The sequence below is a fragment of the Parahoeflea halophila genome, from assembly GCF_900220985.1.
GTDB classification, from domain to species: Bacteria; Pseudomonadota; Alphaproteobacteria; order Rhizobiales; family Rhizobiaceae; genus Hoeflea; species Hoeflea halophila.
In genome coordinates this window covers 746,913-803,624 of the sequence record NZ_OCPC01000001.1, presented here as the reverse complement: position 1 = coordinate 803,624, position 56,712 = coordinate 746,913, and the positions used below count along the sequence as shown (strand labels likewise).

Annotated in this window: 55 protein-coding genes, 1 tRNA gene and 1 pseudogene (1 of these 57 cut by a window edge); 36 read left to right on the top strand and 21 right to left on the bottom strand. The window is 60.8% G+C overall.

Annotated features, from left to right (window positions below; genetic code table 11):
* The 10 genes and pseudogenes from CRO46_RS03870 to CRO46_RS20055 form a co-directional block, all read left to right on the top strand.
* Positions 1 to 288, top strand: partial view of an SIR2 family NAD-dependent protein deacylase gene (locus CRO46_RS03870; RefSeq protein WP_097105218.1) — the final stretch only. It extends 528 nt beyond the left edge of the window; the window shows 288 of its 816 coding nt (coding positions 529-816); its start codon lies off the left edge, out of view; the stop codon is at positions 286 to 288.
* Positions 289 to 1,162: 874 nt separating this feature from the next.
* Positions 1,163 to 1,780, top strand: a complete 618-nt coding sequence (locus CRO46_RS03865) for a DUF922 domain-containing Zn-dependent protease (protein WP_097105217.1) — start codon at positions 1,163 to 1,165, stop codon at positions 1,778 to 1,780.
* Between the two features lie 159 nt (positions 1,781 to 1,939).
* Positions 1,940 to 3,046 carry an endonuclease/exonuclease/phosphatase family protein gene (locus CRO46_RS03860; protein ID WP_097105216.1) on the top strand — a complete coding sequence of 369 codons (1,107 nt, stop codon included), beginning with the start codon at positions 1,940 to 1,942 and terminating at the stop codon, positions 3,044 to 3,046.
* Positions 3,047 to 3,059: 13 nt separating this feature from the next.
* The gene (locus CRO46_RS03855; RefSeq protein WP_143438941.1) at positions 3,060 to 3,833 is read left to right on the top strand and encodes an NUDIX hydrolase; all 774 of its coding nucleotides are present in this window, start codon (positions 3,060 to 3,062) and stop codon (positions 3,831 to 3,833) included.
* 129 nt (positions 3,834 to 3,962) lie between these two features.
* Positions 3,963 to 4,883, top strand: coding sequence for a PhzF family phenazine biosynthesis protein (locus tag CRO46_RS03850; protein ID WP_097105213.1), 921 nt, complete (start codon positions 3,963 to 3,965; stop codon positions 4,881 to 4,883).
* Positions 4,884 to 4,991: 108 nt separating this feature from the next.
* Positions 4,992 to 5,067: transfer RNA gene (locus CRO46_RS03845), tRNA-Lys, on the top strand.
* Between the two features lie 85 nt (positions 5,068 to 5,152).
* Positions 5,153 to 5,375: pseudogene (locus CRO46_RS20320) on the top strand (transposase); the annotation flags it as partial.
* A 3-nt stretch (positions 5,376 to 5,378) separates the two neighbouring features.
* Positions 5,379 to 5,525, top strand: coding sequence for a hypothetical protein (locus CRO46_RS19915; RefSeq protein ID WP_179758939.1), 147 nt, complete (start codon positions 5,379 to 5,381; stop codon positions 5,523 to 5,525).
* 97 nt (positions 5,526 to 5,622) lie between these two features.
* Positions 5,623 to 5,922 carry a hypothetical protein gene (locus tag CRO46_RS20060; protein ID WP_210421475.1) on the top strand — a complete coding sequence of 100 codons (300 nt, stop codon included), beginning with the start codon at positions 5,623 to 5,625 and terminating at the stop codon, positions 5,920 to 5,922.
* Between the two features lie 328 nt (positions 5,923 to 6,250).
* Entirely contained in the window at positions 6,251 to 6,526 is a 276-nt protein-coding gene (locus tag CRO46_RS20055) for a DEAD/DEAH box helicase family protein (RefSeq protein WP_210421493.1), read from the top strand.
* Here CRO46_RS20055 and CRO46_RS03835 read toward each other — a convergent pair.
* The 7 genes from CRO46_RS03835 to CRO46_RS03805 all read right to left on the bottom strand — a co-directional run bounded on the left by CRO46_RS03835 (position 6,523) and on the right by CRO46_RS03805 (position 13,800).
* On the bottom strand, positions 6,523 to 8,142 hold the full coding sequence (locus CRO46_RS03835) for a dihydroxyacetone kinase subunit DhaK (RefSeq protein WP_097105211.1): 1,620 nt from the start codon (positions 8,140 to 8,142) through the stop codon (positions 6,523 to 6,525). The genes CRO46_RS20055 and CRO46_RS03835 overlap by 4 nt on opposite strands.
* A gap of 72 nt (positions 8,143 to 8,214) precedes the next feature.
* Entirely contained in the window at positions 8,215 to 9,210 is a 996-nt protein-coding gene (locus tag CRO46_RS03830; RefSeq protein WP_097105210.1) for an ABC transporter ATP-binding protein, read from the bottom strand.
* Entirely contained in the window at positions 9,203 to 10,300 is a 1,098-nt protein-coding gene (locus CRO46_RS03825) for an ABC transporter ATP-binding protein (protein WP_097105208.1), read from the bottom strand. Before CRO46_RS03825 ends, CRO46_RS03830 begins: the two co-directional genes overlap by 8 nt.
* 3 nt (positions 10,301 to 10,303) lie before the next feature.
* A complete protein-coding gene (locus tag CRO46_RS03820; RefSeq protein ID WP_097105207.1) occupies positions 10,304 to 10,492 on the bottom strand; it encodes a hypothetical protein in 189 nt (62 codons plus the stop codon).
* Positions 10,489 to 11,427: a carbohydrate ABC transporter permease gene (locus CRO46_RS03815; RefSeq protein ID WP_097105206.1), complete on the bottom strand. Its 939-nt coding sequence runs from the start codon at positions 11,425 to 11,427 to the stop codon at positions 10,489 to 10,491. Before CRO46_RS03815 ends, CRO46_RS03820 begins: the two co-directional genes overlap by 4 nt.
* Positions 11,424 to 12,371, bottom strand: coding sequence for a carbohydrate ABC transporter permease (locus CRO46_RS03810; RefSeq protein WP_097105204.1), 948 nt, complete (start codon positions 12,369 to 12,371; stop codon positions 11,424 to 11,426). Before CRO46_RS03810 ends, CRO46_RS03815 begins: the two co-directional genes overlap by 4 nt.
* A gap of 85 nt (positions 12,372 to 12,456) precedes the next feature.
* Positions 12,457 to 13,800, bottom strand: a complete 1,344-nt coding sequence (locus CRO46_RS03805; RefSeq protein WP_097105202.1) for an ABC transporter substrate-binding protein — start codon at positions 13,798 to 13,800, stop codon at positions 12,457 to 12,459.
* 199 nt (positions 13,801 to 13,999) lie between these two features.
* Between CRO46_RS03805 and CRO46_RS03800 the strand changes: the two genes are divergently transcribed.
* On the top strand, positions 14,000 to 15,019 hold the full coding sequence (locus tag CRO46_RS03800; protein WP_179758938.1) for a LacI family DNA-binding transcriptional regulator: 1,020 nt from the start codon (positions 14,000 to 14,002) through the stop codon (positions 15,017 to 15,019).
* 365 nt (positions 15,020 to 15,384) lie between these two features.
* Here CRO46_RS03800 and CRO46_RS03790 read toward each other — a convergent pair whose 3' ends face one another.
* Positions 15,385 to 15,657, bottom strand: a complete 273-nt coding sequence (locus CRO46_RS03790) for a tyrosine-type recombinase/integrase (RefSeq protein WP_097105197.1) — start codon at positions 15,655 to 15,657, stop codon at positions 15,385 to 15,387.
* 391 nt (positions 15,658 to 16,048) lie between these two features.
* Between CRO46_RS03790 and CRO46_RS03785 the strand changes: the two genes are divergently transcribed.
* The 19 genes from CRO46_RS03785 to CRO46_RS03695 all read left to right on the top strand — a co-directional run bounded on the left by CRO46_RS03785 (position 16,049) and on the right by CRO46_RS03695 (position 39,735).
* Positions 16,049 to 17,758, top strand: coding sequence for a hypothetical protein (locus tag CRO46_RS03785; protein ID WP_143438939.1), 1,710 nt, complete (start codon positions 16,049 to 16,051; stop codon positions 17,756 to 17,758).
* A gap of 114 nt (positions 17,759 to 17,872) precedes the next feature.
* Positions 17,873 to 18,886 (top strand): N-acetyltransferase DgcN, encoded by a 1,014-nt coding sequence (gene dgcN / locus CRO46_RS03780; protein ID WP_097105194.1) that lies wholly within the window; start codon positions 17,873 to 17,875, stop codon positions 18,884 to 18,886.
* A gap of 233 nt (positions 18,887 to 19,119) precedes the next feature.
* On the top strand, positions 19,120 to 21,105 hold the full coding sequence (locus CRO46_RS03775; protein ID WP_097105192.1) for an AMP-binding protein: 1,986 nt from the start codon (positions 19,120 to 19,122) through the stop codon (positions 21,103 to 21,105).
* Complete coding sequence (locus tag CRO46_RS03770; RefSeq protein WP_097105191.1) at positions 21,102 to 21,926, top strand: ABC transporter ATP-binding protein; 825 nt, start codon at positions 21,102 to 21,104, stop codon at positions 21,924 to 21,926. Before CRO46_RS03775 ends, CRO46_RS03770 begins: the two co-directional genes overlap by 4 nt.
* A complete protein-coding gene (locus tag CRO46_RS03765) occupies positions 21,926 to 22,885 on the top strand; it encodes a branched-chain amino acid ABC transporter permease (protein WP_210421474.1) in 960 nt (319 codons plus the stop codon). The genes CRO46_RS03770 and CRO46_RS03765 overlap by 1 nt, the downstream gene beginning before the upstream one ends.
* Before the next feature lie 3 nt (positions 22,886 to 22,888).
* Positions 22,889 to 23,266 carry a VOC family protein gene (locus CRO46_RS03760; RefSeq protein WP_097105190.1) on the top strand — a complete coding sequence of 126 codons (378 nt, stop codon included), beginning with the start codon at positions 22,889 to 22,891 and terminating at the stop codon, positions 23,264 to 23,266.
* Positions 23,266 to 24,345 carry a branched-chain amino acid ABC transporter permease gene (locus CRO46_RS03755; RefSeq protein WP_097105188.1) on the top strand — a complete coding sequence of 360 codons (1,080 nt, stop codon included), beginning with the start codon at positions 23,266 to 23,268 and terminating at the stop codon, positions 24,343 to 24,345. The genes CRO46_RS03760 and CRO46_RS03755 overlap by 1 nt, the downstream gene beginning before the upstream one ends.
* Positions 24,346 to 24,497: 152 nt before the next feature.
* The gene (locus CRO46_RS03750; RefSeq protein ID WP_097105187.1) at positions 24,498 to 25,817 is read left to right on the top strand and encodes an ABC transporter substrate-binding protein; all 1,320 of its coding nucleotides are present in this window, start codon (positions 24,498 to 24,500) and stop codon (positions 25,815 to 25,817) included.
* Between the two features lie 90 nt (positions 25,818 to 25,907).
* On the top strand, positions 25,908 to 26,744 hold the full coding sequence (locus CRO46_RS03745; RefSeq protein ID WP_097105185.1) for an ABC transporter ATP-binding protein: 837 nt from the start codon (positions 25,908 to 25,910) through the stop codon (positions 26,742 to 26,744).
* A gap of 121 nt (positions 26,745 to 26,865) precedes the next feature.
* On the top strand, positions 26,866 to 27,468 hold the full coding sequence (locus CRO46_RS03740) for a TetR/AcrR family transcriptional regulator (RefSeq protein WP_097105184.1): 603 nt from the start codon (positions 26,866 to 26,868) through the stop codon (positions 27,466 to 27,468).
* 1 nt (position 27,469) lies between these two features.
* Positions 27,470 to 28,633 (top strand): isovaleryl-CoA dehydrogenase, encoded by a 1,164-nt coding sequence (locus tag CRO46_RS03735; protein WP_097105182.1) that lies wholly within the window; start codon positions 27,470 to 27,472, stop codon positions 28,631 to 28,633.
* Positions 28,630 to 29,040: a DUF1622 domain-containing protein gene (locus CRO46_RS03730; protein WP_097105180.1), complete on the top strand. Its 411-nt coding sequence runs from the start codon at positions 28,630 to 28,632 to the stop codon at positions 29,038 to 29,040. Before CRO46_RS03735 ends, CRO46_RS03730 begins: the two co-directional genes overlap by 4 nt.
* Positions 29,037 to 30,653 carry a carboxyl transferase domain-containing protein gene (locus tag CRO46_RS03725; RefSeq protein ID WP_097105179.1) on the top strand — a complete coding sequence of 539 codons (1,617 nt, stop codon included), beginning with the start codon at positions 29,037 to 29,039 and terminating at the stop codon, positions 30,651 to 30,653. The genes CRO46_RS03730 and CRO46_RS03725 overlap by 4 nt, the downstream gene beginning before the upstream one ends.
* A gap of 11 nt (positions 30,654 to 30,664) precedes the next feature.
* Positions 30,665 to 31,096 (top strand): ASCH domain-containing protein, encoded by a 432-nt coding sequence (locus CRO46_RS03720; protein WP_097105178.1) that lies wholly within the window; start codon positions 30,665 to 30,667, stop codon positions 31,094 to 31,096.
* Positions 31,093 to 33,099 (top strand): acetyl/propionyl/methylcrotonyl-CoA carboxylase subunit alpha, encoded by a 2,007-nt coding sequence (locus CRO46_RS03715; protein ID WP_097105176.1) that lies wholly within the window; start codon positions 31,093 to 31,095, stop codon positions 33,097 to 33,099. Before CRO46_RS03720 ends, CRO46_RS03715 begins: the two co-directional genes overlap by 4 nt.
* A 116-nt stretch (positions 33,100 to 33,215) precedes the next feature.
* Positions 33,216 to 33,761, top strand: a complete 546-nt coding sequence (locus tag CRO46_RS03710) for a DUF924 family protein (RefSeq protein ID WP_097105174.1) — start codon at positions 33,216 to 33,218, stop codon at positions 33,759 to 33,761.
* Positions 33,762 to 33,889: 128 nt separating this feature from the next.
* Positions 33,890 to 36,532 carry a mechanosensitive ion channel family protein gene (locus tag CRO46_RS03705; protein WP_097105173.1) on the top strand — a complete coding sequence of 881 codons (2,643 nt, stop codon included), beginning with the start codon at positions 33,890 to 33,892 and terminating at the stop codon, positions 36,530 to 36,532.
* A 113-nt stretch (positions 36,533 to 36,645) separates the two neighbouring features.
* Entirely contained in the window at positions 36,646 to 36,909 is a 264-nt protein-coding gene (locus CRO46_RS03700; RefSeq protein WP_097105172.1) for a hypothetical protein, read from the top strand.
* 264 nt (positions 36,910 to 37,173) lie between these two features.
* On the top strand, positions 37,174 to 39,735 hold the full coding sequence (locus tag CRO46_RS03695) for a GcvT family protein (protein ID WP_097105170.1): 2,562 nt from the start codon (positions 37,174 to 37,176) through the stop codon (positions 39,733 to 39,735).
* A 68-nt stretch (positions 39,736 to 39,803) separates the two neighbouring features.
* On the opposite strand, the gene CRO46_RS03690 is transcribed toward CRO46_RS03695, so the two are convergent.
* Positions 39,804 to 40,397 (bottom strand): TetR/AcrR family transcriptional regulator, encoded by a 594-nt coding sequence (locus CRO46_RS03690; protein WP_097105169.1) that lies wholly within the window; start codon positions 40,395 to 40,397, stop codon positions 39,804 to 39,806.
* 66 nt (positions 40,398 to 40,463) lie between these two features.
* On the opposite strand from CRO46_RS03690, the gene CRO46_RS03685 reads away from it, so the two are divergent.
* The 4 genes from CRO46_RS03685 (at position 40,464) to CRO46_RS03670 (ending at position 43,779) form a co-directional block, all read left to right on the top strand.
* Entirely contained in the window at positions 40,464 to 40,886 is a 423-nt protein-coding gene (locus tag CRO46_RS03685) for a VOC family protein (protein WP_097105167.1), read from the top strand.
* Positions 40,887 to 40,952: 66 nt separating this feature from the next.
* On the top strand, positions 40,953 to 41,786 hold the full coding sequence (locus tag CRO46_RS03680) for a DUF1194 domain-containing protein (RefSeq protein WP_097105165.1): 834 nt from the start codon (positions 40,953 to 40,955) through the stop codon (positions 41,784 to 41,786).
* A 253-nt stretch (positions 41,787 to 42,039) separates the two neighbouring features.
* Positions 42,040 to 42,864: a response regulator gene (locus CRO46_RS03675; protein ID WP_179758937.1), complete on the top strand. Its 825-nt coding sequence runs from the start codon at positions 42,040 to 42,042 to the stop codon at positions 42,862 to 42,864.
* Positions 42,865 to 42,921: 57 nt separating this feature from the next.
* The gene (locus tag CRO46_RS03670; RefSeq protein ID WP_097105161.1) at positions 42,922 to 43,779 is read left to right on the top strand and encodes a response regulator; all 858 of its coding nucleotides are present in this window, start codon (positions 42,922 to 42,924) and stop codon (positions 43,777 to 43,779) included.
* Between the two features lie 36 nt (positions 43,780 to 43,815).
* Here CRO46_RS03670 and CRO46_RS03665 read toward each other — a convergent pair whose 3' ends face one another.
* Together CRO46_RS03665 and CRO46_RS03660 are read right to left on the bottom strand one after the other, a co-directional pair.
* A complete protein-coding gene (locus CRO46_RS03665; protein ID WP_097105160.1) occupies positions 43,816 to 44,817 on the bottom strand; it encodes a GlxA family transcriptional regulator in 1,002 nt (333 codons plus the stop codon).
* A 117-nt stretch (positions 44,818 to 44,934) separates the two neighbouring features.
* Entirely contained in the window at positions 44,935 to 45,123 is a 189-nt protein-coding gene (locus CRO46_RS03660; RefSeq protein ID WP_097105158.1) for a hypothetical protein, read from the bottom strand.
* Positions 45,124 to 45,241: 118 nt separating this feature from the next.
* Between CRO46_RS03660 and CRO46_RS03655 the strand changes: the two genes are divergently transcribed.
* Both CRO46_RS03655 and CRO46_RS03650 read left to right on the top strand, forming a co-directional pair.
* Entirely contained in the window at positions 45,242 to 46,147 is a 906-nt protein-coding gene (locus CRO46_RS03655; RefSeq protein ID WP_097105157.1) for a LysR family transcriptional regulator, read from the top strand.
* A gap of 126 nt (positions 46,148 to 46,273) precedes the next feature.
* Positions 46,274 to 46,639 (top strand): hypothetical protein, encoded by a 366-nt coding sequence (locus tag CRO46_RS03650; protein WP_097105155.1) that lies wholly within the window; start codon positions 46,274 to 46,276, stop codon positions 46,637 to 46,639.
* Positions 46,640 to 46,661: 22 nt separating this feature from the next.
* Here CRO46_RS03650 and CRO46_RS03645 read toward each other — a convergent pair whose 3' ends face one another.
* From CRO46_RS03645 to CRO46_RS03600, 10 genes are all read right to left on the bottom strand, one after another.
* Entirely contained in the window at positions 46,662 to 47,837 is a 1,176-nt protein-coding gene (locus CRO46_RS03645) for an MFS transporter (protein WP_097105153.1), read from the bottom strand.
* Between the two features lie 107 nt (positions 47,838 to 47,944).
* Entirely contained in the window at positions 47,945 to 49,984 is a 2,040-nt protein-coding gene (locus CRO46_RS03640; RefSeq protein WP_097105152.1) for an ASKHA domain-containing protein, read from the bottom strand.
* A gap of 7 nt (positions 49,985 to 49,991) precedes the next feature.
* Positions 49,992 to 50,960, bottom strand: coding sequence for a methyltetrahydrofolate cobalamin methyltransferase (locus CRO46_RS03635; protein ID WP_097105151.1), 969 nt, complete (start codon positions 50,958 to 50,960; stop codon positions 49,992 to 49,994).
* Positions 50,961 to 51,037: 77 nt separating this feature from the next.
* Positions 51,038 to 52,138: a methylenetetrahydrofolate reductase gene (locus CRO46_RS03630; RefSeq protein WP_097105149.1), complete on the bottom strand. Its 1,101-nt coding sequence runs from the start codon at positions 52,136 to 52,138 to the stop codon at positions 51,038 to 51,040.
* Positions 52,135 to 52,725, bottom strand: a complete 591-nt coding sequence (locus CRO46_RS03625; RefSeq protein ID WP_097105147.1) for a methylenetetrahydrofolate reductase C-terminal domain-containing protein — start codon at positions 52,723 to 52,725, stop codon at positions 52,135 to 52,137. Before CRO46_RS03625 ends, CRO46_RS03630 begins: the two co-directional genes overlap by 4 nt.
* Entirely contained in the window at positions 52,718 to 53,023 is a 306-nt protein-coding gene (locus CRO46_RS03620) for a virulence factor (protein WP_097105146.1), read from the bottom strand. The genes CRO46_RS03625 and CRO46_RS03620 overlap by 8 nt, the downstream gene beginning before the upstream one ends.
* Before the next feature lie 142 nt (positions 53,024 to 53,165).
* Positions 53,166 to 53,936, bottom strand: a complete 771-nt coding sequence (locus CRO46_RS03615; RefSeq protein ID WP_097105144.1) for a formyl transferase — start codon at positions 53,934 to 53,936, stop codon at positions 53,166 to 53,168.
* Positions 53,937 to 54,161: 225 nt separating this feature from the next.
* Positions 54,162 to 54,806: an exopolysaccharide biosynthesis protein gene (locus CRO46_RS03610; protein ID WP_097105143.1), complete on the bottom strand. Its 645-nt coding sequence runs from the start codon at positions 54,804 to 54,806 to the stop codon at positions 54,162 to 54,164.
* A 168-nt stretch (positions 54,807 to 54,974) separates the two neighbouring features.
* Positions 54,975 to 55,592: a DUF1638 domain-containing protein gene (locus CRO46_RS03605; RefSeq protein ID WP_097106473.1), complete on the bottom strand. Its 618-nt coding sequence runs from the start codon at positions 55,590 to 55,592 to the stop codon at positions 54,975 to 54,977.
* Between the two features lie 223 nt (positions 55,593 to 55,815).
* Positions 55,816 to 56,514 (bottom strand): corrinoid protein, encoded by a 699-nt coding sequence (locus CRO46_RS03600; RefSeq protein WP_097105141.1) that lies wholly within the window; start codon positions 56,512 to 56,514, stop codon positions 55,816 to 55,818.
* Positions 56,515 to 56,712 lie beyond the last annotated feature (198 nt).

Genomic DNA, 56,712 nt, shown 5'->3' with positions numbered 1-56,712 from the left:
TCTCGAATAGATAATCCTAATATTGGTAAAATATTGGACGCCCTTTTAACGTCTCATTGTTTTTTGTTCCTTGGCAGCGGGTTGAGTGATCCAGACATGGCATTGTTGATGGAGGACCAAAATTTTTTGCATCGTTCAGGTGCGCCACACTACATGGTATTGCCAAAGCCTATCCATCAGGAGGAGATTAGATTAATACGCGACACAAGAAATATTAAAATTCTTACATACAATAAGAAAAATAATCATGAAGAGCTTTTGATTTCTGTTAATAACCTCGTTAATTGAGTAAATGTTAGTAGGGAGAAATTGTTGTTGAGTAAGAATTGGTGATCTTTTTCGTGAGATAGATCCATTTCTGACTATGTATATAGATTGTTGTTGTATAGAATCTTATTGATATTGCATTTTTGGTTTTTCGTATGTTGTTACCTGTGGCTAGTTTTCGTGGCTCCCCCCCCAAAAAAACATTTTCCCCACCCTCCATCCCCACGTCATACTCTCCTTTCTCCCGCTGCCGGATGGATCGCGAGCGTTTCGGGCCAGGCGGGAGGGGATGCTTCGGGGTGGGTGCGCAAACGTGGCGCACTGACCTCGGAGAGGCGGAGGCCATCGGGGTTCCGCTGGCGGGCGGTCCTCTCGTGTGAGGAGCGTGCAAAGCCAGCCACCGGGCCGGAATCTGCCCCCCATCAGCCGCAAGGCGGGTGAGGGGCGAGGTGACCGGAACGGGCCTGTGGCGGACATGGTCGCGTGACTGCATGCCGCGTTCAAACGACCTCGTTTGACCGATAACGGACTTGCATTCAAGGCGCGATCAGGGTCCGTGCCGGAACCCGCGACAAAAGCATCTCCTGCGGTCTGTCCGGATCGCGGCCGGGGCAACCCGGGCGAGGGGCCCTGAAGAGGGGCAGGTGGATAAGCCAACCCTCGCGTCATGCAGACCGCCGCCTGTCGGGTGCCGGACAGCATCCGGCGAGTTCCGGGCCGCGCGCGGACAGCGCCACCCATACTACATTCGTTCAGAGGCTCTGCCCGCGTGCGGCCCTCCGGACTATCTCTCCCCCCACACCCGGCGGCCTTGCCGCGCGGCAGCGTGATCGGCTGCCTTGAATTGGCCAACGGCTGGCATTACCACTCGGCGCCACCCGGTTGGAGAAACAACATGCCGTCAGCCCGTCCCGCCCTTGCCGCAGCCATCGGTGCCGCCCTTATGCTCGCCGCCACGCTTGTCGCCCAGCCGGCGCTGGCCTGGAGGGCTGCCGAGCAGGTCAAGACCTATCCGGTCAGCGGCCGGACCGCGCCCGAGCTCTACGTCTCGATCGGCGAGAACGGGCCGGTGATTTCCGGCGACCGGCGGGCGATTGCCCACACCACCTTCAAGCTGACCTGGGGGCGCGATTACCGCGAGCAGCCCGATGGCAGCTGCGTCATCGCCCGCAATGTGCCGAAGCTGATCATCACCTACACGCTGCCGAAACCGCGCGAAAACCTGCCGCCGGCCGTGGCCGCGCGCTGGCAGCGGTTCTACGACGGGCTCGCCGCCCATGAGCGGGTGCACGGGCAGCACATCATCGAAATGGTGGAGGCGATCGAGGCAGTCAGCGTCGGGCTGAGCGCGCCCGCCGATCCGGGCTGCCGCAAGGTCCGCGCCTTGCTGCAGAGCCATCTCAAGCGGCTCTCGGACGAGCAGCGCGCCCGCGGCCGCGACTTCGACCGCATCGAGATGGGCGAGGGCGGCAATGTGCAGACCCTCGTGCTCAACCTGCTGACCGGGCGCTGACCCGGCCCGTGAACGCGTTCGGGTACCGGCCCGCGCGGAAGCGACCGGCGCCGGGCGCAAGTGCGAAGGCGCGTGATTTGGCTTGCGGCGTCCGGTCCGCCTGCCTAGGCTCGGGTGCCCGGCGGCAGTGCCGCTTCCGGGCCAGAACCAGGACGCCGCATGACCGTTCGCATTGCCAGCTTCAACGCCGAAAACCTGCTCAGCCGGTTCGATTTCTCCGGCTTCCGCAACGAGCTGAGGCAGGACCGGGTGGCGCAGCTCTACGATTTCGACACCGAGGCGCAGTATCAGCAGGCCGAGATCGCCCGCGCCGTGTCGCTGACCGACGACACGCGGCAGCTGACCGCGCTGGCGATCGCCGAGGCCGATGCCGACATATTGTGCCTGCAGGAGGTGGAGAACCTCGATACGCTGCACCGGTTCGAATATGGCTATCTGTTCAAGATGATCGGCGACGGCTACCGCCACAAGGTGCTGGTCAACGGCAATGACGGGCGCGGCATCAACCTCGCGCTGATGACCCGCGAGCGGACCATCGACGGCGCAAAGATCGAAGTGCTCGATGTCACCAGCCACGCGCAGCAGACCTACGAGACGATGGGGCTTTACACCCCGGATCTCACGGAGCTGCAGAAGCCCGGCGACAAGCTCTTCAAGCGCGATTGCCTCGAGGTCGATCTCAAGGTCGGGGACAAGCGGCTCACCGTCTACGTGGTGCATTTCAAGTCGATGGGAGGCCCGCGCGACGGCATCGACGGCCGCACGCTGACGATGCCTGTGCGGGTGGCCGAGGCGCGCGGCGTGCGCAAGATCATCGCCGACCGCTTCGGGCCCGATGGCGGCGGCAAGCGTTATGTCATCGCCGGCGACATCAACGATTATTCCGAGAAGCTGGTGATCACCGGCGACCGCCGCAATGGCTACCGGTTCACGCCGGAACAGGCCGCGGGCGGGGCGGTGCGCGAGCTGACCGCCGGCGGCTTCGCCGAAAACGTCGTCGCCCGGCGCCCCGAAATGGATCGCTGGACGCTGTACCACACCCGCGGGCCGGAAGAGCGGCATCTGTGCCAGCTCGATTATCTGCTGGCCTCGCCGGCGATGGTGCGCTCGAACCGCGACCGGCTGCCCGACATCGTCCGTGCCGGCCAGCCCTACCGGACGCTGTTTCCCGACGGCCAGGAGGTCGAGCGCTATCCGCGCACCGGCTGGGACCGGCCCAAGGCGTCGGACCATTGCCCGGTGGCGATGACCTTTGACCTGGTGTGAGCGGGGCCCTGGTGTGCGTGAGACGAGCGGCGTGACCGGATTGAGCCACATTCCCGAAAGGCGCGTGTTCAGCCTCGATGCGGTGCGGCTGCGGCTTGACGAGGCCGAGCATCCCTGGCGGGTGCGGGAGCATGCCGCGATCGAGGCGGACTGGGCGCGTGAACAGGTGGCGCGCCCCTGGCTGTTCAACGGCACGGTGATGATCCATCGCGGCCTTGAGCTTGAAGGCGGCGTGATCTCGGGGATCAGCCACCGCGCCCCCTATGCGGCGCTGAGGCGGCTGGTGGCGACCTGGCCGCGGGCCGATGTCTGGCACCTGTTCGGCTCGGCGGTGATCCTGTCCTCGGATGACGCCATGCTGCTGATCCGGATGGCGGCGAAGACGGCCAATCCGGGCAAGGTCTATGCACCGGCCGGCTCGCTCGATCCCTCCGACATCCGCGATGGCATGGTCGATGTCGACGGCAGCATCCTGCGCGAGGCGCGCGAGGAAACAGGGCTCGACCTGACGGCTGCCGCGGCGGAGTCCCGGCTCTTGTGCTGGCGCAGCGGCGGTCTGGTGGCGGTGTTTCGCCGCTTCCGGCTCACGGAGACCGCGGACGTGCTGGCCGCGCGGATCCGCGCGCATATTCGCACCAGTGCGGAAGGCGAGATCGAGGACGTGGTGGTGGTGCGCGCGCCGCAGGATGCCGGTCCGACGGTGCCGGATTACATGCAGGCGATGGTCGACTTTCATTTTGCCACACCCCGGTTCGAGACCGGTTGGCAGATTGCGCGAAACAGATAGGATGCGTGTCTGCGCCCCGCGTGCAAGTGGTGCGCCGGACAGTGGCCTTGCCGCGCAGACAGGGATGCGGGTTGCGCTCCTAAAACACCAGAGCGGCGCGGGCCGCGACGACAGAGGAACCAGGCCGGCATGAGTGATTACGCAGTCTACGACGTCTTTACCGACACTGGCCTTGCCGGCAACCCGCTGGCGGTGGTGTTTGACGCCGATTCCTACAGCGACCAGCAGATGCAGGCGATCGCGCGCGAGTTCAACCTGTCGGAGACGGTCTTCGTGCTCAAGCCGGAAAACCCGGCCCACACGGCACGGCTGCGGATCTTCACGTCGATGCGCGAACTTCCCTTTGCCGGCCATCCCACCGTCGGCGCGGCGGTGGCGCTGGCCGAGCGGCGGCTTGGCGGGGCGGTGCCCGACAACGGCCTCGACCTGGTCAAGATGCTGGAGGAGGCGATCGGGCCTGTACGCTGCGCCGTCCGGGTCAGGCCGGGTGCGGCCGGCTTCGCGGAATTCGACCTGCCGAAACTGTCGCGGCAATTCGACGTGGAGATCGAACCGGCGGATGTCGGTGTCGCGCTCGGGCTCGACCCGCACGAGATCGGGTTCGAGAACCACCGGGTGTCGCTGTGGAGCGCGGGTGTGCCGTTCGTGCTCGTGCCGGTGCATGATCTCGCCGCTGCCGCCAAGGCCGAGTGCATTGCGGCGGAATGGGACCGGATTGCGCCGATGTGCGACGGCCAGCTGGCCTTTGCCTATGTCTATTGCCGCGGTGGAGTGAACCACGCCTCCTCGTTTCATGCCCGCATGTTCGCGCCGGGCGACGGCATGCCGGAAGATCCCGCCACCGGGTCGGCGGCGGCCGCGCTGTCGGGCGCCATCCATCATTTCGACGGCTTGCTCGACGGCAACCATGCGCTGGTGATCGAGCAGGGGGTGGAGATGGGCCGGCCGTCGCTGATCCACCTGCATATCGACAGCGCCGGAAATCAGGTCTCGCATGTCCGCATCGGCGGCGAAGCGGTGCGCGTGGCCGAAGGAAAGCTGCTGGTCTGAGCGCTTGCAGACACAAAAACCGGCTGATGTTGCAGCTGCGCGAAAAACAGTGTGGACACGGGCTTTGATCCGGTCTATACGCGCCTCGTTCCCGTCGCGGAACAGGTGGGGCGCGTAGCTCAGTTGGTAGAGCAGCTGACTCTTAATCAGCGGGTCCACGGTTCGAGCCCGTGCGCGCCCACCATCTTTTCACTGGAATTTTCCAATTATGATCTCTCGACCGGGAGATGGAGAGTTCCATGAAGGCATCGAAGTTTTCCTAGGCACAAATCGCCTTTTTCTTGAAGCAGGCTGAAGATGGCACGGCCGTCGGCGAGGTATGCAGCAAGGCCGGAATATCAGAGGCAACGTTCTACAACTAGCGCAAGCGCCACGCCGGGTTGATGCCGTCCGAGGTGACGCGACTTCGCCAGTTTGAGGAGGAGAACGCCAAGCTCAAGCGGCTTGTCGCAGACCTCAGCTTGGTCAAGGCCATGCTGCAGGATGTCCTCTCAAATGAGCTTTGAAGCCGCCCGCCGACGCCAGCTTGTGGATGAAGTCCGGGAGGTCTGGAAGGTGTCGATCCGCAAGGCGTGTCATGCGCTGCGGATCGACCGCTCCCTCTACACCTACAAGTCCAGGCGTGGCCGATCAAAGCAATGACCTGATTGAGCAAATCCAATCTTTGCTGTTACGAAGCAGACGGATAGGTTTTAAATGGGGACAGCGCGTTGGCGAGATGATCTGTTCGGGGGAGCGCTTGGACAAGAAAGACAAGCTGCTGTTTAGCGAAACGGATATCTGCAATCTGTTTATCGCGCAGGCGCTGAAAACCAGTGGCTGGGATCCGATGACGCAGATCCGCCGCGAAGTGACGCTAACGCCCGGGCCTGTCATCGTGCGCGGTAATGCCTCGTCACGAAACCAGAAGAAAAAAAATTTGCAGATTACGTCCTATCCTAGTAGCCCTCGCTTCCCGTCGCCCTCATCGAGGCCAAGAGTAATGCGTCTAGCGTCAGCTACGGACTTCAACAGGGGCTGGACTATGCCGGCATCCTGAAGCTGCCTTCAGCCTTCAGCTCCAACGGCGATGCATTCGCCAGCCATGACAAAACGGCACCGGTCGGAAGCGATATCGAAACTGAGCTGAGGCTTGAAGATTTTCCAACTCCACGTGAGTTGTGGCGGTGCTATCAGTGCTTCCACACTATCGAACCCGATGAGGTAGCGCTGGTTGAGCAGCCCTATTTTTGCGAAGGCGATGGCAAGAAGCCGGGCAATTAGCAGATTGATGCAATCAATCTGACTTCGAGGCGATTGCCAGGGGAAAGCAGCGAGTCCTGCTGGCAATGGCAACCGGCACCGGCAAGACCTAGACGACTTTCCAGATCATCCGGCGACTTTGGAAAGCAGGCAGGGCCAAACGCAACCTCTTTCTTGCCGATCGGAATATTCTGGTTGACCAGACTCTGGTCAACGACTTCAAGCCGTTCGGCGCGGTGATGACCAAAGTGAAAAATCGTAAGATCGATCCATCCTATGGGATCCACCTGGGCGTTTATCAGGCGCTGACTGGTCCCAACGACTCTGACAAGATCTTCAAGTCAGTGTCGCGTGACTTCTTCGATCTGGTCGTGATTAACGATGGCATCGTGGCAGCTTAGTCCCGAAGATGCTCGAACAGACGTGCAACCGCTTCAGCACCGGGATCCGTGTGACCTTCAAGTTGTTGCGCATTGATATATGCGGCACGGCCGGCATTTGCCTTGACCATCGTGGCCGTATGGTTTGCACCGGCGCGTGCGGCCTGGGCTGCCTTGGCGATGCTTTCGTCCAACGCTTCAAGGGCAGGATGAAGCGCATCCACCATGGTTCGGTCACCGAGGTTCGCGCCCCCGATCTCCTGCATCCTGGTCAGACCCGCCTTCAGCGCCCCGGTCATGGAGAGACCGCTTGAGGCCGCGTCACCGGCGGCAGCAAAGAAAATTGCCAGCAACACGCCCGAGGACCCGCCCATGGTCTGACTGAGTTCCTGCCCAATGGCACGGTAGAGCTGGGTGTGATCCGCCAGTGGCAGGGTGTCCATCGATGCGATCAAGGCGCGGGCTGCCCCGGCAAGCGTTGAACCTGTGTCTCCATCGCCTGATTTCGTATCCAGCACGTTCAGATCGCGTTCGCAGGCGATCAGTATCTCACAGCACTTGGTCAGAAATGCCCGCGTTTCCTCGTGCTCGGACGGAAGCGGTTTGATCGGCGCAAGGCCGTCCGGCAGATTGCGCACCGTCACCGGCGCAATTTCGCAGACGTCCGGCCAGGCCGGAAGAGGGCTCGGTTGCGACAGTGCCTCCAGATCATCATCCGTGGCCGGATAGACCGAAACGGAGAACCCTCGCATGTCCAGCGAGGTGACCATCGCAGCCGGGCCGATAATCCATTTCAGTTTTCCGGCAATCTCTGATCTAGCCAGTTCATTGGCCAGAACGGCCATCTCAAGCACGGACGTCCCGCCCAGATTGTTGAGAAGCGCGACATGATTGCCGTCCGCCATGTGTGCGGCCAGTTTCCCGCAAACTGCGCCCATCGCCTGCCGGGCATCGGTATACTGGATTTGCTCGACGCCAGCTTCACCATGAATGCCAAGGCCAAGTTCGGCCATTCCCTTGGGAATGCGGGCCTCTTTTGGCGAGCCCGGAACCGTGCAGGTATCAAGCGACATGCCGATCGTCTTTGTGCCGGCGATCACCTTCTCGACGCGGGCAGTGATCTCATCAAGATTTGCTCCGCGCTCAGCCAGTGCACCGGCGATCTTGTGCACAAAGAGGGTGCCCGCCACGCCGCGTGCCTGCGGTAGATCCGGTAGGGCCACATCGTCATCGACAACGACCATGCTGACATTGAGACCGAATGCCTTGGCCCGTTCGGCTGCCAAACCGAAGTTCAACCGGTCGCCGGTGTAGTTCTTGACGATCAGCAGACATCCGGCAGGCCCGGTGACAGCCAGGATGCCGGCGAGGACTGCATCCACGGAAGGGGATGCAAACACATCGCCGCACACTGCGGCGGTCAACATCCCCGCGCCGACAAAACCCGCATGCGCTGGCTCATGCCCCGAGCCGCCGCCCGAAACCAGGGCCACCTTCGACTTGTCCCAGTCGTTGCGGACCACGACCCGTATGTGCGGATACCCGTCCAGACGGGCAAGTTTACCGCCCGATGTCGCAACAATGCCATCAACGGCATCAGTAACGATGCTTTCCTTCTGGTTCATAAACTGGGTCATTGAAGGGTCCTCCAGATATAGTGTCAGGCAAGTTGTCAAAGCGTTTTCGGTGTGCAACCGCGCAAAGGCGCTCTAGGCCACCCGGTCGCCCTGGGCATCGAAATAGAACGGCTTCTCAGGTCGGATTTTGACCGTGTCACCTTCGTTGAGTTGAGTGTGCGCGTCCGTCACTGTGATCAGTTCATGGCTCTTGTAATTGAGATGCAATCGCGTCTGATCACCCAGATGTTCAACACGGGTTACCAGGCTGTCCTCGCCTTCGCCTTGCACGATCTGCTCGGGCCGGAGGCCGATCTTGTCGGCCTTGGCTGGCGCACCGCCAAACAACGAGGCCGGCACTATATTGATCCTGGGCTGACCGAGACGGCTCGCGGCATAGATGCTGACCGGGTTTTCATAGATTTCCCGGGGGCTGCCAAACTGAACCAGCTTGCCGCGGTCGAGAACGCCGACATGGGTTGCCATTGTCATCGCTTCGATCTGGTCGTGCGTGACATATAAGAGCGTCGCGCCGGATTTGGATTGAATGCGCTTCAACTCGATTCGCAGATCGGCGCGCAGTTTGGCGTCGAGTGAACTCAAGGGCTCATCCATCAGGTAGATTGTCGGCGTTCTCACCAGCGCGCGGCCGATGGAAACCCGCTGCATCTCGCCACCCGACAGTGCGGTCGCCTTGTTGTCGAGCTTGTGGGAAATCTGCAGAACCTCGGCGACTTCCCTGATCTTGCGGGCAATCTCTTCGGCAGGTGTCTTGAGAAGCGGCGACTTCAGCGGGAATTCCAGATTCTCGCGCACGGTGAGATGCGGATAGAGCGAATATTGCTGGAATACCATCGCGACATTGCGCTGTGCGGGCGTCAGCCCGGCCATTGACTGGCCACCGATCAACACGTCGCCTGCATCCGGCCTGTCGAGCCCGGATATCATCCTGAGCGTGGTCGTCTTGCCCGCACCCGTCGGGCCCAGCAGGACAACGAACGAACCGTCGGGAACGGTCATGCTGACATTTTCCAGCGCCACATCTGCGCCGAAGCGCTTGGTCACATTTTTCAGAACGACTTCAGCCATGCCGCAAGACCTCCTGATTGGCTTGTGACAACAAAGCCCGGCCGGTCTCCACATTGAAGATCGATATCGTACGGGAATCGAATTCCAGTCCCGGCATATCGCCAACCGAGACCGGCTGCGCAGCACTCATTCGCGACTTGATGGATCCGTTCGGGGTGGCAATGGTTACGATCTGGGTGGTGCCGAGATACTCGGTTGCAAGCACTTCTCCCTTGTAGCCGCTCGAATCGGAGAAACGCACATGTTCCGGCCGGACGCCGAGCGCAAGCCTGCCCCTGGCGCCTTCCAGCGAAGTAGGTATCTGGAAGTCGGTTCCGTTCATGTGAACGCTATTCCGGTTCATGGAGAGCTGGCCATCGAATTCGAGGAAGTTCATGGCCGGCGAGCCAAGAAAACCGGCGACGAACATTGTCGACGGCCAGTCGTAGATTTCCTGCGGCCGGCCAAACTGCTCGACCACGCCATGGTTCATCACCACGATCTTGTCGCCCATCTGCATGGCTTCGAGCTGGTCATGGGTGACATAGACCGTTGTCGCGTTCATGCGATCATGCAGCGCACGCAGTTCTTCGGACATGCGTTCGCGGAACTCGGCATCGAGCGCGCCGAGCGGCTCATCCATGAAGAAAGCCTTAGGGTCGCGCACGATTGCGCGGCCAAGAGCGACCCGCTGGCGGTCGCCGCCGGACAGGCCCCCGACAGGACGGTTGAGGATATCCGCGATCCCAAGGATCTCGGCCACTTCGGCGACCTTCTTCCTGACCTGGGCGCGCGGCATGCCCTGACTTACAAGCGGGTAGGAGATGTTCTTGCCGACATTCATGTGCGGGTAGAGCGCGAACATCTGAAACACGAATGCAATGTCGCGCTGGCTGGCAGGCTTCATGCCCACCTCCTCACCATCAATGTAGATTTCACCGCTGGTGGGCAGTTCAAGCCCGGCCATCATCCGCAGCGTCGTGGTCTTTCCGCAGCCCGAGGGGCCAAGCAGCATGAAGAACTCACCATCCTCGATGGTGAAGGTCGAGGATTTGACCGCCGTGAAGGATCCGAAGTCCTTGCGCACATTCCTGATCATAATCTGCGCCATGAGCTACTCCGGGAAATGGCTGACGATGATGAACATCACCGTGCCAACGAGTGTGACAATGAAGGAATAGGTGAACAGCGACAGCACGAAGGGCTGCATGAGCATGATTACGCCCAGGGCAATCAGGATCGACGCCAGCAATTCCCAGGAACCCCGCCTGAAGCGTAGCAGGCCGTTGATGAAATGAGTCATTTGCGCACCGCGCCGAAGGTAATGCCGCGAAGCAGATGCTTGCGCAGAAGGATTGTGAACACCATCACCGGCACCAGGAAGATCGTTGCGCCTGCGGCAACCGCAGGCCAGTCCTGTCCGCCGACACCGATGATCGTGGGGATGAACGGCGGCGCCGTCTGTGCCGTGCCCGATGTCAGAAGCACGGCAAGCGCATACTCGTTCCATGCGAAGATCAGGCAGAAAATCGCGGTCGAGGCGATGCCTGTGGCCGCCTGCGGAAGGACGACCTTGTAAAACGCCTGGAACCGGGTATAGCCGTCGATCAGCGCCGCCTCTTCATACTCGATCGGGATCTCATCTATGAACCCGTTGATCAGCCAGACCGCCAGCGACAGGTTGATTGCCGTGTAGAGCAGGATCATGCCCGCATGGGTGTCGTTGAGTCCCAGATTCCTGAACATCAGGAAGATCGGAATCGCAACCGCAATCGGCGGCATCATCCGGGTGGAGAGAATGAAGAACAGCAGATCGTCCTTCAGCGGAACCTTGAAGCGCGAAAATGCATAAGCCGCAGCCGTTCCGAGCACGATCGCAAAGAATGTTGAGCCAAATCCAATGATGACCGAGTTGAAGAACCGTTCTGTGTAACGCGACTGCCCGACAATCGTGTTGCCCTTCTCGCGCACCAGCTGTTCGTACCAGGGCAGGTTCTCGCGCGGCTCCTGGGCCATTTCATTGCTCAACCGGGTCTGGGTCGTAAACACGTTTACATATCCCTCGACCGTCGGCTCAAACAGGATTTTTGGCGGATAGGCGATTGAATCTGCGGACGACTTGAAGCCTGTTGCGACGATCCAGAGAAGCGGCAGCATGGTAATCAGCGCGTAGCCCACCACCAGAATGCCGGCGATCCATTTTTGCCGCGGCGACGGCTCGGTGACTGAAAAGCTCATCTCTGTTTCACCTTGTTGAGCGCCTTTACATAGATGGAAGCCAGTCCAAAGACCGTGACAAACAGAATGACAGCATATGCGGACGAATATCCGGTTCGCCATTTCTCGAAAGCTTCGCGCTTGAGATCGATGGAGGTCAGCGTCGTGGTGTTGCCCGGCCCGCCGCCGGTCAGTTGCACGACCAGATCGAACATCTTGAAATTTTCGATGCCCCGGAACAGCACAGCCAGCATGAGAAACGGCAGGATCATCGGGATCGTGATGGTCCAGAACTGCCGCCACTTGCTGGCACGGTCGCACTCCGCCGCTTCATAAATGCTGTCGGGAATGGACCTCAGCCCGGCGAGACAGATCAGCATGACGAAGGGAGTCCACATCCAGGTGTCGACGATCACAATCGCCCAGGGTGCGAGAGACACCTCTCCGATCATGGAGAAACTAGAAGGGTCCGCGCCGGTGACAAAGCCGACGATGTAATTGAACAGGCCGATTTGCGGCTGATACAGGAAGGTCCAGAAATTGCCGACCACGGCAGGCGAGAGCATCATCGGAAAGACGATGATCGTGGTCCAGAGGTCATTGCCCTTGAATTTCTTGTTGATGAGATAGGCGAGCGTAAAGCCGATCAGCACCTGGCAGACAATAGTCCAGATCAGGAAATGCGCAGTCGCCTGCATCGTGATCCAGACATCCGGGTCACCCAGAATGCGCTCGTAGTTCCGCAAACCCACCCATTCGATGTCACTGTTGGGACGGTTCACTCGGAAATTGGTGAAGCTGAGGTAAACCGTCCAGATCAGCGGAAAGATGTTGATCGCCAACAGGATGGCAATAGTCGGGGCAACGAAGATCCAGGCGATTGCCCTGTCGGAGAGGCCCTTCACCTTTTGCGCCACAAGCGGCGGGGTAGCCCGGGCTGCGCGGTCTATTACATTTTCTGCCATAGCTTTCCCCTAGATCCCACTTGCAAGGCCGGAACTCCATGGTTCCGGCCTTGCCACCCAGTGGGAGGAGTACACGGGTTAAGGCTTACTTCTTGCCTTCGTCTTCAAAGACTTCATCCCAGTCCTTGACCAGCCCGTCCAGGGCTTCCTTGGCGGTGCCGTTGCCAGCCACAACATAGTTGTGAATGCGCTCCTGCATGGGCAACAGCAGGGATGCATAGGCAGGTTCCGCCCAGAAGTCCTTTACGATTGCCATGGAATCCAGGAAGGTCCGGGCGAAGGGCTGGCTGCTTGCGAAACCAGGGTCTTCCACGACCGCACGCATCGCCGATGCACCGCCGACGTCCCACCATTTCTGCTGGACATCCTTTTGCGCAAACCACTTGATGTACTCTAGCGCAGCGTCCTTGTTGTCCGAATTGGCAACGACGGAGATGCCCTGGCCACCAAGCTGGGCGAACTGACCGGCGGGACCTGCCGGGTTTGCAAAATAGCCTGACTTGCCACCGCCAACATTCGGATCGGCTTCCACGCCGGGCCAGATGAAGGCGAAGTTCATCTGCATGGCAACCTGTCCGGATTTGTAGGCGTCGATGTTTTGCGACATGTAAGCATCTGAGGCGCCGGGAGGCGTGCAGCAATCGTAAAGCTCCTTGTAGAACTCAAGCGCCTCGATCGCGCCTTCAGAATTCACGAAGCCTTCAAGCTCGTAGGGGTTTTCCGGATCTTCATACAGGAAACCGTAATTGTAGAGCGCGTTGGTCACGCCCATCGTGATGCCTTCCGAGCCACGCTCGGTGTAAATGGCCGCGCCGTAGACCGTCTTGCCGTCGATTTCGCGGCCCTGGAAAAACTCGGCGATGTCCTTGAGCTCGGCAAGGGTGTTCGGCACGCCGAGATCACGGCCGTATTTTTCCTTGAACTCGGCTTGGAGTTCAGGGCGCTCGAACCAGTCCTTGCGATAGGTCCAGCCGACCACGTCGGCATAAGCGGGCAGGGCATAATAATTCGGGGTGTTTTTGGGCCATTCCGCGTAACCGGTCACGGTTGCGGGGAGGAAGTCGGCCATGTCGATGCCTTCCTGGTCGAAGAAGTCGTTCAACTTGACATACTGGCCATTCTCAGCCGCGCCACCAATCCACTGGCTGTCGCCAATCAAAAGGTCACAGAGCGTGCCGCCCGAGTTCAGCTCATTGAGCATGCGGTCGGCAAAATTCGGCCAAGGCACAAATTCAAAGCTCATATTGTGGCCGGATTGGGCTTCGAAATCCTTGCTCATCTCGACCAGCGCGTTGGCCGGATCCCAGGCGGCCCAGCACAGGGTCAGATCCGCAGCTTGTGCAGATGTCGTCGTCAGCGCCGTGCCAGCAAGGCCCGCTCCCAGCAGCAGCCCGATCGTCGCGGCAGAATTCATCATTCTGTTTTTCATCACAGCAGTCCTCCCATTTAACCAACCCCGCCAGAATAGCGCGGTCTCTTCTCCTGAGCCAAACCGTAATGAGGTGCGCACCTCATTGCAACACATTTCTGAGGTGCGCACCTCAAAAGTTGATTTCCCACTCATTTTGTTGAACTAATCGGATCACGCCCGTTGCGGCGAATTCAATGGACCAGGATATCTGAGGCATATGAGACCAACAGCAAAAGACTTGGCAGTTGAAGCCGGCGTTAGTCTTGCGACCATCGACCGGGTCTTGAACGGCCGCCCTGGCGTGAAGCCGCGAACGGTCAACAAAGTCAATGAGGCCATCAAAAGAATAGGTTTTGTCCGCAATTTGGCTGCGGTCAACCTGGCCCGAAAAAAGAGTTATCAGTTTCGCTTTCTGCTTCCCGATCATGGAGATCAGTTCATGAATGTTCTCGTTAGGCAGATCGAGGAGGCGAGCAAGGCGTTTGCCGACGAAATGACCGATGTAGCGGCCATTCGTCTGCCAGTTGAGGATCCTTACAAGCTTGCCGCCTATCTTGGCGCACTTGAAGCAGACACCACACAAGGCATTGCAATCATGGCGCCGGAATCACCGCAGGTTCGCGATGCGATCAATCGGCTACTGGAGCGCGGCATTGAGGTTGTCCAGTTTCTTACGGGCCAGCCGAAAGCCGGCAGCAACGACTTTGTCGGGATCGACAATCATGCGGCGGGTGCCACCGCAGCACAGCTAATCGGGCGTTTCTCGACCTCGATAAGGGGTAAGATACTCATTGTCTCGGAGACCATGCAGGCGCGTGACAGCATTGAGCGGCGGCTTGGCTTTGACGAGGTCATCAACCGGGAATATCCCGGCCTGCAAACCCTGCCATCGGTTGAAACACGCGGCGACACAGCAAGAACCGCACGCATTTTTGAAAACGTCTTTGCCAACCATCCGGACATCTCGGGAATTTACGTGATGAGCGCCGAAGCCCGAGTCCCGATCGGCGAAATATCCAGGCTAGCGACAAAGCCGCTGGTGAAGATTGTGCACGAGCGCACTCCGTTTACCGAGGCGGCCCTTCGAAGCGGCGAAATCGATGCCGTGATTGCGCAGAATTCGGGGCATCTGGTGAGAAGCGCCGTCAGAATCCTCAAGGCCCGCAACGATCAGCGCGTTCCGCTGGCTTCTCAGGAAAAAATCCGCATCGAGATTCTGATAAAGGAGAACCTTTGAAACCTGGAGCAGTCATCAACGATGTCCTGAGCGAAGTTTCAAAGGTCCTTGCGTCATTTGGAGAAATCGTCAGGCTTTATTGAGCGTGATCAGACGCTCGTATTGTCGATCGAAGTTATCGATCGGCAATCTTACAAGGTACACTAACGTCTGTTCGCTGTTTTGCTCAGGAATGGTGGATAAAAGGCGCACCCGAGGGGATTCGAGCCTGTGATCTCTGTCATCGGAAGGCACGCTGTCACCATGCAGAAATCTGCCGGGAATCGCCTCCGTTCTAAGGAGCATAAACAGAACTTTTGCCACTTAACTCCTGATTACCAAGCTTTCGGCAACGGGTCCGAATAAATGGAGCGATACCTGCTTGCTCAGCTTGTGACAACAAATAGGGTGGGCATGATATCGATCTTACGCTCGATCTGATCGGCGTCAGCTTTTATCGGATCGTCTGCCAAGTGGGCATAACGCGCTGTCGTTTGTGGCTGCGAATGTCCATGAAGCTTTCCAATCATTGGTAACGACATGCCGCTGACGACTGCGATGGACGCGACGGGATGGCACAAATCATGGATGCGGACATTATCCAGCTCTGCCTTCGTCCGGATCGCGCGCCATGGTTTCTGCAAGTTGACCAAACGCACCCCTTTTTTTCATGCCACATATAACATGAGGGTTGTCTTCGTAACGCGGCAGCCCTGCCAAGACCTGCATGGCCGGTGGGCTGAAGTATATCGGTTTTGCACCGGTTCTAGAATCCGGAAGGCGAATGCATGAGTTATCAAAATCGACCCACGTCCATTGCTGGGTCAAGACCTCGCTGAGGCGTGCTCCGGTCAGAATGAGCAGTCTGATGGATGCATTCCCAAACGGATACATCCTTTCTTTCTTTTCCAACTGAGTAAGACGTCGGTTCAGTCCCGATGGTCCTGCTTGCGGGGCCTGCCCGGCACCCAGCCTTGCCGAGGCGCGTGATTGACCTTGATGCGGGGTATCGCCGACTATCGCGGCGCAGAGAATCAGGGCGGGGGCAGAATGAGCACGAATTCCATCGAGATCGACGAAACCCGGGGGCGGGGCGCGTTGGTCTGGCTCTATCCGTTTTTGATCGCGTTCGCGCTGCTGCTGGTCGTGCTGCAGAGCCTGCCGTTGGTGCTGCCGATCGGGCCGATGTATTGGGACGTGCTGGTCTATTATGACGCGATCGGCCGGATCGCGCAGGGGCAGTGGCCTGCGATAGATTTCTTCGCGCCGGTCGGGCCGCTCGAATATTTCCTGGCCGCCTTCTCCAATTGGCTGTTTCCCCAGGCCCAACCGGTCTTGATGACGCAGTGGATCTGGCTGCCGGTGACGGCGCCGGTGATGGCGCTGATCCTGTGGGATGTTGCCCGGGGCGGCCGCGGCAAGCTGGCCTTCTGGCTGCTCATCCCGTGGATGTTGTTTACCCTGCTGCCCTACAATCTGGTGCATTTCTATCCCTATCCGGGCACCGACGCCTTCGGCATCTACAACCGGCACGGCGCGCATCTGAACTATCTGGTGGCGGTGACGGTGCTGTTCGTGCGGGGAGCGATAATCCAGACAGTGCTGTTGAGCGTGCTGGTGCTGGCGCTGGCGTTCTGCAAGATCACGGCATTCCTGGCCGCCGGGCCGATCCTGCTGTTCGGGGTCGTACTCGGGCGGATCCGCATTGCAACCGCACTCACCACCGCGCTGATCTGCGTCGGCGTAAGTGGCATTGCCGAACTGACCACCGGGCTGGTGGTGCCCTATGTGCAGGACATCGTGGTGCTGGCCTCGCAGAACACTGGTGCGCTGCTGCCCCGGTTCCTGACTGCCGCGTCGCTGCATTTCAACGTTTTCGGCGCTGGCGGGGCTCTGGCGATGGTGTTGCTGATCGCGGCCCTGAGCGGCAATCCCGCAGCCGGTGGCCGCGCTGGCGCCACCCGGATCGCGCGGCTGATTGATGCGGACTGGTTCTGGGTCGGACTGCTGCTGGTCTGTGGGCTGTTCTACGAGACCCAAAACACCGGCAGCCAGGCCTTCCTGATGGTCTGGCCGGCGCTTCTGGCAATCCTCATGCGGCTGAGAGACGGTTATGGGCGCTACCGCATGGTCATCCTGGTGCTGATCGGCTTCACGGTGGTGCCGCCTGTGAGCACAGTGCTGCACAAGGCTGCGCGGGCGCTTGCGGTGTCGCCCGGCTATGTCGAGCTTGATGCGCCGGATCTGGGACCGATCGGCCAGGTGTCGGCCAAGGATATCTTCGTCGAGCGGGCGCAGCGGATGCGCGGGATCTACATCGCCCACCGCGACGCCTACGACGCGCTTGCCGAAACCGAGGCGCTGCCTTCGTTCCTGCTGTTTTCGGACCCGGATTACCAGTATCTGCTGCTCAAGGAAATGCAGGCAGCGGCAGTGGCGATCAAGGGGCTGGAAGTCCGCAGCCGGCGCCGGTTCGAACGTGTCCTCAATCTCGATTTCGCCAATCCGTTTCCCTACATCCTGAACAAGAAGGGGGCGGACCATGTCGCAATCGGTGCCGATCCAAGCCGGGCGGTTCCCGAGCTCGACGACAGGACCCGTGACGCGGTGGCCGGGACGGACCTGGTGCTGGCGCCGTCCTGTCCGGTGCACCACGCCAGAAAGGTGCTGTTCGAGCATTATCAATCGGCCCTGACCGAACACCAGCGGATCGAACTGACGCCCTGTTTCGACGCCTATATCCTGCCGGTTTCCAACTGACCGGAATCCGCTATGCCTTGTTATTTGTTCAAGATGCCATTTGTCGCCTTGACGGCTGCTGCATGGGGCAGGACAGTGGTTGTTTGAAACCTATTTCCCTGTCCGGAGTATGCAATGGTCATCAATCCGCCCTATCTGATTTTTCTCGGTGATGTGCCTGACGCGCTGGCGGCAAAAACCGGTCTCGGGATTGTCGACTGGCGTCCCGAATGGTGCATCGGCCAATTGCGGCTGGAAGGCTGTCAGGCGGATGCAAATATCCCGGATCTGAGCATCGAAGCGGCGGTGGCGCAGGGTGTCAAGACCATGGTCGTCGGCGCGGTCAATGCCGGCGGCGTACTGCCTGCGCACTGGGTCTCGTCCATTGTGGCCGCGCTTGATGCCGGGCTTGACGTGGCGACCGGTCTGCACACCCGGTTGGCGTCGATACCGGAGATCCGGGCTGCGGCGGAGCGCAGCGGTGCCAGGTTGCACGACGTGCGGTTTTCCGATCATCGCTTCGACACCGGCAAGGGCACCAAGCGTCCGGGCCTGCGCTGCCTCACTGTGGGCACCGACTGCTCCGTGGGCAAGAAATACACAGCACTTGCGCTGGAACGTGAAATGCGGGCACGCGGCATGGATGCGGATTTCCGTGCCACAGGCCAGACCGGGGTGTTCATTTCCGGCAGAGGTGCCGCGATCGACGCGGTGGCAGCGGATTTCATCTCGGGCGCAGTGGAATGGATCGCGCCGGCGGCGGACCCGGGGCACTGGGACCTGGTCGAAGGGCAGGGATCGCTGTTCCATCCAAGCTTCGCGGGCGTCTCGCTGGGTCTGCTGCATGGCGCACAGGCCGATGCCTTCATCGTCTGTCACGAACCGACGCGCACCAATATGCGCGGGGTCAAACACGCCCTGCCCAGCATCCAGCAGGTGATCGACATGACCATTGCCTGCGGACGGCTGACCAATCCGGAGATCACCTGCACCGGGATTGCCGTCAACACGCAGAAGCTCGGCGAGGCGGAGGCCAAGGCACTGCTTGCGGATCTGGAGAGGGAATACGGCGTGCCGGCAACAGATCCGATCCGCTTTGGCGTGGCGGCTCTGGTCGACCGGTTGCAGATGATCAAGGGACAAGGGTGACCTGTCACCAAAGTATGACTTGCAACGGTGGCGGAGGCGAATAAGGTAAACGAGCGTTCATTTAATTGATGCGCACAGGAGCGGCGGCTGAGAGGACAGCTGCCGGTTCAGGAACAGACGCTACCGGGATCAGCCGGTAGCATTATGGTCAGTGGGAACGACCAACAGCATGGGGTGAGAGCCATGCGCCCGGGCAAGGTGGGAGCCGGTCCGGACAGGGAGGAGAGTGGAGGATGGAAGCCACAGGCGTAACCGCCGGCGGCAAGCCGGTGACGTTTCCGCAGTATCTGCTGCTGAACGCCAAGCGTTTTGCATCGCGGCCGGCGATGCGGATCAAGGATTACGGGATCTGGCAGACGTGGAGCTGGGCCGAGCAGCGCGACGAGATTCGCGACTTCGCGCTCGGTCTCAAGGCGATGGGTCTTGCTGAAGGCGAGCGCATTGCCATTGTCGGCTCGAACCGCCCGCGGCTCTACTGGGCGTTCTGTGCGGCGCAATCGCTCAAGGCGATCCCGGTGCCGGTCTATGCCGATTCCGTTGCCGAAGAGATGGCCTATGTGCTGCACCATGCCGGTGTGCGGTTTGCCGTTGTTCAGGACCAGGAGCAGGTCGACAAGATCCAGTCGGTTGCCACCGATATTCCGGGCCTCAGCGAGATCATTTTCGACGAGCCGCGCGGACTGCGCGACTACGAGCGCGATCACCTGCATGATTTCAGCGACATCCAGCAGAGGGGCCGCGAGATCGCCGCGGCCAACACTTCCGCGATTTCTGACTGGGAAGCGGGTATCCGGGCCTCGGACGGCACGGAAACCTCTGCCATACTCTACACGTCAGGCACCACCGGGCGCTCCAAGGGCGTGATGCTGACGGCTGCGGCCTCGGTCAAGGCTGCCGAGGACACTGCCAAGTTCGACAACATGACCGAACAGGACGAGGTGCTTGCCTATCTGCCGCTGGCCTGGGTCGGCGATCATTATCTGAACTACGCGCAAGGCTATGTCGCCGGGCTGTGCATGAGCTGTCCCGAAAGTCCCGAGACGGTCGCGCAGAACCTGCGCGAGATCGGTCCGAGTTTCTATTTCGCGCCGCCGCGCGTGTTCGAAGGCCTGCTGACCAGCGTGATGATCCGTATGGAAGACGCCAGTTCCTGGAAGAAATGGCTGTTTACCCACTATCTCGGCGTGGCCAAGGCCTATGGCGAGAAGATCCTCGAAGGCCGTCCGGTTCCGCTGTCGGGGCGCATTTCCTACTGGATTGGTGACAAGCTGATCTACGGACCGCTGCGCAACGTGCTCGGATTCACGCGGATCCGCACCGCCTATACTGCCGGTGAGGCGATCGGGCCGGACCTGTTTTCGTTCTTCCGCTCGCTGGGGATCAATCTCAAACAGCTTTACGGGCAGACCGAGGCGTTCCTGTATGTGACCGCACAGAAGGACGGCGACGTGCGTCCCGACACGGTGGGGCCGGCGGCTCCCGATGTCGAAATCCGCATCGCCGACAATGGCGAGGTGCAGTTCCGCTCGCCCGGCATGTTTGCCGGTTACTACGGAGACGAGGAAAAGACCCGCGAAACCATGACGCCGGATGGCTGGGTGATGACCGGCGACGCGGGGATCTTCGATGCCCAGGGTCACCTCAAGATCATCGACCGGGCGAAGGATGTCGGCAAGCTGACCACGGGTGCGCTCTATGCGCCGAAATACATCGAGAACAAGCTGAAGTTCTTCCCCAACATCAAGGAGGCTGTGGCCTTTGGTGATGGACGGGATTTCGTTGCGGTGTTTCTCAACATCGACCTGACGGCGGTGGGCAACTGGGCCGAGCGCAACAACATTTCCTACGGCTCCTACCAGGAGCTGGCCGGCCTGCCGCAGGTCTACGAGATGATGACCAATCACATCAACCAGGTTAACCGTGATCTGGCGGCAGAACCGATGATGGCGGGCGCCCAGATCAAGCGCTTCCTCGTGCTGCACAAGGAGCTCGACGCCGATGACGGCGAGTTGACCCGGACGCAGAAGGTGCGGCGCAGCTTCCTGGCGGAACGATACGGGCCGCTGATCGAGGCGTTGTATGACGGCTCGCCGGAGAAATACATCGAGACGGAAATGACCTTCGAGGACGGCCGCAAGGGCATTATCCGCGCGACGGTGAAAGTGGCGGATGCAAAAGTGCAGCCGGTCTCAAACGCAATGCCGGAGGCTGCCGAATGAACGCGCGAGTCCAACATGTCGAGCTTCATGCCGAGGATGACGGTCTGAACCCCGGCGACGTCATGCTCAATGTCGAGAACGTGTCGCTATCGTTTGGCGGGGTGAAGGCGATTGCGGATATCTCGTTTGATATCCGCAAGGGCGAAATCCGTGCCATTATCGGCCCAAACGGCGCTGGCAAGACCTCGATGCTCAATGTGATAAACGGCTTCTACCATCCGCAGGAAGGAGTGATCACGTTCCGCGGCGAGGCCCGTTCGCGCATGCGCCCCTACGAGGCAGCGGCCTCGGGCATTGCGCGCACGTTCCAGAACGTGGCCTTGTTCAAGGGCATGTCAACGCTCGACAACATCATGTCCGGCCGGACGCTGAAGATGAACCGGAACTTCTTCTGGCAGGTGCTCAATGTCGGGCCGGCGCGCAACGAGGAAATCGAGCACCGGCTCAAGGTCGAGGAAATCATCGACTTTCTCGAAATCCAGCACATCCGCAAGACGCCGGTCGGCAAGCTGCCCTACGGGCTGCAAAAGCGGGTCGAGCTCGGCCGGGCGCTGGCGATGGAGCCGGACCTGCTGCTGCTCGACGAACCCATGGCGGGCATGAACCTGGAAGAAAAAGAAGACATGAGCCGCTTCATTCTGGATGTGAACAGCCAGATGGGAACGACGATCGCGCTGATCGAGCACGACATGGGCGTGGTGATGGATATCTCCGACCGTGTGGTGGTGCTCGATTACGGCCGCAAGATCGGCGATGGCCCGCCGGACGAGGTAAAGAACAACCAGGACGTCATCGACGCCTATCTGGGAGTGTCGCACTGATGGATATGCTGTACTCAATTCTCGTCGATCCGTTCGTGCAGATGGTGGAGCTGCCGGACTTCTTCCTGCAGGTGCTGTGGGAAGGCTTTGTCGCCGGTGTCCTCTACGCGCTGATCGCGCTCGGCTTCGTGCTGATCTTCAAGGCGTCGGGCGTGTTCAACTTCGCGCAGGGGATCATGGTGGTGTTTGCCGGCCTGACGCTGGTCGGCCTGCACGAAAAGGGCGTGCCAGCCTATCTGGCGCTGATCCTGACCATCGGCGTGATGGGCGTTCTGGCCCTGGCCGTCGAGCGTTTCGTGATGCGGCCGCTGGTCAACCAACCCGATATCATCCTCTTGATGTCGACCATCGGCCTGACCTATTTCCTGGTCGGGTTCGGCGAGTTCGTGTTCGGCGGCGAACCCAAGCAGATGATCACCCAGGAGCTGGGGCTGCCGACCGGATCGACGGCGCTCGAGATCGGCGATGGCGGGCTTCTGATCCTGCAGCATATCGACATTGCGGCGGCAGTGATCGCCATCATCATGGTCGGTGCACTAGCGGTGTTCTTCAACAAGACCAGGATCGGCCGGGCGTTGCGCGCGGTGGCCGATGATCATCAGGCAGCGCTGTCTGTGGGCATTTCGCTCAATCAGATCTGGGCTATCGTCTGGTTTGCCGCCGGCATCGTGGCGCTGACCACCGGCATCATGTGGGGTGCACGCTCGGATGTGTCGTTCGCACTCGAGATCATCGCGTTCAAGGCGCTGCCGGTGCTGATCCTCGGCGGTTTCACCTCAATTCCGGGTGCCATCGTCGGCGGGTTGATCATCGGTATCGGCGAGAAGATCGGCGAGATATACTGGGGGCCGCTGGTGGGTGGCGGCATCGAAAGCTGGCTCGCCTACATGATAGCGTTGATCTTCCTGCTGTTCAGGCCGCAGGGCCTGTTCGGCGAACGCATTATCGAAAGGGTGTAAGCGATGCACAAGAGCAGACTTTCAGCCATCGTCGTCGATTGCCACACCGACCATATCGAACATGCTGCCGGGTTCTGGTCGCAACTTCTGGGTCAGCCGTCGCATGTGGATGATGATGGTCGCAGGGCTACCATTCTGGCCGCCGACAAGGGCGTGTCTCTGGTGATCGAGGCGGTTCAGGACGAAGCGCGTATCCATTTCGACATCGAGACCGACAATCTGGCCGCCGAAATTCGCCGCATCGAGGAACTCGGCGGCAAGAAGATCACAGTGGTGGACCATTCGGTGATCATGGAAGCGCCGACGGGGCACCGGTTCCGGGTGACCGGCCCGAATTCGCACGTGCTGCCATCGAGCGGGAATGTCTGGGGAGACGAATAATGCTGTACCGCGAATCCGGCCAGTACAAGACCAGTTACACAGCTGACCAGGCAATCTTTCCGATCCGGGAAGACCGCATCGGCATGGCGATCCTCCTCATTGTCGCGCTGGCGATCCCGTTCCTTGTCAGCGATTTCTTCCTCAACGCCATCATGACGCCGTTCCTGATCCTGGCGCTGGCGGCGATCGGGCTCAACATCCTGACGGGCTATGCAGGCCAGCTGTCGCTTGGCACCGGCGCCTTCATGGGCGTGGGCGCCTATAGCTGCTACAAGCTGACAACGATCTTCCCCGATACCAACATTGTCATCCTGGTCATGATTTCGGGGCTGTTCTCGGCCGGGATCGGCGTGCTGTTCGGCCTGCCGTCGCTCAGGATCAAGGGGCTTTACCTGGCCGTGACGACGCTTGCGGCGCAGTTCTTTCTCGAGTGGTGCTTCATCCGCATTCCGTGGCTCTACAACTACAACGCATCGGGTGCGATCGAAGTGCCGGAGCGGCGCGGTTTCGGCGACATCGTGCTGACCGGCCCCTCGGCTGCACCGATGACGCAGTATTTCATCGTGCTGGCGATCGTCGTGGTGGTGACACTGGCAGTGAAGAACATCGTGCGTGGACGGATCGGCCGGCAGTGGATGATGATCCGCGACATGGATATCGCGGCCGAGCTGATGGGGGTCAGGCCGCTGACCGCGAAGCTGTCGGCCTTCGCCGTGTCATCCTATCTCTGCGGCGTCGCCGGGGCGATGTTCATCTTCTTCTATCTCGGTGCGGCCGAACCTTCGGCGTTCTCGATCACGCTGTCGTTCCAGATCCTGTTCATGGTGATCCTGGGCGGATTGGGCAGCCTCGTCGGCTCGTTCTTCGGCGCGGCCTTCATCTGGGGGCTGCCGATCGTGCTGCGTGCGGGGCTGCCGGCGGTGGGAATCGGTGTCGGGGCCGAGACCGTGTTTCACATCGCGACCATGATCGTGGGCGCGCTGATCATCTTTTTTCTCATTGTCGAACCGCATGGCCTGGCACGGCTCTGGTCGCTCGGCAAAGAGAAACTGCGTGTCTGGCCGTTTCCATACGGCTGACCAACTGGTGCTTTCCGGGACGTCTGAGGAGGTGTCCGGGAGAGGTTCCATAAACGACATAGTCCGGGCACGGGACCCGTCCGGACCAAGGATGTCGGGAGGAATTGGGTCTCCGTACTGGTGCGGAATCCGCGCCTAATGGGAGGAATACAATGCGACTGAAATGTCTGATTGCCGGAACCGTCTTGGCCGGCACTTTGGCGGGCGCGGCACTGCCGGCCTTCGCCGCCGACGAGCTGCACGTGCCGCTGTTCAGCTACCGCACCGGCCCCTATGCCGGCTCCGGTATCCCGATTGCCAACGGCATGCATGACTACCTGACCATGCTCAACGAGCGCGACGGCGGCATCAACGGCGTCAAGATCCGGATCACCGAGTGCGAAACCGGCTACGACACCCAGAAGGGCGTCGAGTGCTACGAGCAGGTCAAGAACGACGGCGCGCTGGTCATCAGCCCGTACTCGACCGGCATCACGCTGCAGGTGATCCCGAAGGCTTCGGTCGACAAGATCCCGGTTCTGTCTATGGCCTACGGCCTTTCTGCCGCGGCGGAAGGCAACACCTTCCCGTGGGTATTCAATCCGCCGGACACCTACTGGGACGGGGCTTCGGCCATCATCGTCGATATCGCGCGCCGTGAAGGCGGTGAAGAAAACCTCAAGGGCAAGAAGATCGGTTATATCTTCCTCGATGCAGGCTATGGCCGTGAAGCCATTCCGCTGCTTGAGCAGTTGTCCAGCGATCTCGGTTTCGAGCTGATGCAGTATCCGGTTGCCGGCAAGGAAATGCAGAACCAGTCGTCGCAATGGCTCAACATCCGGCGCGACCGGCCCGACTACATGATCATGTGGGGCTGGGGCGCCATGAGCCCGACAGCCGTCAAGGAAGCCACCAAGATCCGCTACCCGATGGACAAGTTCTACGGCGTGTGGTGGTCGGGCGGCAATGACGACGCGGCAGCCGGCGGCGATGCAGCCAAGGGCTACCGGACGCTCAACTTCCATGGCGTAGGATCAGACTTCGGTGCGATCCAGGACATCAAGAAGTATGTCGTCGATGCCGGCAAGAGCGAGGTCGACCCGGCCAAGTTCGCCGACAACCTCTACAATCGCGGCGTCTACAACTCGATGCTGATTGCCGAAGGTATCCGCAAGGCGCAGGAACTGACCGGCAAGACCGTGATCGACGCGACCGACATGCGCAACGGCCTTGAGAACCTCGACATCACCGAGGATCGTCTCAAGGAAATGGGCATGGAAGGCTTCGCCCTGCCCATGAAGCTGTCGTGCGAGGACCATTCCGGTCACCACAAGGTCTATGTGGTCGAGTGGGACGGCAAGGACTGGCAGAAGTCGGGCGACTGGTTCTCGCCGGATGTCGAGATGGTCAAGCCGCTGCTTGAGAAGGCTGCCGAAGAGTATGCCGCGAGCAACGCGCCTTGGCCCGAGCGGACTGAACCCTGCCTGAACTAAGCGCTGAAACAGCCTGCCGCGCGAACGCATGGGCCGCGCGGCAGGCTCCTGCCTCTGACATTTATCCCTGACCGGAGAGGGTCCAATTTAATGTCCACTTCCGCAGCAACCGATGCGTCGACACAGAAAAACATTCTGGCGGTGAACAATATCGAGGTGATCTACGATCACGTGATCCTGGTGCTCAAGGGGGTGTCTCTGGTGGTGCCGGAGGGCGGCATCGTGGCTTTGCTGGGCGCCAACGGCGCGGGCAAATCGACGACCCTGAAAGCGATCTCCAACCTGCTGCGCTCGGAGCGCGGCGAGGTGACCAAGGGATCGATCGAATTCGAAGGCGCGCGCATCGAGGCGCAGACGGCCAATGAGCTGGTGCGGCGCGGCTGCATCCAGGTGATGGAGGGCCGGCATTGCTTCGGCCATCTCACCGTCGAGGAGAACCTGCTGACCGGTGCCTTCACTCGGCGCGACGGCAATGCGGCGATCAAGCGCGACATCGAGATGGTCTATGACTATTTCCCGCGGTTGAGGGAGCGCCGGTCGAGCCTTGCGGGTTACACGTCCGGCGGTGAGCAGCAGATGACGGCGATCGGCCGGGCGCTGATGAGCCGGCCGAAGATGATCCTGCTCGACGAGCCGTCGATGGGACTGGCGCCGCAGCTGCAGGAAGAGATCTTCGAGATCATCAAGAAGCTCAACGACCAGGAGGGCGTGTCGTTCCTGCTGGCCGAGCAGAACACGAACATCGCGTTGCGCTATGCGACCTATGGCTACATCATGGAATCGGGCCGCATCGTGATGGATGGCGTGGCCAAGGACCTGCGGGAAAACGAGGACGTCAAGGAATTCTACCTCGGCGTCGGCGGTGAAGGGCGGCGTTCGTTCAAGAATGTCAAGCACTACAAGCGGCGCAAGCGCTGGCTGGCCTGAGCAGGGCAAAGACCCCGGAGGCAAATACCAAATTAGGCCTGCCACGGCGGGTTCGTTGAAGACTTGCAGGACAACGCGAAAGACGATAAAATAAACGAACGTTCATTTAATTGTGTGAGCCATGGCGCGACGGGCGGGATCAAACGGGGCTGAAACGGCAGAGAAGCTGCGCAATGCGGCGCTCGAACTGTTTGCCCGTTCCGGATATGCGGCGGTGTCGATGCGGGCGATTGCGGCGGAAACCGGCGTGCAGGCGGGGGCGATCTACAATCATTTTCCGACCAAGCAGGATCTGCTCAATGATCTGCTGCAGGTCCACATGGAGACGCTGCTGAGCTCCTGGGAAGAGGCCGAGAAGCCTGACCTCGCACCGCCTGCGGCGCTTGAGAACTTCGTCCGGTTTCACATCCGCTACCACCTCACAAGATCGCGCGAGGTGTTCATTTCCTACATGGAGCTGCGCAGTCTCGAGGGCGAGAATTTCAGCGCCATCGAGGCGCTGCGGCGCAAATATGAGAGTTTTCCGCGCGCCATCCTGGAGAAGGGCGCAAGCGACGGCTCGTTTGACATCATCGACCCGCAGGTCACCACAATGGCGATCATAGCCATGCTCAACGGCATGACCACCTGGTTTCGCGGCAACGGGCGCCTGTCGCTCGATGAAATCGAGGCGCTCTATGTCCGCCTGGTGGCGCGGCTGGTGGGACAGAAGAAGGAAGACTGAAATGTTCTCTGCAAGCATGAATTTCGGACTGGGCGAAGACATCGACGCGCTCAGGGAAACAGTGTCCCGCTTTGCCGCCGATCGCATCGCGCCGGTGGCCGAGGAAACCGACCGGGAAAACCGGTTTCCGATGCATCTGTGGCAGGAGATGGGCGAACTCGGGCTGCTCGGAATGACCGCCGATCCCGATTTCGGCGGCACGGGCATGGGCTATCTGGCGCACACCGTGGCGATGGAAGAAATCAGCCGCGCTTCGGCCTCGATCGGGCTATCCTACGGCGCCCATTCCAATCTCTGCGTCAACCAGATCAACCGTTGGGGCAACGAGGAACAGAAGCAGAAATATCTGCCGAAACTCTGCTCGGGCGAGAATGTCGGCGCGCTGGCAATGAGCGAGCCGGGCTCGGGCTCGGACGTGGTGTCGATGAAGCTGCGGGCGGAGAAACGCAACGACCGCTACGTGCTCAACGGCAACAAGATGTGGATCACCAACGGGCCCGACGCCAACACGCTGGTGGTCTATGCCAAGACCGACCCGGAGGCCAAATCGCGCGGCATTACCGCGTTTCTGATCGAAAAGGAGATGGCCGGATTCTCGACCGCGCAGAAGCTCGACAAGCTCGGCATGCGCGGCTCCAATACCTGCGAGCTGGTGTTCGAGAATTGCGAAGTGCCGTTCGACAATGTGCTGGGCGAGGAAGGGCAGGGGGTGCAGATCCTGATGTCCGGGCTCGATTACGAGCGCGTGGTGCTTTCGGGCGGGCCGCTGGGGATCATGGCGGCGGCGATGGACGTGGTGGTGCCTTATTGCCACGAGCGCACACAGTTCGGCGAGAAGATCGGCAATTTCCAGCTGATGCAGGGCAAACTTGCCGACATGTACACGACGATGAATGCCTGCCGCGCCTATGTCTATGCGGTTGCTGCGGCCTGCGACCGGGGTGAGACCACGCGCAAGGATGCCGCAGGCTGCATTCTCTATTCGGCCGAAAAGGCCACGCAGGTGGCGCTGGAAGCGATCCAGGCGCTCGGCGGCAACGGCTATATAAACGAGTATCCGACCGGCCGGCTGTTGCGCGACGCCAAGCTCTACGAGATCGGTGCCGGCACATCGGAAGTGCGCCGCATGCTGATCGGACGCGAGATGATGGCGGAGACGGCATGAGCGGTACCACCGAAACCGAAGGCGCGTTTGGTGTTATAACGGGTTGGCTGGAAGTGGTCGCGGGAGCGATTGACATCCTGTCCATCGCAGTGCTGCTGATTGGTGCGGTGCGGTTCACGGTGAAGATGATCCATGCCGAAGTCGCCGGATCAAGCGACCGGCGGCTGTTGAACGTGAACACCGCGCGCCGCGAGCTCGGCAGCTACATTCTCGCCGGGCTCGAGTTGCTCATCGTCTCCGATGTCATACATACCGCGATCACTCTCCAGCTTGACGGGCTTGTGTTCCTTGGCGGTCTCGTTCTCATCCGATCCGTGATCAGCTATTTCCTTGAACGGGAAATCGAAAGCGTGTCGGATACGCAAACCGAGGCGTTGACCAATCAGCAGCCGGGGAAGAAAACATGACCATCATCCAATCCAAGATCTCCACCGGTTCGCAGGCGTTCCGGGACAATGCTGCGAAGATGCAAGCGCAGATCGATGAGGTGGCCGAGGCTGCCGCCATGCACGGGCAGGGCGGGCCGGAGGCGTCGCGCGAGCGCCATGTCGGGCGCGGGAAACTGCTGCCGCGCGACCGGGTTGCGACCTTGCTGGACCCGGATTCGCCGTTTCTCGAAATCGGGCGCTTTGCCGCACACGGGCTTTATGGCGGCGATATCGCTTCCGCTGGCGTGATTGCCGGCGTCGGCAAGGTCAAGGGCCGCGATGTGATGGTGGTCTGCAACGACGCCACGGTGAAGGGCGGAACCTATTATCCGCTGACGGTGAAGAAGCATTTGCGGGCGCAGGAAATCGCGCTCGAGAACAATCTGCCCTGTGTCTACCTGGTGGATTCAGGCGGTGCCAACCTGCCCAACCAGGATGAGGTGTTTCCCGACCGGGACCATTTCGGACGGATCTTCTTCAACCAGGCAAACATGAGCGCCAAGGGCATATCGCAGATCGCCGTGGTGATGGGCTCGTGCACGGCCGGCGGCGCCTATGTGCCGGCGATGAGCGACGAGACCATCATAGTTCGCGATCAGGGCACGATCTTTCTGGCCGGTCCGCCGCTGGTCAAGGCCGCCACCGGCGAGGTGGTGAGTGCAGAGGATCTGGGCGGCGGCGATGTGCACACGCGGCTTTCGGGCGTGGCCGATCACCTTGCGGACAATGATGCCCACGCGCTTGAACTGGCACGGCAGGCAGTCGCCAATCTCAATGGAAGCGGGCAGGCCGGGTTCGGCCAGATGAATGTGCAGGCGCCGGAAGATCCGCTTTATGATCCGGCCGAGATTGCCGGCATCATTCCCGCCGACACGCGTCAGCCCTATGACATCCGCGAGGTGATTGCCCGCATCGTCGACGGCTCGCGGTTTGACGAGTTCAAGGCGCGCTATGGCACCACCATCGTCTGTGGCTTCGCCCATGTGATGGGCATGCCGGTGGGGATCGTTGCCAACAACGGCGTGCTGTTTTCCGAAAGTGCCGTGAAGGCAGCGCATTTCATCGAGCTGTGCTCACAGCGCAAGATTCCGCTCGTTTTCCTGCAAAATATCACCGGCTTCATGGTGGGCCAGAAATACGAGGCCGGCGGTATTGCCAAGGACGGCGCCAAGATGGTCACCGCGGTGGCGACAACACAGGTGCCGAAGATCACCATGATCGTCGGCGGCTCCTTCGGTGCGGGCAATTACGGCATGTGTGGCCGGGCCTATGGCCCACGCTTCCTGTGGACCTGGCCCAACAGCAGGATTTCAGTGATGGGCGGCGAGCAGGCAGCGGGCGTACTCGCCACCGTCAGGCGCGATGCCATCGAGCGCAAGGGCGGGGAATGGTCGGCCGCGGACGAAGCCGAGTTCAAGCGCCCGACCATCGAGATGTTCGAGCGGCAGTCACACCCGCTTTATGCTTCTGCACGGCTCTGGGACGATGGCATCATCAACCCGCTGAAGTCACGTGAGATATTGGCGCTGAGCCTGTCGGCGGCACTGAATGCGCCGGTGGAGGACACGAAATTCGGTGTGTTCAGGATGTGAGGCGAAGCAACATGGACCCATCACTTGACCAGGTCATGAAGCGCTATCCAGGCGCGGTCAGCTACCGGCCCGGCGACAGCGAGGCGCTGAACAGTGAGATCATCGAGCTGATGCGCTCGGGCCGCAAGACAGCGACTTGCGCGACGCTCGACGAGTTCGAGGATAATCCGGGGTCCTATCCCGAGGTTGGCCGGATCGACATCGTGCTTGACTGGAATGAGAGGGCCGCGATGGCAGTGCGGACGCTGAGCCTCGAGAAGATCGCCTATTCGGAGATGGATCCGGGGCGTGTCCCGCCACAGGGCGAGTTCGTGGATCTCGATGACTGGCGGCGAGGATATGCCGCCTATCTCGGGCGCAATGGCGGATTCGATCCGAATGTAACCCTGCTCTACGAGCGGTTTGAAGTTGTCGAGGATTTTGCGGGAGACAAGACGCAATGACGAAAATCACCAAAATCCTCATCGCCAACCGGGGCGAGATTGCTTGCCGGATCATTCGCACGGCGCGGAAAATGGGCATTGCCACGGTGGCAGTCTATTCGGAAGCCGATGCACACGCGCTGCATGTCGAGATGGCCGACGAGGCGGTGCTGATCGGACCGGCGCAGGCATCCGAGAGCTATCTCAAGGTCGACGCCATTCTCGATGCAGCCAAGCGCACCGGGTCGGACGCGATCCATCCCGGTTATGGCTTCCTCTCGGAGAATCCGGATTTTGTGGACAAGGTCGAGAACGCCGGGCTGATCTTCATCGGGCCGTCGGCCAAGGCGATCCGGGCGATGGGGCTGAAGGATGCGGCCAAGGCGCTGATGGAAAAGGCAGGGGTACCGGTGGTGCCGGGCTATCACGGTGAGGCGCAGGAGCTGGTGGTGCTGGCAGGAAAAGCCAATGAAATCGGCTTTCCGGTGCTGATCAAGGCGCGCGCCGGCGGCGGCGGCAAGGGCATGCGCAAGGTCGACAACCAGGCGGATTTTCCGGCAGCCCTGTCTTCGGCGCGGCGCGAGGCAAAGGCCGCGTTCGGCGATGACCGGGTGCTGGTGGAAAAATATGTCGCCACCCCGCGGCACATCGAAATCCAGGTGTTTGGCGACAGTCACGGCAATGTGGTGCATCTGTTCGAGCGCGACTGTTCGGCGCAGCGGCGGCACCAGAAGGTGATCGAGGAAGCGCCGGCGCCTGACATGCCTGAAGACATGCGCGAAGCGATGGGAGCCGCAGCGGTGCAGGCCGCCAAGGCCATCGGTTACTCCGGTGCCGGCACGGTCGAATTCATCGTCGATGCCAGCGACGGGCTCTCGGCCGACAAGTTCTGGTTCATGGAAATGAACACCCGGCTGCAGGTCGAGCATCCGGTGACAGAGCTGATTACCGGGCTCGATCTGGTCGAGTGGCAGATCCGCGTGGCCGGTGGCGAGACGCTGCCGCTCAGCCAGGATCAGCTTTCGATCAACGGCCATGCGGTGGAAGCGCGGATCTATGCCGAGGATGCGGAAAAGGGTTTCCTTCCCGCCGTCGGGCGGTTGCTGCATTTGCAGTTTCCGGAGGGCGACATCCGGGTGGACGCCGGGGTGAGGGCCGGTGACGAGATCACGCCGTTCTACGATCCGATGATTGCCAAGGTGATCGCGCACGGCACAACGCGCGCCGAAGCGCTGGGCAAGCTGGCCGGCGCGCTCGGCCGCACCGAGATTGCCGGAACCGTGACCAACGCGGCTTTCCTGACCCGGCTTTGCCGCGACGCGGATTTTGCCTCCGGCCGTCTCGACACTGCACTGATCGACCGCAATATCGCCAGCCTGACCGAGCGCGTGACGGCGCCGGAGGTGATCACCGCGCTGGCGGTGCTGGCGGCCTACGGCATGGTCGGATCCGGCACGGAATTTCCCGCCTCGGTATCGTCGATCGGGCCGTTCGAGATCTGGGGCGCGCCCAAGCGCTCGGTGACGCTGGAGATCGACGGGCAAAACCGCAGCTTCACGGTAGAGCGGGAGGCGGCCTCGGACTGGCGCATGGCTGGCGAGGGGCTTGCTGCCGAAGGGACGCGTCTTGAGGCGGTACGGCGAAAGGGCGACGACTGGAGCTTCGCTGCGAAGGGGATCAGCAAGCGCTGCAGGCTGGTGCAGAACGGCACGGAAGTGGCGGTGTTTCATGAAGGCCTGACCTACCGCTTCGGCAAGCCGAGCGGCGCGCGTGCCGACGATCTGGCTGCGGGAGGAGATCAGGTGATCTCGATGATGCCGGGCATCGTCAAGCAGGTGCTGGTGAGCGAAGGTCAGGAGGTGAAATCCGGTGATCCGATGGTGATCATGGAAGCCATGAAAATGGAAATGACACTGGCGGCGCCACGCGATGGCGTGGTGGCCGAGGTGCTGGTGAGCACAGGTGCGCAGGTGGCTGATGGCGTGAGCCTGGTCCGGCTGACAGGCGAAGCAGATGCGGCCTGACCCCGCAGGTTGAGAGCCCGCAAATTTGCCGGGTAGCAATTCGGCGCGGTTTGGGTGACCTTGCATGCGCAGCTTTTCTGCCACATATGAACGCAGCACACAGAACAGGAATTTCCATGGCCGAGACTCCCGACACAGTTCTGAATTTCTGGTTCAACGAGCTCACGCCGAAGGACTGGTTCGTCAAGAGTGATGAGATCGATGCCAGCATCACCAGCCGGTTTTCCGATCTGCATCTCGCGCTGTCACGCGGGGTCAGCGACGAATGGCGGGCGACGCCGGAGGCACGTCTGGCATTGATCATCGTGTTCGACCAGTTCCCGCGCAACATCTATCGCGGCTCGCCGCTGGCTTTCGCCACCGATGGGCTGGCGCTGAAAGAGGCCAAGGCCGCTCTGGCGATGGGTGCGGACAAGGCGGTGGCCGAAGACCGGCGGGTCTTCTTCTACATGCCGTTCGAACACGCGGAAAACATTGCCGAACAGGAGCGCAGCGTGGCGCTGTTCGAGGCGCTGGGAAATGCCAATTATCTCGACTATGCCAATCAGCACCATGACATCATCGCGCGATATGGCCGGTTTCCGCATCGCAATCCGATCCTCGGGCGGGCCTCGACGGCGGAAGAAAAGGCCTATCTCGCCAAGCCGGGTGCCGGGTTCTGAGCGTTTCCCTGGCTGTGAGCGGGCCATGGTGCCGCTGACCCTGATGGCGCTCTGCGTCCGATAGCGTTTGAGAAGCATCGCCGGACTGTTATGGATGATGCGAGAAGATCTAACTGGACAAGGTTCTGATGCGTTTTGATTGGTTGAAAGCGGCGGTTGTCGCCGCGCTCGTGCTGGTTTCTCCTGTCGAATCCGGCAAAGGGCAGACGATTGCTCCCGAGAGTGTCCCGCAAACCGAGAGCCCGCCGACGACCAGCGATACTCAGTCCGTTCCCGAGGCTCCAGCTCCGGCAGCCCCCGCGGCTTCAGCTGCCGAGCCGGTGGTCTCGCCGGCGATCGTGGCGGCCGAAGAGGAACTGTCGAAGGCAGAATCCAGGATTGAGCAATTGTCGACCGAGGTCGAAGACAATTCGGGCAATGACACTTCTCTGGTGGATCTGAAGCTGGATGCCGAGGCACTGGCGCGAAGCATGCTCGACATCGGCGTGTCGCTGCGCCCCAGGCTGACCGAAATCAAGGCACGGATCGACCAGTTGGGTCCGGTTCCCGCCGAAGGGGAGCCGGAAGAGCCGGAACTGGTGTCCGCCGAAAGAAGCCGGCTGGCCGCGGAGCGCGCCAAGATCAACGCAATGACAGGCAGGGCGGAAGCGGTCTCGGTGTCAGCCAGCCAGCTTGGTGACCGGATTACCGAAGCCCGGCGAGAGCTGTTCACCAAGACGTTGTTCAAGAAAACCGAGATCGGGCCGGCGATGCTCTCGCAGGCGATCAGCACGGTGGGCGACGAAGCAGGCGATATGGTCCGTACCTTCGGGTCGTGGGTCAATTTCGTGTTAGCCTTCAAATCGCAGGCATTGCTCGGCTGGCTGTTCTTTTCGCTTCTGGCGGCGCTGGTGTTCATGTCCGGTGCCTACCGCTTGTTTGGCGGACTTATCGAGCGGGACCCTGAGGCGGAGGATCCACCCTATACAAGCCGGCTGTCGGTTGCATTCTGGTCGACGGTGATCCCGACGGCGGCAATGACAGTGCTCGCAGTGACGGTTTTCGTGCTGGCCCAGAGCTTCTCGATTTTGCGTGCGGATGTGGAGCCGGTCATTATCAGCGCGCTGATGACCCTGGTCGCGATCTTCTTCGTCGCCAAGCTGGCGCGCGCGATACTGGCGCCGCGGATGGCTGCCTGGCGGCTGGTCAATGTCTCCAATGGCGGTGCACGCATGCTCTATTTGCTGGTGCTGGCCATGGTGATTGTAAACGGGCTTGATTTTGTCGGCGACCAGGTGAGCCAGTCGCTGGGATCTCCGGTGGTGGTGACGGTGTTCAAGGGGATCATCGCGGTGGTGCTGATCGCGCTGATCCTGATCGGCATGGCGATGGGCAAGCCGATGGTTGCGGCTTCCGGTGATCCTGCCGATCCGGGGGAGCCCTGGCCCCGGTTCATTTCGGTAACGCTCGTGGCTGCCGGTCTCGGCCTGCTGGCGACCGTTGCACTGGGCTATGTCGGCTTTGCCCGGTTCGCCGCGACGCAGATCGTGGTGACTGGTGCGGTACTGACGACGATGTATATCGGGTATCTCTCCGGCAGGGCTATTTCGGAACCCGGCGCCTTTGCCCACACGGCCATCGGCCGGCGCATCGAAGGCCGCTTTGAGCTCGGGAACGATGCGCTTGACCGTTCGGGCCTAGGTGCCGGGCTGCTGATCATTCTGGCGGTGCTGCTGTTTGGCGTGCCTCTGATCCTGCTGTCATGGGGCTTTCAGATCCAGGATATCGAGATCTGGTTCTACCGCTTCCTGACAGAGATCCGCATCGGCGGCATTACCATTTCTATCGTCGGCATCTTCTTCGGAATTCTGTTGTTTCTGGTCGGGCTGGTGGTGACCCGCTGGTTCCAGCGCTGGCTCGACGGCAGCGTGATGTCGCGCGGGCGGATGGACGCCGGGGTGCGCAATTCGATCAAGACCGGGGTCGGCTATCTCGGCGTGGCCATCGCCGGGCTGATCGGCATTTCGGCGGCAGGCATCGATCTGTCGAGCCTCGCCCTCGTCGCCGGCGCGCTGTCGCTCGGAATCGGCTTCGGGCTTCAGAACATCGTCAGCAACTTCGTCTCGGGCCTGATCCTGCTCGCCGAGCGTCCGTTCAAGGTGGGCGACTGGGTGGTCACAGGCTCGACCGAGGGATTTGTGAAAAAGATCTCGGTTCGGGCGACCGAGATCGAGACTTTCAGCCGCCAGTCAATCATCGTGCCGAATTCGGAGCTTATTAATTCGCCGGTCGGCAACTGGAACCACCGCAACTCACTTGGTCGCGTCGACGTGCCGGTTGGGGTGAGTTACGATGCTGATCCGCGCAAGGTGATCGAGATCCTGGGTGAAATCACCCGCGGCCACGAACTTGTTCTCAATTATCCCGAGCCGTCGGTGCACTTTGTAGGCTTTGGCGATTCCTCTCTCGATTTCGAGGTCAAGGCGCATATCGCCGATGTGCTTAACGGCCTGTCGGTGCGCACCGACTTGCGCCTGCAGATCTTCGAGCGGCTGAAGGAAGAGGGCATCGAAATCCCGTTCCCGCAGCGTGACCTGAATATCAAGTTCGGCGATGATGACGACATGGTTGCAGCTATCCGGGAAAAGATTACCGGCTCGAAAGCCAGCCTCCTGAAAGACGCGGAGGTGAAAACGCCCGCACCCCGCAAGCGCACCCGGCGTGCCAAGCCAGGCAAGGCGGTGCAGGATTCGATGGATGATGGTGGTGGTGCCGGGGACGGTGACAAGTGATCCGGATCCGTTCAGACTGCATTCAGTTTGCAGACGCTATATCTCGATCCAAATCGGGCCAATGGCGGCCCGGCCCTTGCAACATGGAGCGGCGACCCAAGCGCCGAAACGCGATGAAGACAGTTGTTTTTGCACTCGCAATGAGTTCCCTGATGCTCGCCGGAGCACACGCGGCCAGCGTCACCAACCAGGATCAGGAGTCCCAGATCCTGATCGTCACCGAAGGCAGCGACAAGATTGAACTGATCGTTGATGCCGGCGCCACGGTCAGTTTTTGCCCGGCCGGGTGTTTCGTCACCATGCCGTCGGGCGATCGCGAAACGCTGAGCGGGAGCGAGACGATCACCATTGTCAACGGCTCTGCCGTCATCAAGTGACAATTGCGATCTGAACCGCTTGCGCCGGGCATCCTCGGGATGGCCGGCGCGTCGATTCGTGTCGCATGATGCTGATTTTCCGTCCATTGGCTTGTGATGGACAGAAACATGTGTCTGCGTACCCGGCCGGCTGGCCATCAGCGGCCGCGGCAGCGCTGCTCCAAATGACGCTGGTCGTCCAGCACGGTGATAATGTCGTAGACAGGCTCTGGTTTTGCGGCGGCAGATTCTAAATTCTGCCAAAGCGCAATCAGGGTTGAGACAATGGCAGAGTTCCCGAAACAGGCAAAGGTCGTCATCATCGGCGTGGGAGGCATTGTCGGCGCCTCCATAGCGCATCACCTCATCGAGCGCGGGTGGGACGACATCGTCGGAATCGACAAGTCCGGCGTTCCAACCGATATCGGCTCGACAGCGCATGCCTCGGACTTCTGCTACACCACTTCGCACGACTATCTCTCGGTATGGACGACGCAGTACTCGATCGATTTCTTCGAGAAGATGGGCCACTACGCCCGCATTGGCGGGCTCGAGATTGTCCGCGCCGGTGATGATGCCTGGATGGAGGAGGTCAAGCGAAAGATTTCCTCAGGCAAGGCCTTTGGCACGCGCGCCAGCTTCATCGGCCCGGAGGAGGTCAAGGAGAAATTCCCGCTTGTCGAGCAAGAGATGGTGGCAGGCGCCCTGTGGGACCCGGATGCCGGCCTTGTCATTCCGCGTTCGCAAACAGTTGCCGGAAAGCTGGTTGATGCAGCGGAAAAGACCGGCAAGCTGCGCGTCTTCGCCAACACCCCGGCGCAATCGCTGATCGTTGAGAATGGCCGCATCAAGGGAGTTGTCACCCATCGCGGCACGATCATGGCGGATCGCGTCGTGGTTTGCGCGGGTATCTGGGGCCGCCAGATTGCCGAGATGGTTGGCGAGGACCTGCCGGTGATGCCGGTCGATCACCCGCTGACCTTCTTTGGCCCGTACAAGGAATTCGAAGGCACCGGCAAGGATATCGGCTGGCCGCTGATGCGCGACCAGGGCAATTCGGCCTATATGCGCGATACCGGCGATCCGACAACCGCCGAGGGCGGTCAGATCGAGTGGGGTTATTACGAGACTGATGAGCCGCGGCTTTGCCATCCGCGCGACATTCTGGAGAAGAAGGAGGCCCGGCTGTCGCCCTCGCAGCGCGATCTCGACATGGAGCAGATCATCGAGCCGCTGGAACGCGCCATGGAGCTGACACCGATCCTGGGCGAACTCGGCTACAATGAAAGTCATTCCTTCAACGGGCTGTTGCAGGTCTCTGCCGCCGGCGGCCCTTCTTGTGGCGAAAGCCAGAAGGTGCGCGGGCTGTGGTACTGCGTCGCCATCTGGGTCAAGGACGGACCAGGCTACGGCAAGCTGATTGCCGACTGGATGACGGATGGCCGCACCGAGATCGATCACAACCCGATCGACTATGCGCGGTTCTACCCGCACCAGATGACCGAGGCGTTCATCGAGGGGCGCTGCCGCGAAGCGGCGCAGAAAATCTATTTCCCGGCCATCCATCCCCGCGAACCCTATGCCTCCGGGCGTGGCGTCAAGCGCTCGCCGTTCCACGAACGCGAAGTCGAGCTCGGCGGTCATTTCATGGAGCTGGGCGGCTGGGAGCGGGCGCATGGCTATGCTTCGAACGCACATCTGCTGGAGAAATTCGGTGACCGGGTTCCGCTGCGCGAAAACGAATGGGACAACCGCCATTTCTGGCGCGTGTCGAATGCCGAGCATCTGCAACTGAGTGAAGACTGCGGCATCATCAACCTGTCGCATTTTCATATGGTCGACATCGAAGGGCCGGATCACGTCGCGATGATGGAGTGGCTTTGCGCTGCCAAAATCGGCGGTGACACCATGATTGGCAAGGGTATCTACACCCACTTCCTTGATGACGAGGGCATGGTGCGCGCCGATTTCACCGTGATCCGCATGGCTGACCGCTGCCGCTTGATCAACGGTGCTGATGCTGGACCGCGGGATTTCCACTACATGCGCCGCGTGGCCGAGGACAAAGGCTACGACGTCACGATCACCGATGTCAGCGAGGATTACACGACCATCGGTATCTGGGGCCCGAACGCACGTGACACCCTGAAAAAGATCGTCGCCGATCCGGCGGGGCTGGATGTTGAGAACTTCGCCTTTGCCGCGATCAAGCCGATCGAGATCGCCGGCAGGACGGTGTCCGCGTTCCGGCTCTCCTATGTCGGCGAGCAGGGCTGGGAGCTGCACATGAAGTTTGAGGACGGCCTGGCCGTCTGGGATGCGCTGCGCTCGACAGGGGTCACGCCTGTGGGCGTGGAGACCTATGCGAATTCGCGGCGCATGGAGAAGAGCCTGCGGCTGCAGAACGCCGATCTTCTGACCCAGTACAACCTGATTGAAGCGGATCTTGCACGGCCGAAGGTCAAGGAAGCCGATTTCCGCGGCAAGGCCAAGCATCTCGAATACAAGGCGCGGGAGCACCAGCCGGCGATGCTGTGCACGCTGGTGATGACGGAGAATGTCGACGCCCGGGGCGTCGCCCGTTATCCGGTCGGAATCCTGCCGGTAATGGATCCCGAAACCGGCGAGACGCTGGTCGACGAGCTCGGACGGCGGTCCTACACCACGTCGATTGCCTATGGGCCGACCATCGGCAAGAATATCGCGCTGGCCTATCTGCCCTGGGATTACTGCCAGGTGGGGCGCAAGCTCACCGTAGAGTATTTCAGCGAGACCTATCCGGTTGAAGTCGCGGCCGTCGGCTATACGCCGCTCTATGATCCGGAGAACCTCAAACCGCGGAGTTGATGCGGCCTCGCCCGTGCCGGGTGAGGCGTGAGTGGCTGGGCTGCCGAACCGCGCAGCGCGCGCCGGAGCTATTTTGCAGCAGCAAGCCCGCGAAACAGCGCTGACAGCGCTGTTTCGATGTCGGTGCGGGAAGCTCCTTGCGCCATTTCGAGTGCCGCCCGGTCGAAGGCGGCATCAAGGATGGCTGTCAGGGCATCCAGCGGCAGTTGCGGGATTTCACCCGCGGCCATCGCTGCGGCCAAGCCGTCGCGCAGGGTATGAGCGGCGCTGTCGCTGTTGAGCTGCTTCATGGTTTGAACACCCAAAGCCGCGGGGCCTTCGACGAGCAGGAGATGCGCCCGTCCAGATGCCTGCATGGCGTCGAGATAGGCGCGCGTGCCGCTTTCGAGCGCCTGCATGGTGGTCGAAGCCGTCGTGGCGGAGCGCTCTATCAGCTTGGCGACTTCGGCCAGTTCGTTTTCGGCCACGGCACGGAACAGCGCCTGCTTGTCCTCGAAATGATGATAGAGCGCGCCGCGGGTGACGCCTGCCGCCCTGACAAGCTCGGGCGTGCCTGCTTCCCCATAGCCCTTCTCAATGAACAATTCGCGCGCCGCCTTGACGAGCGCCTTGCGGGTCATGTCGGAACGGTCCTGGTTGGACATTCGTGTCTTGATATTCATGCAAACAGCCTGTATGTTTAATTCTGTCATACATACTGTATGTTTGTTTCAAAGGAGACGCAAGCCATGAAGACCACCAGCTACTACCCCGTTCTGATCACCAAGAAGGTAGGTGAGACCTGCGATTTCTATGTCCGGAAGCTTGGATTCGAACCGGCATTCGAGTCGGACTGGTATGTGCATTTGCGATCAAAGACGGATCCGGACATCAATCTGGCCGTGCTGGAGCAGGGGCACCCCACGATCCCGGAAAGCGACATGCCCGGATCCGGCGTTATCCTGAATTTCGAAGTGGAGGATGTCGATGCGGTCTATGCCACCGCGCAGGCGGAAGGGTGGATGATTCTAAAACCCTTGTGTGACGAAACATTCGGACAGCGCCACTTCATCGCCCGCGATCCCTCCGGGACCCTGATTGACGTGATCCGGCCAATTCCGCCGTCGGCCGAATACGCCTCCATGTACAGCGATGACGCCTTGCCGGCCTGAGGCGGGAGATCAAGGGATCCTGAAATTGAGTTTCGATCAGCGAATCCGCCATGCTAACATCCCGGCATGGCGGATTGGTTCTGCAAGGTACTGGCAATGGTGGCGGCCCTCGTCCTGGCGTCTGAGGCGAGGGGGCAGGAGCCGGTGGATGTTGCTCTCGTGCTGGCGGTTGACGTGTCGCGCTCGATGGCTCCAAGCGAACTGTCGATCCAGCGCGAAGGCTATGCCGCCGCACTCAACCATCCTGATGTTGTCCGTGCCATCCGCCAGGGCGCCTATGGCCGCATCGCGGTGACAATGTTTGAATGGGCGGGCAACGGCTCGATCCGGGCGGTGTTTGACTGGACACTGGTGGAGAACGCCACGGATGCGGAAGCGCTTTCGGCAGCGGTTCTCGACACCAGCCCGGTCGGCCTGCATCGGACCTCGATATCCGGAGCGATCCTGCATGCGCTCAAGCTGCTGGACGAGGCGCCATTCGACGGCTTTCGCAAGGTGATCGATATTTCCGGGGACGGACCCAACAACCAGGGCCGGCCGGTGCTGGAGGCGCGCGAGATGGCGCTGAACAGGCACATTGTCATCAACGGGCTGCCGCTGATGACCAGCGATGGTTTCGATGGCGGTTTCAACATACCGGACCTCGATGTCTACTACGCCGAATGCGTGATCGGCGGTCCGGGCAGTTTTCTGGTGCCGGTGACGAGCTGGGACCAGTTCCCGGAAGCGATCCGGCGCAAACTTATTCTGGAGATCGGCGGGCTGCCGGCCATCGAGGCTGAGGTGGTGCCGGCCCAGGCCGCGCCGGCGCCGCGCGTGCGGGCATCAACGAACAGTTACAATTGTCTGATCGGCGAGAAAATCTGGCAGCAACGGCAGTGGATGTTTGACGATCCTTAGAACGCTCTCAGTCCGGTTCGCAGGTCGCCGGACCAAGAGATGGCCTTGTGCGTTGTCGTCTGTATGCGGAATTCATCCGCATGAGACAGGCAGCGATGCGCCACTGGCATGAAACGCAAAAAACAGCTGCGTGGCCGAGGCAAGGCAGCCGAAATACGGACAATGATGGCTTAAGTGTTAACCGAAACTCAATCCGGATGTGATTAGCCTGCCCTCACAAAGGGGTGCATGCATGTTTGTCGGACTTTCTGGAATGCAATATTCAGGGGGATCACTTGGTGATTGCCGCATAATCGTGGCGGAGGACTCTAATGTCTTCACTTCCATGATTGGACAGAAGCTGAAGGAATGCTTCGATATCGATATCGAGATATGCCGTACATTCGAAGAGCTGCAACTGGCCTTCGACTACGATGACCGCCCGATCACCCTGGCCATCTCGAACATCAATCTGCCGGGTGCAGAGAATGGCGAAGCGCTCAACTATCTCGCGGGTCTGTCGATTCCGATCATCGTCTTTACCGGGACTTTCCACGAAAAGACCCGCGAAGGCATTCTGGCGCGCGATATCGTCGACTATGTGATCAAGGACAGCGTGCTGGCGATCGACATGCTCGCGGAATCCGTCTGCCGGTTCCTGACCAACCACAGGCACCACGTGCTGATCGTCGATGACAGTCCAACAGCGCGGGCGCTTCTGCGCACCCGTCTCGACCGTTTCAACTTCAATGTGAGTACCGCTGAAAACGGCGCCGAGGCACTGACGATCCTGAAGACGAAGCCAGAGATCGGTCTGGTCATCACCGATTACAACATGCCCGACATGGATGGCTTCGAGCTTACCCGGCGGTTGCGGTCCGTCCGCGGCAGCCATGAGTTGCGGATCATCGGGGTCTCATCGTCCGACAACCGGCTGCTGTCGGCACGCTTCCTCAAAGCCGGCGGCAACGATTTCATGCTTCGGCCCTATATCGACGAGGAATTCTACTGCCGCGTGAACCAGAACCTCGATACGCTTGACCAGATCAAGCAGGCACACCGGTCAATGGGAAATGCTGACGTGGCTAAGGTCGCATAATGCGACCACGGCCCATCTTGTCGCCGCAATGGCCGGCGCGCCAATGGAGTAGCTGACATGTCCAAGACTTCAGACATTGAAAGGAAACCCGCGCTGTCGGCAACGGGTGACCGGTTGCGTGTGCTCCTGGTGGAAGATTCGCGAATGTTTACATCGGCGCTCAAATTCAGGTTCGAGACCGATCTGGGTGTGGATGTCGTCACCTGCAGCTCGCTTGCGGAAATGAGGCATGCGGCAAGCGATGCGGAGCATGGCTTTTTTGTCGCTGTCACCGATCTCAATCTGCCTGATTCACCGCATTGCGAAGCGCTGGATTACGCGCTCGACGTCGAGTTGCCGACGATCGTTTTCACCGGCAAATTCGACTTCAACACGCGTGAGAGCATCCTCAAGAAGAATGTTCTGGATTACGTGATCAAGGATACCGACCGGGCGTTTGACGAGATCGTCTCGGCAGTCAAGCGCATTATCACCAACCGTGATTTCCGCATCCTGGTGGTCGACGACACAAAGACCCAGCGCAGCATCCTCTCGGCGATGTTGCAGGCGCAGAAATTCGAAGTTGTCGAAGCTGCCTCCGGGGAGCAAGCGCTGGAAGCCATTGCCGCCAATCCGGATATCAGGCTGGTGCTGACGGATTACCACATGGGGGATATGGACGGCTATCAGCTGACCCGCAAACTGCGCCGCAACTATTCCGATGATGTGCTGCGGATCATCGGCATTTCGAACTCGAATGACCCGGAGCTGTCGGCGAGCTTCCTGAAGGCAGGGGCAAGCGACTTCATGTACCGGCCATTCGTGCAGGAGGAGTTCCAGTGCCGGATTGCGCAGAACATCGGAATCCTGATGAAGATGGAAGCGTTGAAGAAGGCGGCCGCCGCCTTCGCGCCAGCAACGGCGATGCGCGCCTGAGCGAAGCCCGATCGAGGCCGGGCAGGTGGCTACCGGTCAGGCTGCGGTGAGATACTGCTTGCGCTCGGCGCGCTCCTGCTGCGGCGAACGGTTGTAGAGTTCGCGGTAGCACTTGGAGAAGTGCGACGCGGAGACAAAGCCGCAGGCGACAGCCACTTCGACCACCGGCATCGGTGACTGGATCAAAAGGTGGCGGGCCCGGTCGAGGCGTATTTCCAGATAGTAGCGTGCCGGGGACCGGCCCATCTCCTGGCGGAACAAGCGCTCGATCTGGCGTCGCGAGAGACCCGCGTCATCGGCGATCTCGATCAGCGACAGCGGCTCGGACAGGTTGGCTTCCATCAACTCGATGATCGAGAGCACCTTGGCGTTCTGAACCCCGAGGCGGGCACGCAGGGGCAGCCGCTGGCGGTCATGAGCACTGCGGACCCGGTCGGTCAGCGCCATCTCGCAGATCCGGTTGACCAGCGTGTCGTCATGGTCTTCGCCGATCAGGCTGAGCATCATGTCGAGCGCCGCGGTTCCACCGGCGCAGGTGTGGATTGAGCCATCGATTTCATAAAGATCGGCAAACACGTTGGCCTTGGGGAAGGCTTCTGCGAAGCCGGGCAGGTTTTCCCAGTGAATGGCACAACGCCGGCCCGAGAGCAGCCCCGCCTGGGCCAGGATATGGGCGCCTGTGCACAATCCTCCGACCGCAACGCCGCGATTGTGTTCCTCGCGCAACCACGCCAGCACCGATTTGTTCTGAAACCGTTCGACATTGGCGCCCGAACAGACGAACACCATGGTGGGCCGATTCTCGCCAGACAGGCTGCGGCGCTCATCGGCCAGCGAAGTGTTGACGGACACCACCACCTGGTTGGATGCGGGCGCCGGCTCGCCGTCATGTGATGTGAGCCGCCATTTGTAGCACTCATAGCCCAGCATCCGGTTGGCCAGGCGCAATGGTTCGATCGCCATCGAGAAGGCGATCATGGAAAAGTCCGGAACCATGAAAAAGACGATTGAACGCTTGTGTTTGTTCTGTGAGGCCATGGCCAAAATCCCGTGCGCGCCTCGCGGAGGCCCATGTCGCGATCAGGCCACAAAATGCACGCTTTGTCACGGGGATGGCAGCGTAATTTTTTTGGCTTGCGACATGGGCAGCTGGCTTCACTTAACCGGGCTGCAGCATTGAGCCGGAGGGCTCGGGACGGTTGGCGCCTTTTCCGTCAGCTGGGGCCAGCCGATGTCTTTCTGAAGCTCGACCGGCAGGTCGAGAAAGAACTTTTCCATGCGGGCGCGCTCGCTGTTGGCATGCACGCGCCGGGCATAACGAACAATGCTGAGGATACCGAACATTCTGAGTTCTCCTGTTTCAATGTTTACCAGTCCCGCTGGATTGACAACAGCATCGCTCCGCTGCATCATTCAATCAAACGAAATGAATTGACTGGTACGATCAACGGAATTGAACGATATGAACGCCCCCATCAATCATCCGCTGCTGATGCTCGATCCCGATGTTTTGCGCAGTTTTGTCGCCATTGCTGAAACCGGCAGTTTCACGGCCGCGGCGACGCGGATCTTCCGGACGCCGTCGGCGGTTTCGATGCAGATCAAGCGGCTGGAAGAGCAGCTCGGCGTAGCGGTGTTCCTGCGGGATGCCCGCAATGTCTCGCTGACCCATGACGGAGAGGTGCTGCTTGGCTATGCGCGGCGGCTGATTGCGCTCAACCGGGAGGCGATCTCGCGCTTCGTGACTTCCGATGTCTCGGGTGTGGTCAGGATCGGCTCTCCTTCCGACTATGGCGAAGCGGTGCTGCCGGGCGTGCTCAAGCTGTTTGCGAAATCGCACCCCTCGGTGGTCGTCGATGTGGTGATCGACCAGTCCTCCAATCTGACGAAACGGTTTGCATCAGGTCATATCGATATCGCGCTGGTCAGTTGCATGAAGAACCACACGCCGGAACCGGGCGAAGTGGTGATGACCGACGACATCGTCTGGGCCGGCGCCAGGGGCGGGCAGGCGTGCCTGATGGATCCATTGCCGGTGTCGATGTGGGACGAGGGCTGTGTCTGGCGTGAAAGTGCCTTGTCAGCGCTTGAGCGGGTCGGGCGGTCCTACCGGGTGGCGTTCATGACCTCGCACATGGCCGGACAGCGCGCCGCAATCCTGGCTGATCTGGCGATTGCGCCGATGGGGCGCAACTTTGTCGGTCCCGACGTCCAGATCCTGGATGAAGATTGCGGATTGCCGGCGCCGGGGCAATACCAGTTGCTGCTCAAGGTCGCAGCTGACCCATCGCCCCAGGTCTGCGCGCTGAGCGATCATTTTCGCGCCTGTTTCGAGCGGTTCGGCGAGACAGGCAGGTTTGACGCCTAGCCACTGGTTCGAAGCGGGCCGGCAGAATGAATGCCGGCTTAACCGGATGTTCACCACAGGGCCATTTGCGACCGGGTAACCTGGGGATACCGGCGCATCGAGAAGCGCCAAAGGGGAGAAACGATCATGACATCATCCGTCCGCATCATCCTGTCGCTTGCTGCTGCCTGCATTGCCGCGGCCGCTGTTCCGGCACAGTCTTCCGCCTTCATCGCCGGCACGATCACGGCGATTGCTCCCGACGATGCGCTCAACATCCGCAAATGGCCTTCGGTGCAATCCCGGATCATCGACGCCTATGAGCTTGACGAAAACATCAGCATGACCGGGCGCTGCAAGAACATCGTCACCAATGTCTCGTTCCGGATCGACGGACATGAAAGCACCAGCTGGAAATACGCACAGATGAAAAAGGCTTATGTCTGGTGCCAGGTGATGACCAATGACGCCGAGATCGGCTGGGCGCGCGGCAAGTATATCTGGCCGGAATGAAATTGATGGCCGGCGGCATCCCTCAGGCGCGGATGCCGGCCTTTCTCAAGCGCCCGAGCAGAAGATGGGTGGCGATGGCTGCGGCGTAGCTGAGTATGAGAAACAGCGGAAGGCCAACACCGCTGCCCAGCGACAGGATCGCAAGCGCGGTGGGGGTGCCCAGGCCATTGCCGATATTGCCCATCTGTGCCAGCCCGCCATTGGCAAGCGTCCGTTCGGGCAGACCGGGATTGAGCTGCGGCACAGCTGCGAAACTGGCGCCCTGAACCAGCCCGAGGCTTGCAAATATTGCGATTGCGAGCCATGCGTTGACGCCGAGTGCGATCAGAGCCAGGGCCAGGCAGATGGCGAGAGAGAACCCGATGATGATGACCTGAATGGCCTTGAAGTGGCGGAGCAGCCAGTTTCCCAGCGTCAGCGATGAGGCGATGCTGGCAAGCGGCATCGCGGCCGTGACCATGGCGCGCTGCGATGGATCGATCATCGTGGGCAGGATTGTCAACAACGAAACGAATGTCAGGGTGTAAAACAGCCAACCGAGAGCCGGTGCGGCTATGAAGGGCGACGCGTAGACAGTGAGGTGACGCCGCAAAATCTCCCCCAGAGAGGGCCAGGCGGGGACAGCGGTGCGGTCATGGGTGGGGATAACAAGGCTCGCCAGCAGCGCAAAACCGGCCATGTAGAGTGCGTGGACGAAGGCCAGCGAACCCAGACCATGGGCTGCTACCAGCGGAGGCGCCGACAGCGCGACCACCGCAAACGCCACGCCGAAGAAAGTTCCCCACAGCGTCAGTGCTGCGCCCTGGTGACGCTGGGTGGCAAACTGTGAAATCAGGGTCGGCGCCGAAACCACGATGGCGAGGTGTGACAGCCCTTCGAAGAGCCGGCTCAGCATCATGGCTTCGAAACCGGGCATCGTCGATTGCCAGCCGGAAATCACCGCACCAAGGGTGAGGCCCGTGATCAGCAGCCTGCGCAATCCGACTTGCATGGCGATGACGCCTGCGACGAGACCCAGCACCATGCCGACAAACGAGATCAGCGACACCAGGTAGCCAGAGGCTGCGCCGGTTTGCCCGTAATGGGCCTGAAGCTCGGGGAAAATGACCACGATCCTGGCGAATTGCGCCGCGGCCCCGAGGCCGGCACCCCAAAGCACAAGAACGAGAAAAAGTGGTGATCGTGTCAGGTAAGTCACTGATCTCGCCTAGATGCAACTTCGATTCGGGTAAAGCGCGAAAGTTGCCGCGCCGTGACCTTCAACGGGATGCGTGTCGCATATCCTGGGTGTTTGGTGCTGCCAGGCTAAGTCCGGTTGCGCCGTCCGCCGCGCCGCCGTCCTGCGCCGGGCTCGACGCTGTCGGTGGCGCTCGTGTTCGCGGAGCGTTCGGGCAGTTTGACCACTTCGGTGAGCTTCGGGAAGGCATCGATCTTGTTGGGAAACGCCATGGCGTTGACGAAATGCTCCTGGAATTTCGGCTCCAGCGCGGTTTCGATCTTCTCGATGCGGGTCACCGTCTGCTCGATCTCGCGGCGGTGCGCGCGGTTGAGCAGCGCCATGCGGGCGCCGGTGCCTGCGGCATTGCCCACCGCCTTGACCTTCTCCAGATCGCAATCGGGCACGAGCCCGAGCACGAGCGCATATTTGGGGTCGATGAAGGAACCGAAGGCGCCGGCAAGGCCGATGCGGTCGACATGATCGATGCCCTGCTTGTCCATCAGCAGCTTGACCCCGGCATAAAGGGCCGCCTTGGCGAGCTGGATGGCGCGGACATCGGTCTGGTTGACCATCAGCTTCTGTTCGCCATCGCGCAGCAGATAGGAGAAGGTGCGGCCATTGGAGATGATGCGGGGGCTGCGGGCCGCCAGATCGCCATTGATGACGCCGTCCTCGGTGATGATGCCGGCTAGATACATCTCGGCGATGATCTCGATGATGCCGGAGCCGCAGACGCCGGTGACGCCGACCTTCTTTGCTGCGTCCTCAAAACCGGGTTCATCGGACCAGGGCTCGATGCCGATCACGCGGTAGCGCGGCTCAAGCGTTTCGGGGTCTATGCGGATGCGCTCGATGGCGCCGGGGGCTGCGCGCTGGCCGCAGGAAATCTCGGCTCCCTCGAAGGCCGGGCCTGTGGGCGAGGAGGCTGCCACGGTGCGCGCCTTGTTGCCGAGCACGATTTCGGCATTGGTGCCGACATCGACCAGGAGCATCATCTCGTCCTGGCGGTGCGGGCCTTCGGTGAGCGTGGCGGCGGCGGCATCGGCACCGACATGGCCGGCAATGCAGGGCAGCATGTAGACGCGGGCGCCTGGGTTGAGCGGAAGATCGATTTCGGACGATTTGACATTGACCGCGCCGGAGACGGCCAGCGCGAAGGGTGCGCCGCCGAGTTCGGTCGGATCGATGCCGAGAAACAGGTGGTGCATGATCGGGTTGCCGACGAAGACGGCGTCGAGGATGTCGCTGCGCTCGATCTCGCCCTGGGCGCAGACCTTGTCGATCAGCCCGTTGATGGCTTCGCGCACGGCCCTGGTCATGCCCTCGCGGCCTTCCGGGTTCATCATCACGTAGGAGACGCGGCTCATCAGATCCTCGCCGAAGCGGATCTGCGGGTTCGACGTGCCGGAGGAGGCCAGAGTGCGGCCCGACAGCAGCGAAGACAGATGCATGGCGATGGTGGTAGAGCCTATGTCGCAAGCAATTCCGTAAGCCTCGTTCTTGAGGCCGGGATAGAGCGCAACCAGCGTCGCCGGCCCTCCCTCGCGCGGTTCGTGCACGGCGGCGGTGACCTTCCACTCGCCCGCGCGCAGGATCTTCTGCACCTCTGCCAGCAGATAGGTGTCAATTGTCAGGTTCTTGAAACCCCAGTCCGCCTCGATGGCTGCCAACAGGCGGTCGAGATCACCGAGCGGCTTGTGCATGTCGGGTTCCTCGACCTCGACGTAACACATTTGCATGGCCGGATTGCGCTCGATGAAGCGGCCATCGGAATCCTTGCGCACGACCTGAGCATTGACCACTGCATCCTGCGGGATGTCGATAACGAGATCGCCGAGGATCCTGGCCGAGCAGGACAATCTGCGACCGGGTTTGAGATCGCGCTTTTCAGCGTAGCGCGTTTCGTTGCCGCCAAATGGCGAGATGTGTTCATTCGACGAGGTGATGCCGTGCTTGGCAAACACGCCTTCCTGAACATCGACCTGGCAGCGTCCGCAGATGCCCCGGCCACCGCAGACGCTTTCCACATGCACGCCCAGTTGCCGGGCGGCTTCGAGGACAGGCGTGTCGGTGGGAAAGCGGCCGCGCTTCCCTGAGGGCATGAACAGGACGAGGTGGTCGGTCATGGGTGGGTTATGCCCCGCCGGCGCGGGCTGCGCGTCCGCCGCGGCGCCGGCCGCCGCTGCTGCCTTCGCCCGAGGAGGCGGTGGATTGGGCGGCGGGCGCAGACCCGGCCGCGTGCGGCTGGTAGTCCTTGTAGGTCTTGATCCAGGTCATGCAGTTGGGGTCGTTGCCCTTGAGCACATTGGCGGCGCGCACGGCTTCCATTTCCTGCGGACGGCAGGGGTTCATGATCGCCGAGGTCATGCCGGCGCCGATCACCATCGGGATGAAGCCGGCATTGATGCCGTGGCGGTGGGGCAGGCCAAAGGAGATGTTGGAGAGGCCGCAGGTGGTGTTGACCTTGAGCTCGTTGCGAAGCCGGTGCAAAAGCGCAAAGACCTGCTGTCCGGCGGTGCCCATGGCGCCGATCGGCATGACCAGCGGATCGACCACGATGTCATGCGGCTTGATGCCGTAATCGGCGGCGTGCTCGACGATCTTCTTGGCGACGGCAAAGCGCACGTCGGGATCTTCGGAAATGCCGGTCTCGTCGTTGGAGATCGCCACCACCGGCACATCGTATTTCTTGCACAGCGGCAGAATTGCCTCGAGCTTTTCCATTTCGCCGGTGACCGAATTGACCAGCGGGCGGCCCTTGGCGACCTTGAGCGCTGCTTCGATGGCGGCGGTCACCGAGCTGTCGATGGACAAGGGCACATCGACCAGGCTCTGGACGATCTCCATGGTCTGGACCAGCAGGCCGGGTTCGGTCTCGTTGGGATTGACCGAGGTGACGCCGGCATTGACATCAAGCATGGTGGCGCCGGCGGCGACCTGTTCCAGCGCATCCTTCCGCACGGTCTCGAAATTGCCCTCGATCATCTCGGCGGCGAGTTTCTTGCGTCCTGTCGGGTTGATGCGTTCGCCGATCACGCAGAAAGGCTGATCAAAGCCGATGATCACTTCTTTGGTGGCGGAGGCGACGATGGTACGGGTCATGTTCGGTCCTTCGGTGAAGACATAAAGATTTGCTTATATCGTTATAGAGATTTGGCGGCGAGTGCAAGTCTCGAAGCTCATTCCTGTGTGTCGCTGTCGCCGGCTGCGCCGGCCATTTCATGCAACAGGTGCTTTGGCTTTTCGAGAATTTCCTCGAGGCGCTCGGCCACCAGCTGATCGACGGGATTGGGTTCCTTCCGCCAGGGCCTGCGGCCCTTGAGGACGCCGGATTCATGCACGATTTCTGCGACAAACTCTTCCTGCCGGTACGCCATGACGTGGATGCCCGAAACGCCTTCGATTTCCTTGACCTCGTTGATGATGTCGATGCACAGGCGCTTGCCTTCCTGTTTCTGGTCCGCTGCGCCTTCCAGGCGCTTGATGACGTCGTCGGGAATGTGCACGCCGGGCACATTGGAGCGCATCCATTTCGCGGTCTTCGCCGAGGCCAGCGGGCCGACGCCGCACATGATGAAGCACTCCTTGTCGAGCCCCATGTCGCGGACCTGCTGCATGTATTTCCTGAACATCGGTACGTCGTAGCAATACTGGCTCTGGACGAACTGGGCTCCGGCGGCGATCTTCTTGGCGAGCCGGTGCGGACGGAAATCATGCGGCGGGGCGAAGGGGTTGATCGCGGCTCCGAGGAATACGGTTGGCGGGCTGGTGAGCTTGCGGCCGGAAAGGAACTTGGAATTGTCGCGCATGATGCGGATGGTTTCGAGCAACGACATGCAGTCGAGATCGAACACCGGTTTGGCGCCGGGCTGGTCACCGGCCTGCACACCGTCACCGGTCAGGCACAGGATGTTCTGCACCCCCATTGCCGACGCACCGAGCACATCGCCCTGAATGGCAATGCGGTTCTTGTCACGGCAGGAGATCTGCAGGATCGGGGCGTAACCCATGCGCGTGAGCAGTGCGCAAATTCCCACCGATGACATATGCGCATTGGCGCCGGATGCGTCGACCGCGTTGATGCCGTCGACCCAGCCGTCAAAGATCGCCGCGCGCTCATAGACATCGTGCGGATTGGCGCTGTCGGGCGGGTTAAGTTCCGCGGTGACGGCGAATTCGCCGCGGCGCAGGATGCGCTCGAGCCGCCCAAGCGAAGAATGGCCGGGCAACGGCTCCAGCAGGGCGCTGGGGTCATGCGGATTGGTATCGGGCTGGGTCATTGCGCGGCACCCTGGGAAATAGCCGCTTCGCGTTCGGCTGCGGCGGCAGCCGTGACGCGGAGCCAGGAGGAGGTCTCGCGCAGCGACTGATCGACCGGTTTCTGCACCGCGAGAATATTGTCGCGGCCGTTCATCTTCTGGGCACCGGACCAGGCCTGGACCCAGACACAGGGCATGTCGGGCTCGACCTCGCAATGGCCGTTGGCACGGACCCCGCCGCAGGGACCGTTGCGCAGCTGCTTGGGGCAATTCATCGGGCAGGACATGCCGGTTGAAGACAGGGCGCACTGACCGCACATGCGGCAATCGAAAAGGAACCCCTTGGTGTGCTTCTCGATGAACTTGATCGGCCCTTCGGCGCGTTCGTAGCCGATCGCCTTCCACAATGGATGCAGCCTGAGAAACATCTCGGCAAAATGGGCGTAGAACCATTCCAGCGCCCTGGCGTGACGCACCGACCACAACCGGATGGCAAAGCTTCGGGCCTTGCGGCCGGTCGCCGAGACGCCCGACGGCTTGTAGGACGTCTTCTGCACGGCCTTCTTGTTCAGGCTTGCCTGGGTCGGTGTCGTCGGTTGGTCAGCCATGGCTCTCCCTGCCTCCGCCCTTGACCAGGGCGACCAGACGCTCCTTGTCGTAGGCTGCTTCAAGCTCCGCCGTCGCCTTGTCGGCTTCGGCTTCCAGATCATCGGAGACTTCAACCGGATCCGCCCGCCGCCATTCGGCCAGGTAATCGTCGGTCTCGGCAGCGCCGGTCCGCATGGCGCACATGTCGATCGCTTCGGTGAATCGAAGCGACAGCTCCCGCTTGGCGGTCGCGCGTCCCTTCTTGATGATCACCTGGGCGGGAATGTCGCGCCAGTAGACGACGATTCGGTTGGCCATTTGAGGTCTCCTTGACAGTTACAATGCGCATGGGAATTTCTGACAGCTTCGCTCACGACGACGCGCGGCACGTCAAAAACGACCTGCATGATACGGGGGATATTTTGGATGGGGCCGCGGGTCAAACCGCTCGGGCCGATGACTACCAGACGCGCTTGAACAACCCGGTGATGAGATAGGTCCAGATCGGGGGGTGAAAGCGCTGTACCGATGGCAGATTGCTGGGCCGGGTTTGCAGATTGCCGCTCAAGGCGTCCACGACCGCGCGCACGGCGATGTCGCGCGAGCCAGCGGCCATGGCGAGCGAATCGGTCAGCAGGGTCTCGCGTGGATCGGGCTTCATGAAGGCCTGGTAAAGGGTGCCGCCGGTGTCAACGCCGGCATCGACCAGATGCACGGTGGTGCCGTAATTCTCGTGGTCGCCGGTGGCACGGGCCCACCAGCCGCCAGCAAGTCCGCGGTACTTCGGATTGATGCCGGAGTGGTAGTTGATCACCGGGCAGGGGATAGCCGCAAGCGTCGCTTTCGACAGCATCCGGCATCCGGCCAGGAAGACGAGATCAGGTTGTCTTGCTGCGATCAGTTCCAGGCAGTCGCGTCCGTTGGCGGAAGAGACGCGGGTGACCGGGATTTCGGGCAAGAGTTCGGGCTGAGCGCCGCTGGTGGTGATGATCTCGTTGCTTCGCCTTTGTGCGAAACGCTTGCCAAAGCGGGAAATCACCATGGTTCCGAACTGGCCTGCGGTTTGGAACCATCCGACCCGGCGCGCCCGGCGCCTTAGAAAGAGACTTTTGGATTCAGGCTGTTCCAGCAAGACTTCGAGGTTGTCGAAGCGGTTCGCCAGGGCGTTGACGATGACCCAGGCATAGCTTCCGCCTGCCGTGATAACGATGATCTTGTTCTGACTTGTCATGATGATCCCACCCTGCTGAGCTCACAGCATAGCCCGGCCGGGGTTAAGATCCGGCTACAGCGCCGCCCATCCAATCGGATGCGCAAAGGTCGCTGTAACGCTGTGAAACGATGCATGTACGTTATCGTTCAGGTGAATCCATTTGAACGCGACATGCATCAGCGACGAACACGATGCGATCAGGATAGCGATCTTACCGGGCGAACGGCGGCAGGTTCTTCCGGATCAGAAAATGTGCATCAGGAATGCGCCCGTGGCTGTGACCACGAAACCGGCGACGGCGAAGGAAACCACGCCGGCCAGAGCGCCGAGAGCCAGGCAATTGCCGTCGCGCTCGGTGTGGGCGACGCCGAGAATGGCGACGGCAAAGGCCGGCAGCCAGTTGCCGAAGGGGATCGGCAGGACACAGGTAATACCCAAGAGCAGGGCAAAGATCCCGAACAACCGCTCGCGGATTGGTCCACCCAGAGGCCAGTTGCGTGGCCGCACCCAGTTTTCGGCGCTGCGCAACCAGGGAGAAACCCGGGTCACCATGCGCTGGAAGGTGGCGCGGTCAATCGTGTAGTTGGCGAGGGCGCGGGGCAGCCAGACCTTCTGGTAGCCGATCACCATCTGCCACGCGACGAACACCATCGGCAGGCCGAGCACCATGGTGGCGCCGGGTGGCAGCGGAATGAGATTGGGGAGCGCAAACACCAGGAGAAATGCGCCGAAAGAACGGTCATCGAGCGCATTGGCGATTTCGCGCATGCTGACACGTTCACCGGCATCCCGCGCCAGGCGTTCAAGAAGCTCCGAAAGCTTTTCGGGATGCTTGCGCGTGCCGGCAGTGATGCCGGGAACGGTGACGGCGGCGGAATGGTGAATCACTGCGGGGTTCCTGAATGACGACAGGTTCTCATCTAAGCACGGATTGCTTAAAAATTGTGGCAATAATGCTCCTGCTGCGAGACCGGAAAAATATATTTGCGTTAACGAATTGATCCGCCGGGCTCGAATGGCTGACGGGCGCTATTTCCCGCTCATTTCCCGGATGTCTTACAGCGGCGCCAGCGCTGTGGCGAGCTCGCCATAGCCGGTAAATTGGCGTTCATAGCGCAGACCTAGTCGCTCGGCCGCAGCCCGGGCTCTTGCTTCCAGCTCGGGGTCATCGGTCTGGGCGAGGTACAGCGCGCGTTCGTAATGGGCGAAATAGGTCTCCCGCAATTCGGGAAAGCGGTCCAGCCCAAGCGGGCGTATCAGGAAAGTCTCGAAATGCCGGGCCAGGAAGTCAGTGATGAAAAAGGTGGTCATCATGTCGTCGCCGGCAGCTTCGAACGCCTGATTGCCGAGGTAGAAGGAGAAGCAGTGCGGGCCTTCGATCCGCTCAACGCCATGGGCGGCGCAAACCTTGTCGAGCTCACCGCCGGTGCCGCAATCGGCATAGCCGATGAAAATATGCTCATAGCCCTCATCGCGGGCCTTTCTAATGGCACGATCCACTGCGGGCGCGATTTTGTCCGGATGGTGGTGATAGTTTGCGTCGATGCATTTGAGGTCGACATGGTCATGTCCAAGCTGACGATTGACCGCCAAAACCTCGCGACCGATCATTCCGCAGGCGATCACCCGGACCTTTTTCCGGAATTGCCTTTCTGGAACTGATCTCTCCGTCATGATCACGCCTTTGAACCGGGCAAGTAACGCAGTACCGCCATCCGTCCGGTGCGTTTCGGAAGGCGTCATGCCCCGATAGCGCGGCCGTCCTGAGTGTTGCCCGGGCAGGATAGAAGGCGTGAGGCAAGACGTAAAGCAAGCGGCCATGCCGGACGAGCGAGCCCGAAGCAGCGGCTAACACGGGCCACCGCAGCGCTACTCCAACAGCTCCCACCGAGACTGATCAGGCACCGGCGAGGCTGTTGTGACGGCGCTTGATGAGTTCCTTGGCGGTCTCGACCGCAACAGCGGCATCGCGGCAATAGGCGTCCGCCCCCACGGCCTTGCCGAATTCCTCATTGAGGGGCGCACCGCCGACGAGCACGATGAAGTCGTCGCGGATGCCTTTCTCCTTCATCGTGTCGATAACCACCTTCATGTAGGGCATGGTGGTGGTGAGCAGGGCCGACATGCCGAGGATGTCGGGCTGCTCGCGCTCGATTGCCTCGATGTATTTCTCGACCGGATTGTTGATGCCCAGGTCGATGACGTCGAAGCCGGCACCTTCCATCATCATGCCGACCAGGTTCTTGCCGATGTCGTGGATGTCGCCCTTGACGGTGCCGATAACCATCTTGCCAAGCTTGGGAGCTCCGGTTTCGGCCAGGAGCGGGCGCAGGATGAACATCCCTGCCTTCATCGCATTGGCGCTCATGAGCACTTCAGGAACAAACAGAATGCCGTCGCGGAAATCCTCGCCAACGATGCGCATGCCTTCGACCAGGGCCTGGGTCAGGACGTCGTAGGGAGTCCAGCCGCGTTCGAGAAGGATATTCGTGCCTTCCTCGATTTCTTCCTTGAGTCCGTCATACAGATCGTCATGCATCTGCTGGACAAGTTCATCATCGGAGAGTTCGGACAGGATGATTTCTTCGTCAGACATCGGTTTCTCCCTTGAATGCTCCCGTCCGGCGGTTCGGCGCACCAGACCCATTCTGCATAGCGATATAGATGATTGTTTGCAAAAAGTTCCTTGAATGCGACGCACATGCCGGAAATTGCGACGGGGTGCGGTTTATCCGATATTCATGCTGCGCCAAGGCTTGGCGCTCAGAGGAATGTGCGGGGACGGGTTTTGACT

Coding starts and splice junctions, on each gene's coding strand:
- CRO46_RS03865 (WP_097105217.1), top strand. CDS start 1,163: ATGCCGTCAGCCCGTCCCGCCCTTGCCGCAGCCATCGGTGCCGCCCTT.
- CRO46_RS03860 (WP_097105216.1), top strand. CDS start 1,940: ATGACCGTTCGCATTGCCAGCTTCAACGCCGAAAACCTGCTCAGCCGG.
- CRO46_RS03850 (WP_097105213.1), top strand. CDS start 3,963: ATGAGTGATTACGCAGTCTACGACGTCTTTACCGACACTGGCCTTGCC.
- CRO46_RS19915 (WP_179758939.1), top strand. CDS start 5,379: ATGAGCTTTGAAGCCGCCCGCCGACGCCAGCTTGTGGATGAAGTCCGG.
- CRO46_RS03835 (WP_097105211.1), bottom strand. CDS start 8,142: ATGACCCAGTTTATGAACCAGAAGGAAAGCATCGTTACTGATGCCGTT.
- CRO46_RS03830 (WP_097105210.1), bottom strand. CDS start 9,210: ATGGCTGAAGTCGTTCTGAAAAATGTGACCAAGCGCTTCGGCGCAGAT.
- CRO46_RS03825 (WP_097105208.1), bottom strand. CDS start 10,300: ATGGCGCAGATTATGATCAGGAATGTGCGCAAGGACTTCGGATCCTTC.
- CRO46_RS03820 (WP_097105207.1), bottom strand. CDS start 10,492: ATGACTCATTTCATCAACGGCCTGCTACGCTTCAGGCGGGGTTCCTGG.
- CRO46_RS03815 (WP_097105206.1), bottom strand. CDS start 11,427: ATGAGCTTTTCAGTCACCGAGCCGTCGCCGCGGCAAAAATGGATCGCC.
- CRO46_RS03810 (WP_097105204.1), bottom strand. CDS start 12,371: ATGGCAGAAAATGTAATAGACCGCGCAGCCCGGGCTACCCCGCCGCTT.
- CRO46_RS03805 (WP_097105202.1), bottom strand. CDS start 13,800: ATGAAAAACAGAATGATGAATTCTGCCGCGACGATCGGGCTGCTGCTG.
- CRO46_RS03800 (WP_179758938.1), top strand. CDS start 14,000: ATGAGACCAACAGCAAAAGACTTGGCAGTTGAAGCCGGCGTTAGTCTT.
- CRO46_RS03785 (WP_143438939.1), top strand. CDS start 16,049: ATGAGCACGAATTCCATCGAGATCGACGAAACCCGGGGGCGGGGCGCG.
- dgcN (WP_097105194.1), top strand. CDS start 17,873: ATGGTCATCAATCCGCCCTATCTGATTTTTCTCGGTGATGTGCCTGAC.
- CRO46_RS03775 (WP_097105192.1), top strand. CDS start 19,120: ATGGAAGCCACAGGCGTAACCGCCGGCGGCAAGCCGGTGACGTTTCCG.
- CRO46_RS03770 (WP_097105191.1), top strand. CDS start 21,102: ATGAACGCGCGAGTCCAACATGTCGAGCTTCATGCCGAGGATGACGGT.
- CRO46_RS03765 (WP_210421474.1), top strand. CDS start 21,926: ATGGATATGCTGTACTCAATTCTCGTCGATCCGTTCGTGCAGATGGTG.
- CRO46_RS03760 (WP_097105190.1), top strand. CDS start 22,889: ATGCACAAGAGCAGACTTTCAGCCATCGTCGTCGATTGCCACACCGAC.
- CRO46_RS03755 (WP_097105188.1), top strand. CDS start 23,266: ATGCTGTACCGCGAATCCGGCCAGTACAAGACCAGTTACACAGCTGAC.
- CRO46_RS03750 (WP_097105187.1), top strand. CDS start 24,498: ATGCGACTGAAATGTCTGATTGCCGGAACCGTCTTGGCCGGCACTTTG.
- CRO46_RS03745 (WP_097105185.1), top strand. CDS start 25,908: ATGTCCACTTCCGCAGCAACCGATGCGTCGACACAGAAAAACATTCTG.
- CRO46_RS03740 (WP_097105184.1), top strand. CDS start 26,866: ATGGCGCGACGGGCGGGATCAAACGGGGCTGAAACGGCAGAGAAGCTG.
- CRO46_RS03735 (WP_097105182.1), top strand. CDS start 27,470: ATGTTCTCTGCAAGCATGAATTTCGGACTGGGCGAAGACATCGACGCG.
- CRO46_RS03730 (WP_097105180.1), top strand. CDS start 28,630: ATGAGCGGTACCACCGAAACCGAAGGCGCGTTTGGTGTTATAACGGGT.
- CRO46_RS03725 (WP_097105179.1), top strand. CDS start 29,037: ATGACCATCATCCAATCCAAGATCTCCACCGGTTCGCAGGCGTTCCGG.
- CRO46_RS03720 (WP_097105178.1), top strand. CDS start 30,665: ATGGACCCATCACTTGACCAGGTCATGAAGCGCTATCCAGGCGCGGTC.
- CRO46_RS03715 (WP_097105176.1), top strand. CDS start 31,093: ATGACGAAAATCACCAAAATCCTCATCGCCAACCGGGGCGAGATTGCT.
- CRO46_RS03710 (WP_097105174.1), top strand. CDS start 33,216: ATGGCCGAGACTCCCGACACAGTTCTGAATTTCTGGTTCAACGAGCTC.
- CRO46_RS03705 (WP_097105173.1), top strand. CDS start 33,890: ATGCGTTTTGATTGGTTGAAAGCGGCGGTTGTCGCCGCGCTCGTGCTG.
- CRO46_RS03700 (WP_097105172.1), top strand. CDS start 36,646: ATGAAGACAGTTGTTTTTGCACTCGCAATGAGTTCCCTGATGCTCGCC.
- CRO46_RS03695 (WP_097105170.1), top strand. CDS start 37,174: ATGGCAGAGTTCCCGAAACAGGCAAAGGTCGTCATCATCGGCGTGGGA.
- CRO46_RS03690 (WP_097105169.1), bottom strand. CDS start 40,397: ATGAATATCAAGACACGAATGTCCAACCAGGACCGTTCCGACATGACC.
- CRO46_RS03685 (WP_097105167.1), top strand. CDS start 40,464: ATGAAGACCACCAGCTACTACCCCGTTCTGATCACCAAGAAGGTAGGT.
- CRO46_RS03680 (WP_097105165.1), top strand. CDS start 40,953: ATGGCGGATTGGTTCTGCAAGGTACTGGCAATGGTGGCGGCCCTCGTC.
- CRO46_RS03675 (WP_179758937.1), top strand. CDS start 42,040: ATGCAATATTCAGGGGGATCACTTGGTGATTGCCGCATAATCGTGGCG.
- CRO46_RS03670 (WP_097105161.1), top strand. CDS start 42,922: ATGTCCAAGACTTCAGACATTGAAAGGAAACCCGCGCTGTCGGCAACG.
- CRO46_RS03665 (WP_097105160.1), bottom strand. CDS start 44,817: ATGGCCTCACAGAACAAACACAAGCGTTCAATCGTCTTTTTCATGGTT.
- CRO46_RS03660 (WP_097105158.1), bottom strand. CDS start 45,123: ATGTTCGGTATCCTCAGCATTGTTCGTTATGCCCGGCGCGTGCATGCC.
- CRO46_RS03655 (WP_097105157.1), top strand. CDS start 45,242: ATGAACGCCCCCATCAATCATCCGCTGCTGATGCTCGATCCCGATGTT.
- CRO46_RS03650 (WP_097105155.1), top strand. CDS start 46,274: ATGACATCATCCGTCCGCATCATCCTGTCGCTTGCTGCTGCCTGCATT.
- CRO46_RS03640 (WP_097105152.1), bottom strand. CDS start 49,984: ATGACCGACCACCTCGTCCTGTTCATGCCCTCAGGGAAGCGCGGCCGC.
- CRO46_RS03635 (WP_097105151.1), bottom strand. CDS start 50,960: ATGACCCGTACCATCGTCGCCTCCGCCACCAAAGAAGTGATCATCGGC.
- CRO46_RS03630 (WP_097105149.1), bottom strand. CDS start 52,138: ATGACCCAGCCCGATACCAATCCGCATGACCCCAGCGCCCTGCTGGAG.
- CRO46_RS03625 (WP_097105147.1), bottom strand. CDS start 52,725: ATGGCTGACCAACCGACGACACCGACCCAGGCAAGCCTGAACAAGAAG.
- CRO46_RS03620 (WP_097105146.1), bottom strand. CDS start 53,023: ATGGCCAACCGAATCGTCGTCTACTGGCGCGACATTCCCGCCCAGGTG.
- CRO46_RS03615 (WP_097105144.1), bottom strand. CDS start 53,936: ATGACAAGTCAGAACAAGATCATCGTTATCACGGCAGGCGGAAGCTAT.
- CRO46_RS03605 (WP_097106473.1), bottom strand. CDS start 55,592: ATGACGGAGAGATCAGTTCCAGAAAGGCAATTCCGGAAAAAGGTCCGG.
- CRO46_RS03600 (WP_097105141.1), bottom strand. CDS start 56,514: ATGTCTGACGAAGAAATCATCCTGTCCGAACTCTCCGATGATGAACTT.